We start from the raw sequence: 55,221 nt of genomic DNA, 5'->3' as shown, positions 1-55,221 counted from the left end.
GGGACAGGAAAGGAGAATGAAGTAATGAAAACAATAGAAGAATTCCTAACAAGCGATTGGTACAAAAAGGTTACGGCTGAACTTGTTCAGCTTAAACCAGATATCAAGTTTGTTGAACATGCCAATTATGAAGCAGAGTTCTTAATGGATTCCTTTAGAGAACGGATGTATACTCTACACGGCTTCGGCATCTCGTCTCCAACAGAGGAAGAATGCGTTCAGTGGATCATGGAGCAATTGGCCCAGGACAAGGAAAATATTATGTCTTATGTTGTTGCTCGTCTAACATTCAGTGAGCAGCTGGAAGATGACCCGGATGGGGAATTTCGGGAAGGTGAGGAGCTTGATGAGGGGGATAAATCTGAAGTAGTCGAGATATTGGGTTTTACAAGATCAGTCATCGCTGACACCGTTATTGAATATGATCTGGTCAAAAATCATCCCAAACTGTTAACCGGATATTTCAAACGTACACGAATTCCAGGTGCAGCTAAATTCTCATCCCAAATTAAAAAAGTATACGCTTCAATCAAGAACTAAACCTAAACCGAGCAGCTGCACACATATTTGAGCGAGAAGTTACATTCGTTGTGTAGTTCCTGAAATTTGTAAACGTAGTCATTACAATTTATAGTTTTTCTCTTTTTTACTTCCAATGATTTGTTATGTTACGGACAAACTCGTGCACAACGAATAGTCAATGAACTACCAGTTATCATGATATTAGAGGAGGTCACCGAATGAACAAGCATGGTGTTTATGAGACAAACAGCTTGTATTGGAATACTCAAGGAAATGACTTTTTAGAAGCCATTGTACTTCCCTTGTATGGCGCATTCACCTCAGAAGATAAATGGCGACTATTTGGCGATGTTTCAGGAAAGAAAATGCTAGAGATCGGGTGTGGAAATGGTCAATCCTTGAAATACCATGGGGATCGCAACGCAGCTGAGTTATGGGGAGTGGATATCTCAGAGAAACAGATTGAAAAGGCGAAGCAGCATTTGTCGGCATACGGCCTTTCCTCAACATTAATCTGTTCCCCTATGGAAGAGGAGTGCGGCATACCTGTCCAATATTTTGATTTTGTCTATTCGATTTATGCCATAGGCTGGACAACCGATCTTGAAGGGACGTTCTCCCGAATTGCTTCTTATTTAAAAAAAGACGGCATTTTTATATTCAGTTGGTCTCACCCCATACATAAATGTATTGTTGAAGAAAATAATCGATTTATATTTAACAAGTCCTACTTCGATGAATCCTGGTATTCGGTATCGCCTGATTTTGTTCGGGGTGATCTCATCTTATCGGATCGCAAATGTTCAACCTATATCAATGCATTGGCTAGAGCAGGGTTTGTGATCGAACAAATGATTGAAGAAACCGACAATGAGATACTGCAAGAGCATGATGGAAGTAAGAATCATCTCGCAAACAGAGCGAAGGTAATTCCCGTAACTTTTGTTATAAAAGCCAGAAAACTTTAAGAGTTGATTAAGTTAACGGAGTGAGAAAGAATGAGGCAAATAGATTATACGAAGACCCTTGACGAACTTGAAGGAGGGAGTTGGGGTGAACCGGATTTCAAATCTGGATTAGTGATTCATGCACATGCATTAAGAAAGAAACCACTCTGTGAGTTCAGTAATGAAGATTTGAGACTTTTAATATTACAAGAGATCAGCTTGGATTTCCTTTTGCCTCTGGCGCTTGATCGGTTAGTGGAAAATCCGTTGGAATCAGGAGATTTATATGTTGGTGATTTATTATGCTCCGTACTTAAAGTGGATAGAAAATATTGGGAAAGTAATATTGAATTAAAAATAGAATTAAGTGAAGTAATAGAGCATTATGAGAATGCCAGAGAAATCGTTGATAAACATATTAACAATTACAGAAAGAGTGGCTGGTAGTTGTATGTTGAAACATGCTAAATCTCATCACATTAATTTCACGCATCGGCACCGCACTTTAGATTGAAGGAGAAGCAATCATGTTCAAAATTAAAATAGATGATTTCTTATACTTATCGCTACTGGAGACCAAAGATGCAGCTGAATTGTTTCATCTAATCGATAGAAACAGAGAGCATATTGGGAAGTGGTTGAAGTTTCCCAGTATGACTGTAGAGATGGAGGATTCAAAGGCCTTTATAGAAGGAACACGTATGAGATACGCCAAGGATGAAGGTTACTGGTTAGGGATATGGAGTGAGGATCACCTAGTGGGTTCTATTGGCTATTTATATTTGGATCAAGAGAATAAGAAAACGGAGATTGGGTATTGGTTAGGTCAAGAATTTGAGGGGAAAGGATTTATTACGAAGTCCATTAAACTACTTATTGATTACGCATTTGACGAACTTCAATTCAACAAAATTGAAATAGGAGCAGCCGCAGATAATGTCAAGAGCCGTGCAATTCCAGAAAAATTAGGATTTACACATGAAGGAGAACTAAGAGATTACGAGTATATCAATGGAAGGTTTCTGGATAGAGTAATCTATGGCCTAAAAGCAGCTGAATGGAGAGCGAAATAGTTTTTAATGAAAAATGCTGCTAGTAAATATTGATCCAAACCATCTCGGAAAAGGAGTGATCATATGATCGTTATGATTAATGGAGCGTTCGGTTCCGGCAAAACCTCGGCAGCAAAGATGCTCCAACCCTTGATTAACAGTAGTATGATATACGACCCTGAAGAAATAGGTTATATGGTCAGAAAACTCATTCCAGAGGAATGTAGGGAAGAGAATGAGCGCACGGATGATTTTCAGGATATTGAACTATGGAGAGTTCTAACCGTGAAGACGGCTGTAGAAGTAAGGCGGAAATATAACAAACACTTAATCGTTCCTATGACCATTTATAAGGAAGAGAACTTTAACCACATCTATAACGGATTCAAAGCCATTGACGAAGAGTTATATCATTTTTCGCTTGTGGCTACTGAAGAAACGATATACAAGCGGTTAGCTAAACGCGGAGATGAATTTGGAGGCTGGCAGTATCAACAAGCGCCGAAGATTGTTCATGCTCTGAAGGATGATAAGTTTGGGATACACCTAATAACGGATCATCTTGAAACTAGTGAGGTTGTAGATATCATATTGACGAAGGTAGACCAACATCATAATTATACCTAGTTAACTGATAGATAAAAGTGAAGAATGGTGGTGTGAGTCTCCTTGCTCAACTTACAGAAAACGGAGAATACAACATTCAATGAACTGAATGATTATGTTTTACGGGTTAAAAATGAGATATCTGCTACAGCAGCTGCAACCTGCATTATTCATCATGACCGAATCGTGAATGAATGGTACTCAGGAGTACATCGTAATTTTAGAGGCAGTCGATTAGTGGATGAGGAATCTCAATTTCATGTGGCATCGGTCCGAAAGACATATTTAGGACTTGCCATCAGTCTTGCCTTATATGAAGGGAAGATTTGCAGCATAGATGATGATGTTGCCATCTATTTGGATGATGTGGATACCGTGGTAGTGGGAAACACAACGATAAGACATCTGCTAACACACACCCATGGTTTAGGTGATCTCCATCATCGATTGTTTTTGCCAGGGACGGACTGGAAATACAATAATGTTGGAGTCAATCTGCTCATTAAGATCATCCGAAAATTATATCATATGCCATTATCTCAACTACTTGAAGAACGTGTATTTACGCCCATGGGTTTTAGTCATACCGGTTGGAGAAAGGAACCGAATGAAAAGTTAGTCTGGCTCAATGAACAATATAAAGATAATCAAGGCGATGAAGCCAACTTATTTGTGAGTACCAAGGAATTGGTATACTGGGGTTATTTGCATTTGAAAAGGGGCGCCATGCATGGGCAGCAAATACTGCCGAGAGAAGTTTTTGAGCAAGCAACGACAATCATTAGTCCTCCAGATCTCGAACGCCAATTACCGAGAAATGGTTTCTTTTGGTTTGTGCAGGATGAGCCGCGTGCTTCGACGGAACTCGGGGATGAGCTTCCATCCGGTTCTTTTCAAATCTTGGGCATCACCGGTTGTGCCTGTCTTGTCATTCCGAAGTATAGAACGGTAGCAGTAAGAATGTATAATTAAACCGGGCCCAATCCAGCAGGGTATGATTATTTAGAGGATATCAAAACATTTGGAAATCTGGTTAACAAATACGCCCAAGAACTATAATCCCTGGAAGTTGATCTACAGAAGCATACAAGTACATAGCCAGTAATCGAAAGGAGGACAGTCCTATTATGGAAAACGTACCAGAACGAATTCAATCGCAATCCATACAAGCCCTCGAATCAACCATCCGGAAATCCGAAAATGCCTTAACGCAGATGACTCAGAAAGGGGCAAATACAACTTTAATAGAAAAGAGACTTAAGGCTCTCCGTATTGGTTTATCTATGCTTGAACATGTGTGGCAACACAAACCTCATCCATATACCTCCGGAGATCTGATTGAAACTCGCAGTGTTCTTACGGGTTTAATGCCATCCATTGACAACTCACTTGCTAAGGCTAAGGAAGGTAGTCCTCAGAGAACTCTTCTAATAAGGAGAATCCAAGCATTGGAACTGGCTGTTCAGGCGATGGATGATCTAATGAGGGAGGAACACCAGTGAACAGTTATTATGGAGAACTTTGCACGAAGATATATGAAAGTGACAAATCGTTAGCAGAAGGCAGAGAGCTTGATTTTTACCTTTCGTTTGTAGACAGAACAGATATGCGTGTGCTTGAACCCATGTGTGGAAACGGAAGAATGCTGATCCCTTTTATGCAGCGTGGAATACAGATAGAGGGATTTGATATATCCGAAGATATGCTGAAGGTATGTAGAGAAAAAGGTGACCGATTAAATCTGAAGCCTCATGTATATTATCAAAAGATTGAAGATTTCGTAAGCTCCGACCAGTTCGATTTGATTATGATCCCATTTGGATCGTTCTCGCTGCTTCCCAGTGAGTTAGTGAACCAAAGCCTGGCCAATCTGCAATCTGCGCTTAAGGCTGATGGGAAACTTCTATTGACGATTATGTTAAAAGGGAACGACGTGGAAGAGATTCCAGAATGGATAGAAACGGATCGCAAGGTTGTAAACGATGAATTAATTGTCTTATCCAAAAAAGTTCAGTATCGCAAAGAACAATCCATGCTCGTAACGGAGCTGAAATATGAGTTAGTCAAAGACGACAAAATCGAAAAGACCGAGGTGATGAATTTCCCTCTTCGTTTGTATGATATGAGGGAGTTTGAAGATATTCTTAGGACAAATGGTTTTCAACATATTCATTTGCATGAAGTGAAGGATGGGTATGGGGAAGGCACCTATTTTCATGTGTTTGAATGTTCCTTGTCTGATCTTAGCCAGGAGCAACTTAGATAATCATGTATTATGGTCAAAAGATTTGAAAGGAGTGATGTGGTATGAAAAACATGAATTCGAGCAGCATTGACAGTGATCTAAGAGGTGTTTGGATTTAACGCAGGGGGAATGATGAAGTGATTCCTCTGCGTAATTTAGGTAGGAGGAATCTAATATGGAAATTAGTCTGAAGCCTGTAACCGTTGACAACTGGTATAGTTGCACCCAATTGGAAGTAGCGGAGGATCAAAAACAAGTATTCCCGGCCCCGGTCGTATACTGGATTGCTGAATCCAAGTTTGTCCCTGAATTTCAACCCATGGCGATATATTTCGGTGCAATTATCATTGGATTTCTTGTGTATTGTACAATACCGGATCATGAAGGAAACTACTGGATACCAGCTCTAATGATTGATGGACAATATCAAGGAAAAGGTTATGGAAAAGAATCGATGAAACAATTGACTGCATTAATGAGAGAATCATTGAACTGCCAGAAAATTATGATAGGACATAGAGCTGAAAATGCTGTTGCAGGTCATTTATATGAATCTCTGGGATTTAAAAGAGTGAGTGAAGAATTAATCGACGGTGAAGTGGTTCGTGTTCTAACTTAAACGAAGGATTAATGATCTGAGAATTCAAAGGTTGTTGATTAGAGAGGTTAAAGAAGTGAGCACGTAGATCTCCTTAAGATAAGAGTCATCTAAGGGAGATCTGCATTGTGAATGCGATAAAGAATAACGAAACACATTAAGCTGAAAAATTGGGAGATTACAAAATGAGTAAAAGTCTATACATCATATCTGGACCCGCAGGAATTGGAAAATCCACAACGTCAAAAATGCTAGTTCAAACTTTAAATAAAAGTGCGTATATTTCTGGAGATGAGGTTAGTCATATCCCAGTGAAAGGACGGGGTAAACCCTGGTTAGACAAAGAAACAAACGACTTAACATGGAAAAACATATCCTCTTTGACATTGAATTTAATAGATTATGGTTATGATGTAGTTGTTGACTATGTGGCTTTTCCAGAAGACATCGATGGATTGATAAAAGAATTAGCAAATTATGATGTGAGAATAGTCTATGTGGTACTAATGGTGGATCGTCAAACGATTATGTATAGAGACAGTTTAAGAGCAGCTGCAAATCAAATGAAAGAAAGAAGCATAACACTGCTCAATGAATTTGAAAACAACTCCAATCTAAAAGAAGAGAATAAATTATATACGAGCAATTATACGGAAGACCAACTACCTGAGATCGTTCATGAAATTATTAATAACGATAAGTACAGATTGAGATGATTTGAGTTCGAGGTTTAGCCCACTTAAGGAGGTATTTCATTGTCCATTCCTAAATTGCTGGTTCGTGAAGCCGTGAAAGAAGATGTACCATTTTTGATCGAATTGAATGATCAATTTAATGGAGTTCGTCGAAGCCGGGAAGAGGTGGAAACGGACCTTTTAAATGCAAGAGAAGTTATTGTAGTAGCTGTAATGGAAGAGCGAGTCGTTGGATTTGCATGCGGACAGATCTATAAATCGTTCTGCTATGCAGAGCATCAGGCTGAGATCACTGAAATGTACATACAAGAATCTGCACGCATGAATGGATTGGCCGGAATGATGATTGAACGACTGGAAGGGATTTTTAATCATTCAGGAGCTAAATTAACGTATAGGTGGTCAAAACATGAATCCAATTCTTAAGCCATATGTATTGAATGTGGAATTATCCAGTGATCTAAGTCAAAATATTCATTCATTCTTCGAGGCACATAATGATCCAGAAACCCTGAAACACATATTAGACGTTGCCGCAGAAGCAAAGCGAGTAGCTGGATTATTTGGAGCAGACCCTGAAAAGGCAGAACAAGCAGGATTATTGCACGATATTAGTAATGTGGTTCCAGTAAGTGAAATGCTAAATCTGGCAAAGGCATTATCGATAGAAATCATGGATGAAGAATATAAGTATGATAGAATTATTCACCAAAAGTTATCCAAAGCTATGGCAAAAGAAATATTTCATATCAACGATCCAGAAATACTAAGTGCAATCGAAAGTCATACCACGTTTAAACCACAAGCTAGTTTACTGGATAAAGTTCTTTTCATTTCAGACAAGATATCTTGGAATTTACCAGGAGAGCATGGTTACCTGCAAGAGATACGAGATAAAGTAAATGAATACAAACTCAATGATGGAATACTCATCTATCTGAACCAAGTATGGGAACAACGTTCCAAGCTTAAATTAGTACATCCCTGGCTTATAGAAGCAAGAGAAGAATTAATGGATATGAATAGATAATGAAAGGAGAAGGATATGCCTCAATTTCCCGTATTAGAGACAGAACGGTTCGTACTAAGAGAGATTAAACAAGAAGATTCAAGAGAGATATTTCGTTATTTTTCTTCAGATGAAGTGACGAGGTTTTATGATGTGGAGAGTTTTACGAGTGTTGAACAAGCGGAAGAACTCATTCAAAGATGGAATGATCGATTTAATCAAGAACAGGCCATTCGCTGGGGAATTACGTTGAAATCGGAGAACAAGGTGATTGGCACATGTGGATTTCATGGTTGGACGAAAAATCATTACAAAGCTCACATAGGCTATGAATTAGCACCTGAGTATTGGGGACAAGGGTATATAACCGAGGCGATCCGACGAATCATTGAATTTGGATTTAGTGATCTTGCATTAAACCGAATTGAAGCCTATGTAGAGCCAAAGAATACGGGATCCAGAAAGTTGCTTGAGAATATTGGATTCAGAGAAGAAGGAATTTTAAAGGAACATTATTATTGGAAGAATCAGTTTGTGGATACGGTTATCTATGCTCTATTGAAGAAGCGGTTTCTACATCCTTAATTTCTTCTGTTGTATTCCTTGGAAAATCAGCATGAACGCCATTAAGAAATGCAAAAATAACATGATTTTATTCCGGTAGTTAACGGAGAAGGGAATAAACCATGCTCAAACCAAATTTGGACATACAAGCTGTATTTATGGACAGAGATGGAACCATCGGTGGCACAGGCCACTTTATTCATCCTAGAGATTTTGAATTATACCCTAATGCACAAGAAGCTATAGCTCTTCTGAAGAAAAATGGAATCAAGGTATTTGCTCTTACGAATCAGTATCGGATATCGCGTGGAGAGGCAACGATCCAGGAGTTTGAAGAACAATTTAATGAATACGGATTCGATCAATCCTATATATGCCCACATGAACAAGAATGCGGCTGTCGAAAACCTAAACCGGTGATGCTGTTAGAGGCTTCACAGCAACACCATTTAGATTTATCAAGATGTATCGTTATTGGTGACGTAGGCGATACGGATATGCTTGCAGCTCACGCAGTAGGAGCCATGAAGGTTCTTGTAAGAACAGGCTGGGGGGAATCATCATTAACAACGTATAGAAACAAGTGGGCGGAAATGGAACCTGATTACATAGCAGAAGATATTTTAGATGCAGTTTATTGGATCATCCGAGCCAAACTGAAGAATTGATATAGGAGAGTGCTTATGAAATATCTTACAAAAGATTGGTATGAACTTTGCCAACGCACACATCTTCACTTTGGTATGCGAGTACACAGCGGAGCCCAACAAATGGACGAAGAGCTTTATCTTCGATTATATAAAAGAAAAGAAAAAGAGCATGTAAAGTTTGAACGCGATGTTTACAATGTTGATCCCCGTTTCATGCTGGAGCAGGATGGTGCGGTTCTTGTGCGTGCGGAGAAATTTATTAGTGGGGATGAGGTATCGGAAGAGGATACGATGGTTTATCATATGCCGACTGAGGAAAGAGAGCATATAGAGAAGTTAATTGCAGATTACGATGTGAGGCCACCTTTTGACGAGTTAGGCAGCAAACAAGAATTTAAAAGTAATCTGGAATGGAACTGCGAAAACAAGATTGTACAACTACCGAAAGAAATCTATGACCAAATTGCGGATATCCGTGTATTTTCCCTGGGTTATTGCACTAAAGAGGTCCTGCAACAGTTGAAAAAACAGAGCAAATTAAATGAGGCTCAAATGCAGCTGATCTCGAAGGAGTATAGAGAGGCACAGCAAGCTGAACCTATTCCTGAACATATTCGTAACCAGATCCATTTTCATGATTGCACCGTGACGGAATTGGTCTCGGATTTGGACTTGGTCATTCGATTCGATACCCGAGGAGGGTTCACGAATTTAAATAAGATTACGTTTATTTCACCTGAGATCATTAAGCAAGAAGGAAATATCGTCGGTAGGTACTGGCTCTATCAAGAACTGTATTGTATCGAAAATGGATATGAACTACATATGCTTTTTGATGGTGAAGAAATGTCTGAACTGATTATTCAGTGCCAGGATATTGTTGTAGAAGAAGAGTGACGACATAACGAATGGAGATTGTCTGCACCTGTAGCATTGTATTAACGGTGTCTAGAGGGAGGTACAGCATTTATGAGCATGTCTGATTACTATAAGAACCTTAGAGCTAAGATTGGGAATGAGCTCATATTTATGCCAGGTGTAGCTGGTATTATACGAAATGAACATGGTGAGATCCTCTTTGGGCGTAAACACAATGAATCTACATGGGGGTTAATTGCTGGTGCGATTGAGATTGGTGAAACACCGGCACAAGCGATGGTCAGAGAAGCATTGGAGGAGACAGGTCTTGTCATTCAGCCCGAAAAAATCATTGGTGTCTACGGCGGGAAAGATCAACGATTTACATATCATAACGGTCATCAAGTTGAATATTTAACCATTGTATTTGAATGCAGAATCCAATCGGGACAATTAACATTAAATAATGAAGAGATGAAGAATTTGCAATTTTTCAGTGAGCAGGAACCTCCACCTTTAGCCAATCATTACCCGGATTATATTTTTAGTTCCACTCAAGAAGAACGAGCGCATTTTGATAGATAATCCAATGAACTTATTTGCTAAGAAAATGGTTGGAATCGAATTTGAATGGACGATCAGTACGTTTGGTTACTTATCCATTCCGGTGTTTATGACAGGCATTGTGGTTTATTTCTTTCCCGATATTCTTTATAAACTATTTGTTCTGATGAGATATAGAGGAATAAAACCGAATAGTGAATTTGAAGAAAACCTGCCGAGCACAGATATCCCTAAGACGATCGAAGTGATATTCAAAATATTAGGATGCATCATGGTAATTATGGGTTTCATATGGTTCTGGTTTTCAGAAGAATTTTATCGATTGTGGTTTGAAGAATACTAACCGATTTGCACCAATAAAGTATAAGGAGAAGAAACTATATTTAGATGCGGGGATGTGAATTGGTGATATTGGTGTCTTCGATATTGTTTTCTGTCCTAATTCTGATTGTCATTCTCTTTCAAGTGGCACTCGCTGCAGGTATGCCGTGGGGAGAGGTAGCGATGGGTGGGAAGTTTCCCGGGAAATATCCTACAACTATGCGTTATTCCTGTTTGCTGCAGATCACTATTCTCGTATTCATTGGTTTAGTTGTACTGAGTAGAGCGGGTATGCTATTGCCTGAGTGGTCTTCATTTGCAAATACAGCAATTTGGTTTATTGTTGGGTATCTGGTGCTGGGAACAATCCTAAATCTCATAACACGCAGCGTGTGGGAACGAAGAATCTGGGCTCCGGTAACGCTATTGCTTCTTATAACGAGTTTGATTATTGCCTTATCATAACAATGAGTAGCTAAACCAAGGGCCCTGGCATGTATGCCTAAGGGCTCTTTAATATATTCGAATCGTCATTTATACTAATGGTAGTTTCACCCATACATAGAAATGAACTACGGAGAGGAGAGGCACTATTATGCCTATCTACTACTACATTGCAGCAGGATTATTGGTGGTTGCAGCCTTGGTGATTCGGCGCAGGATCAGGATTTTTCGTTCAAAAGGAAGACGCAGAAGGCACACGAGAGTTACGTATAGACGCAAAAAATTACCTTTGAATCTGGGACTGCGTGATGACATTTCTTACGATAAAACCGTTCAACAATTGGAGAAGAGCTTTAATAAGCATTTTTCGAATAAACTAAAGCTCCGTATGGAGCAGGAATATCCTCATATGAAAAAGCTGGAGTATCGTTGGAAGCTGCTCGAACTTAAAAGATACTTCGTTATGGCTTCTCTGTTGAAACAGGTCCCGATGTTTAGCGATGAGGTAGACGAGTTATGGCACGAAATGCTGATGTTTACCAAATCCTATGCTGATTTTTGTGCAGAATTTATGGGTTCTACGGTACATCATGAGCCGGCAGTTACCCGCCGTGAGAATCCAGGTGCACGTGCATGGTTTGACTGGGTATACTGTCAATTATTCGAGTTCACTCCATATAGCTCGGCAATATGGGGCGAGTTCTTCAGCTACCCGATATCCGGTGAACTGCAGACACTGATCGCTCAGGGGGATCGAACTGAATTGGTGAATCGATTTTTCCATACGAGACGCATGCAGGAAGATCCTGAAGCAGCACAGGTCATTTCTTATTTGATGGATAAGCTGCAGAGATCGGCAAGTCTAAACGAACAAGAGCTATCCCTCGAATCCTCGAGTACGGTCGATGTGGCTCTTATCATGGCGAGTGCCATGGTGTATCACTCGATGCATCATGAGGCAACGTACGGAGTGCACATGGGCCGTCTCGAACAGGAACTTATCCCACCGGAAAAGGCAGCCCAAGGAGCTTCGTCAAGCAGCAGTTGTTCAAGCAGTTCAAGCTGTTATGCCGATCATTGTAACGACAGCAGTGGATCCTCTGGAGATTCCGGGTCATCTTCGGGTTCGTCTTCCGATTCTTCCTGCAGCTCATCCAGCTGCTCATCTTGTGGCGGAGGCGGAGATTAATGAAGGAGGGATCGTATGACGGATAGATTTCATTTGGAACGTGTCGACATAGAAGACCCAGCAGATGAGAATCGGGTGTCTGGCTACGGGATGCTTGAGCTGTTCTAATCCGAGGTGGAGTATCGATTTAATACGGAAGACATCAGTTTAGAAGAAGCAGAGTGGTATATCCAAAATGTGCTGAATCGCTTGCCGGACGAAACGGTTAACGACATATGCAACCGGGCATATGAATGGAAAACAGAGAAAATGTCAAGTGATACGATGGACTACCCTGCAGGCTTGGCCGAAGTGGGGGGCAGGGGGATTCTCGCGTTCATGGCGGTTGGCGAAGTTGAACTTTATCGGAATCCAGCTAATTCGGATGATCAGATCTTGGGAGCCATACTAGGTGGCAGCACGGATTGGGACACGGAGAATGGTATGGAGATTGTTATGCTTGGTCATCAGGTTCTTGAAGTACGTGAGTATTTGGGGTATGGCGAATTTGCCATCTGGACTGAATCGGATGAGTAGTAATGGTTATAAGGGGTGAGCAGAATCGGAAATACCATTTCAATGCCTGAACATGTTGTACCAGTGATCGAATCTATCGGAATGTCCAATGGGTTAACATCAGTGTTTATAGAAGTGCTCTCCATCAGTGGCTCGATGCTAGCCAGGACGAACCGTGAGAGGGAAATGACCATCTGGTTGGCCCAGAGGGATCAGTCTGTCGTGGGCATCGGAACGGTTGGCTTCGACATCGATGAGATGCCTTGGTCCATAGATACCTTTGAAGAGGAAAAGGATTTTATGCTCCGCATGATTGCATATGCAATTGCTGAAAGGGGGTGGGAGAAGTTAAGTTATAAACCGCGCAAAGAGTCGCTCATACCCTGCTTGGAGCAATTTCAAACGATGATTCATGCGTTCTATAGAGACGACGTTAATCTGGACAATTATCTGGAGTGGTCCGAGACTGAAGAGGATGATGATCAACCGACAATCCCGTCAGGATACCCTAAATGCGAAAATCATGAAGTGTACTTGACTTGCTATGGCTGCATTTTATGTAATAATGGAAGTTAGAGACCTTCTGCCAGTTGGTTAGAGCTATCACTTTTGTTATGGAGAGAGAACAAAAGAATAAGAACTAGGTTCGAACGTGGAAGAATGAGTAACGAAGAATATAAAGAACAGGCCAAGAGATTCAAAACAAGCTTCGCAATTAACATCAGTTATCTCGTCAATAAGAAAGTACATAATGTTTGGGAGGGATTGTTTTGAAAGCATTGTCGACCATTGGGGTCGTGTTGTTCACATTAACATTTTTTGCGATATTCAGTTTAGGGCCAGAAGATCCAGATAATGCCGCATTCTTGGCGCTGTTAACCATGTTGTATGCAATCCCTTTTTCAATTGTTGTTTTGGTTAGAGCAAATAAATTAAAGAAGCCGCCCGTTAATGTTCATGAACAACTTTTGCAATTAGGTGAGTTGAAGGAAAAAAACATCATAACTGACTTTGAATTTGATCAAAAGAAACAGAAACTACTCTCTAAGTACAAGTAATCCAGAAGTTTTGGTAGATTAGTGCTCGGGCCAACGGATAACAGAAGACAGATATACACAAAACAAAACAGGGCATTCCCTCGAGGGAATGCCCTGTTTTTAATTTACTGCTATATCTTGCACCATTCTCAATGGTGATGATGTGCGTGCGCATCGGGTGCGTCGCCTTTAACCGTGCATAATACTGAACTGTCGTGCAGGTGCTTCTCGGACTCCACCTGCAAGGTGACATGCTTGATATCTTTGTGCTCCAGCATATGTTCAATCTTTTGCACAAGCGTTTCAGCTTCATAGATGGTCAATGTTCCATCGACCACAATATGAGCGGTCAGTGCATTCAGGTTACTTGTGATGGACCATACATGCACATCGTGAACGCCATGGACACCGTCTACTTTTTTAATCGTTTGCACAAGATCATTGACATCCACATTCGCCGGAGTACCTTCCATTAAGATATGCAGGGAAGACTTCGTTACGAAGAACCCGCTTCGCAGCACCAGCACGGCCACGATTACACTTGCGAGTGGATCTGCCCAGCCCCAGCCGAAGAACATCATTAGCAGTGCTGCCGCTATGGCCCCGATGGACCCAAGCATATCGCTGATGACATGCAGGTAGGCACCTCGCATATTGAGGTTATTCTCCGTGTCGCTGCCGCGCATCATGATCCAGGCAACTAGAATGTTCACGAGCAATCCAACGATGCTGATGATCAGCATGCCGACCGTGGCTACTTCCGGCGGATGGATGAAGCGGCCGATTGCTTCGTAAAAGATGTACAGGGAGATGGCAATTAAGGTAATTCCGTTTAAGGTAGCAGCCAAAATCTCAAATCGTCTGTATCCGTAGGTTTTACCAGTATTCACTGCCTTTTCCCCAAAGGTAAACGCCAGTAAGGCAATTCCCAGAGCGACTGCGTCTGACAGCATATGTCCTGCATCGGAGATGAGGGCCAGACTGTTGGTCACAAAGCCGCCTACAGCTTCTACGATCATGTACAGCGTAATGATAATGAAGGAAAACAGTAGCACTTTCTTGTTATTGGGATGAGCATGTTGGTGTCCATGGTCGTGATTGTGGTGATGTCCGGACATACGAGATCCTCTCCTTTGGAGCATGGCTCCGTTATGTAATAATGATGATTGCTATTGTGGCTTAGGGTATCCCTTGAATGAATCTAATTGATCAAATGAATATATGAACGTTCGTTCATATGTTATGGTTTTATTATAGATGTGCCTAATAATAGTGTCAACCAGATTCAAACAAATATAAACACGAAAGCATTGCTTCCTGTGGTGTGTGCTGGCGAACGCTTTGGCTTTTGTGCTACCATCTGTGCAGGATCCATGTGCGGAAGTACTCGTAACAAACTTCAAACCAATGGATATGATCATTATACATTCAACTTAGAAATAGAGGGGCGGACAACGATATGAAACACCTGCTTCTGGCGGACGATGACGCCAACATTAGAGCACTCCTTCGGCATGTCATGACCAAAGAGGGGTATCAGGTGCATGAAGCGCAGGATGGGATAGAAGCGGTCAAGCTAATCAAAGAAACACCGATTGATCTGGCGATCCTGGACGTTATGATGCCAGGCATGGACGGACTGGAGTTATGTGATTTCATCCGGCAGCAGTATGACATACCGATTGTGCTGCTAACGGCAAGGGACCAGCTATCCGACAAGAGGGAGGGCTATCTGAAAGGCACGGATGAATACGTGACGAAGCCGTTCGAACCCGAAGAGTTGATCTACAGGGTCAAGGCCCTGTTTCGCCGTTATCACCGCACGTCAAGTGATATCATTCGCATGAATCGCATAGTGATTGACCGGAATAACGTGGAGGTATCTGATGGTCAATCCATTCTGTTTTTGCCCATGAAGGAGTTCGAGCTGCTCTCCCAGCTGGCACAATATCCAGGTCGATTATTCTCGCGAGATGAATTAATTAGACTTGTCTGGGGCGCAGATTATGAAGGGGATGACCGTACGGTGGATGTGCACATCAAGCGGTTACGTGATCGGTTTGCCGATTATACAGATGACTTTGTCATTCATACGGTACGGGGGATCGGTTACAAGATGGAGGTGAAAACCCGTTGAGGACTTTGTATGTTCGAGTCTTCCTCATTACGATCGCTGTCATTGTGGTCAGCGGCATGCTGGGTTTTCTTTTATCCAATATCTATTATCATGCGAAGCTTAAGTCCTTCAATGACGAGAAGCTGGTCGGCATCGCCATGCAAATGAAGCAGTTTGTGGAGCGGGAGCCAGACATGATGCAGCCGTATCTGGACAACGCCGCAGCTCTCGGTTACGAGATTTATGTGACAGATGGCAAGGGGAATGATGAATTCTACGGTAGCGATTTTCGCGAGAAGGATCTGGACAAGCGAGCTGTAGATAGGGTGCTTGACGGTGAGGTCTACCATGGTGTTGCCCAGTTTCCAAGCAAACCCTTCATCACGGGTTTCTTTGACAATCAGTTAAGCAATACCGTTGGTGTTAAACTACAGATCGGAAATACAAGCTATGGCCTGTTTATGCGCCCGGACGTCATTTTGCAATTCGGCGAACTGCGTATCTTTTTTGCCCTGATTGGGGCGCTTACGGTAGGTATTAGCATCTTGATCTTTCTAATCAGTACTCGCTACTTGGTCAATCCAATTGAACGTCTGTCGGAGGCGACCAAGCGTATTGTACAGGGGAACTATAATCTGAAATTGCCCACGAAGAGGCGGGATGAGATTGGACAGCTGGCTCAGCACTTTATGACCATGAGTCGTGAACTGGAGCGGGTAGATCAGGCGCGTCAGCAGTTTGTATCAAACGTCTCGCATGAGATTCAATCGCCACTGACCTCGATCCAGGGATTTGCCCAACTGCTCTCCAATCGGGATCTTCCTGAACAGGAGAGGGAGCACTATGCATCCATTATTGAGGAAGAAAGCCGTCATCTCTCGTTGCTCAGCAAACAGCTGCTTCTGCTGTCATCCCTCGAACAAGGCCAAGAAGATCTGACCAAAGAAGAATTCTCTCTGCGCGATCAATTCCGTCAAGCCGTTCAGGTGCTGCAATGGCAGCTGGAAGAAAAGGAACTGCTGCTCCGGATATCGGTACCCGAATCCATCCAGCTGGTTGGGAATGAAGTACTGCTCATGCAGGTATGGATGAATCTGCTGGGCAATGCAGTGAATCATCTTCCGCAAGGAAGAAGCATTGAGATCCGAGCAGAGCAGACCGATACTCATTGTGTAATCCAAATTCGGGATACAGGAGACGGGATTGCGGCAGAGCATCTGCCATTCCTGTTCGATCGTTTCTATAGGGTGGACCGTGCACGGGAGCGTTCTTCCGGTCGAACCGGGCTTGGGCTGGCCATTGTGCAGAAAATTGTCCGGATTCATGACGGTACAATTGAAGTTTCCAGTTCGTCCGAAGGTACAACCTTCACTGTGACTCTTCCGCAGATGTAATCTGTTATTCATTTGCCGTTCATTTTCACCTCCTATACTTGGTTTATCAAGAGGAGGTCAGAGATATGTACTTGGCTATTAGAGAGATGAGGTTTGCCAAAGGGCGGTATGCGTTAATTGCTACCATTATGGTACTGGTTTCATTTTTGGTACTGTTTGTTACAGGTCTTGCGCAGGGGCTGGCGTATGACAACGCCGCGTCGATCAAAAATATGGCAGCAACCCATTTCGTTCTCGAACAGGATTCTAATCATCGTTTTACCCGTTCGCAGGTGAATCAGGATCAGCTTGAACAGTCGCGCTCAGTGGTAGGGCAAGATAACGCAGAGCCGCTTGGTGTGAAAATGACAACCGTTAGCCCGGCTGACGACACCAAGAAAATAGATGTCACTCTGTTTATGGTGAACCCGGAAGGCTGGCTTGCGCCAACCGTCACTGAAGGAGTTTCGATTGCGGAGCAGAAGGACGGACAAGTTGTAGTAGATCAAAAGCTGTCAGAGTCCGGCGTGACCATTGGAACGGTTCTGGTGGATCAAGCGTCGGGGATGGAGTGGACAGTCGGTGGATTTGTGCAAAATGAGTCCTTTAGCCACTCGCCGGTCGTGTTCCTGAATGAACAGGAATGGCTTGCATTGCAAGGAAGTTCGCGTACCAGTCCAGATACAGCAGGCAACAATGCTTCGTCATACAATGCCATTGCTATTAAGGATGCTGGTGAGAAGGTTGACAGCTTGAGTGCTGCACTGCCGAATGCGGAAGTAATTACGAAGTCCGATGCGGTATCGGCCATTCCTGGCTATAAGGAAGAGCAGGGCTCGCTGCTTATGATGATCGCCTTTTTGTTTGTCATCTCGGCGTTTGTACTCGCGGTATTTTTCTACGTCATCACCATTCAGAAAACGAGTCAATTTGGCATTTTGAAGGCCATCGGAACGCGCAATGCGTATCTGGCTGGCAGTGTGTCATTACAAGTATTACTTCTGTCCGTCGGCAGTTTGGTGATCAGTGTTCTGCTGGTCCGACTTTTTGAGTCCATCTTACCAGCTTCGATGCCGTTTCAATTAGGCTTGTCCACCCTGGCACTGACCTGTATTTTATTTGTAATCATGTCTATGGCAGGTTCGTTGTTCTCGGTCTGGAAGGTTACCAAAATTGATGCGCTTGATGCAATTGGGAGGACAGCAGCATGAGAAACCGATTGGTATTGCAGGGAATTACACAGACCTTTGAGGATGGCGGGGGCAAACGTACGATTTTGGATCAGTTGGATCTTGAAGTTGCCGAGGGGGAACTTGTTGCGGTTATGGGTCCTTCCGGGTCAGGCAAAAGTACATTTTTGTCCATTGCAGGTGCACTCCTTGAACCAACGGAGGGGCAGGTTCTGCTTGATGGTGTATCCATCATGGGCAAAAACAAGCAGGACATTTCCGATGTGCGGCTTCAGCAGCTCGGTTTTATTTTTCAAAGCGCCAACCTCATTCCTTATCTGAAAGTGGAAGAACAGCTGATGGTCGTTGCGAAGCTTGCCGGAACGGACAAGAACAAGGCCGCGAAGCGAGTGGATGAGCTGCTTCATACGGTAGGTTTATCTCACCGTCGTAAAGCATATGCCGAGAAGCTGTCTGGCGGGGAACGTCAGCGTGTTGCCATTGCGCGGGCGTTGATGAATGATCCGGCTGTGCTGCTGGCGGACGAACCGACAGCCAGTCTGGATGCGGAACGGGGGCTCGATATTGTTGGCATGATTGCGAAGCTGGTTGCAGAGCAGGGCAAGAGTGCAGTAATGGTTACGCATGATGAGCGGGTTCTTCCGCTGTGTAATCGGGTTCTCTTTTTGGAAAACGGGAAACTGGTGCACAAATAAGGCACATACCCTAAGACGATATTGTTCTCTGAAACTATGATGAGAAGGTCACCTATTCCATGAGGGAAGGTGGCCTTTTTTCTATCCTTTCATCTATAATTGGAGAAAGAATGAAGTGGAAGATTTTACTTTATCTAGAGAGGGGCTGATGCGGATGCAAAGCTTAAATATTGAACATTTTCCGGCACTGAGTGCCTCCATTCATTGGGGGACGGTGTCAGCGGAGTTCAGGTTGAACGATATCGTGGATGAAGCGCTGGTGAGCAACGTGAGCATTATCCCGTTCGTCGGGAGGAAGTGCGTCGTGTTTCAACTGGATAATGGGAAATGGGAGCTGCCGGGAGGAACCTTGGAACCTGGAGAGAGATATCCGGATGCATTAAAGCGCGAAGTGATGGAAGAGCTGGGTGCGGAGCTGCAGTCCTATCAGATATTCGGTCAGTTCTATTGCACATCTGGTGCCACTGAACCGTATCGACCACATATTCCGCATCCTCATTTTGTGAGATTGATTGGATATGGAGATGTTGAACTTGTAGGCAATCCGCTGAATCCGGTGGATGGAGAGCAGGTTGTTGCCGTAGAGCTTGTAGAGATTGCTGAAGCCATTCGGAGATTCCAGGAGCAGAATAGACATGATATTGCGGAGATGTACCAATTGGCTTATGTATTGCGGGAAGAAGCTAGACGGTAAGAAACAGGGATGTGGTTCAGGTCGAAGATACACCTAATTTCATATCAAACGGAGGTCAACGTGATTCGAGAACAAATTAACAAGATGTTAGACATTTTGCCTGAAAGTGAACTGAATGTGGCGTACTCGCGGATCGAGCTTGTATATCGTAGATATATGTTTGAGCAAAATCTGGCGAATAAGGGAGTTCAGGTGACGGAGCTGTGTGAGGAATCGGAGGGCATTGTTAAGCAGTGGGATGAGGTATTTGCCGGCAATCTGGATGACGAGGCAAAAGACGCGATCTACTACAGCGAATATAAATGGCATATGTTTAGTTATAAGAAACAAGCGTGTTTAACGGGCAATTCAGCACGAGATGCGTTTGATGCCGAGTTCAAAAATGACCTATATGTCATGTATCAACATACGCCGTTTATCCAGGTCTATGAGAATGCGAAGGCAGTCGTTGCAGCGGACTTTGATTCAGAACAAGATATCTATATCTTTGACCGTCAGTTTACCTGGACCTATGTACATACGCACGAAGACATGTGTGGGCCTTATTTTTATAAAATTAGTCCGTAACAGTATTCAGCAGAATTCCATTTCAACGAATCAGGAGAGATCGCAGTTATGTACCAACCGGAGGCGGAACTGGAACGGTTATGATCAATTTGATTCCAGAGCAAATATCAATGTCAACTTCAGAATCGATAGCAATTGGACTTGAAGTCGGGTCAAAAGAAGAGAATGGGAAAAGGATGATGGGTACGGATTCGCTTGAAGTCCCGCTACCCTTGAAAGAGGGATTATGAGAATAATAAATGAATGTACGATTGCTGGAGTGCCTTGCTTACCGATAGATCCATACTTACCGCCTGTAGGCACAATCATCCTATATCATGGTTGGGGGTCCACTATACGAGACTATCTGTTTTTTGGATCAATGATTTCGGATTGGGGATATAAAGTAATTTTTCCTGAGCTGCCTCACCACGGTGAACGCAGTAATCTAGCGTATTTTGATACCGGTATTTTACAACAACACTTTTGGTCAGTCGTGATTCAAGCGGTTGAAGAGGCAAGCGCTATTGTTGCAGATATCCTCAATACGGACCATGCTGTAGGCATTATTGGAAATTCGGCTGGTGGATTTATTGCAGGTGGGGTTTGCGCGACCGATTCAAATTTAAAGTCTGCAGTAATCATGAATGCTTCTTGTGCCTGGTTAAGGTCTGAGGAGATTTTCCGTGAACATGACGGGAGAAGACCGATGAGTGCAATTGAAGCTGAACATATCAGGAAATATGATCCTTTGTTCAATATTAACGATTCTAATGACCAAGCATTCCTCCTGCTGCATGGAAAAGAAGATAAAACCATTCCCATCGAAAGCCAGCGATACTTTATGGAACGCATGTCTGAAAAGGATAATCAAACATCACTTAAATTAGTGGAGTATGCAGGCGTAAATCATCACATAACGTTGGGGATGCTGCAAGAAGCAAAAGAGTGGTTGGAGAAACATGTTCATATAGATCGGTAACGCTTTGTTCGTTAATTTTTAACAGATATTTATGTGAAACAACAATAATTAACGGAAGGTATGTAACGTTATGAGCGATATTCAGTATAAACTAAATTTTGAGAAAGTGTGCGATCAATTAAATCTTGGTGAACTGATAAGTACACCCAAACCAATATTGGGTGGACTCTTACATCGAATGTATGTCATAGAGACAAGAAGAAATAAATATGCAATTAAGGCATTGAATCCACAGATTATGAATAGGCCTGAAGCTGTGCAAAATTATATGAATTCAGAGAAAATAGCAAATATGGCGAATAAACATGTCCCTGTACAGCCAGCAAAAAGAATTAATAACTCTTCGGTCCATAACATAGATAATCAATTCTATCTTATATTCGATTGGATTGATGGTCGAAGTCTAGAGCATAATGAAGTTACCAACGAGCATTGTGATCAAATGGGTACGATTCTTGCAGATTTGCATAAGATCGATTTTTCACAACTTGATATGGCAAGGTCACAAATGGATATTTCGAAAGAAACAGACTGGGCGTTTTATCTGAACAAAGGAAAAAATGAGAGACTGGAATGGAATGAGCTTCTAGTTTCAATGATCCAACAGTTGTATGAGTGGAATGCTAGGGCAAAGAGATCATCGCAACTCCTATCTTCAGATACAGTGATTAGTCACAGGGATTTGGAGCCCAAGAATGTGATGTGGCAGCATAATAGCCCAATAATTATTGATTGGGAATCGGCAGGCTACATCAACCCCATGCATGATTTGATGGAAACAGCTATGTATTGGTCCGTAGACAACACTGGAAATGTTGATAAAGACAGATTCTTAACCTTTATTAATGGATATCGTAAACGTGTGAGCTGCTTAAGTGCCGACTGGCGTATGGTTTTGGAAAGTGGTTTTATTGGGAAGTTAGACTGGCTCGAATATAGCCTGAGACGTTCGTTGTGGATTGAATGTACAGATCAAGATGAACAGCGAATGGGAACAGCACAAGTTATAGGTACTATAGAGGACTTAAAACAATATGATCGTATAATCCCAGAGGTTGAGAATTGGATGAGTATGTAACTCGGTAAGGAGAGATCCCAAATGACAAACGACAAAGGAACACTAAGAACATGTGAACATGGACATTCATATTACAAAAAAAGTGACTGCCCAACTTGTCCGATCTGCGAATCTGAACGTAAACCGAAAGAAGGATTTCTGGCTTTATTGTCTGCACCTGCCAGACGTGCCTTAGAAAATGAGGGGATTACAACGTTGGCTATACTTTCGAAGTATACCGAGAAAGAGATCCTGAAACTGCACGGCATAGGCCCATCTGCGATGCCCAAACTTAGATATGCTCTTGAGGAAGAGGGATTGTCATTTTCATGATAACCCTCTCCGCTCCATGACCATTAATCCAGACTAGAAATCAGCTCTTCGATTGTCAGCTGATACAGTAAATTCCCTTCGCTAAGGAGCAGTCGCTGCTCGCGAAAATCCTGCCGTGCCTGCTTGAATGGGTTATTGGCTTCGTTAACCAATTCAATCTTTTGCCCCTTCGTCAGTCGTCCTGGCTTATCCATTTTTTTGAGAACAAACGTCCCGTGTTTACCATATCCAGCATCGAATAAAAAGTGATAACCATCTGTACTGAATCCGGAAGAGCCGGATATGTTCGGTTTCACAAACGTGACCTTGGAATCCACGGTTCCCCCTGAGACACAACCAAGTTCGAAATCGGTGTAATAATAAAACCAGATCTGATCCTCGTTCACGACATTAAGTGCATAACAATCGGCGATATCAGCTGCGCGGTTTTCATAGATTTTGTTACCTTGCTCATCCCAAGCCAGCAGACCGCAGGAACCAATCGGATCGCTCCATCCGTAATTGCCGAATATGCCTTCGTCAAAGTAACTGGTCCAGATCGTTCCATTCGCTGTCACCTGAACACTCTGAATTCCGTCCCCTAACAGAAAATCCCGAATAGGATTTCCCTTCATATCACACACTCGGGCATTTAGGTCATACTGATTATTGCCGTAGTAGGTACAGCGTGCACCGACAAGCAAAAGGTGATCATGCAGCGGCTGTACATAATGATAATTGTAGGTTTGTCCCCAAATCACGACCTCTTCTACATGTTGCTGAGACACAATCAGAACTTTGTAGTTGTAGGTTTGATTTAAATGGGTCTGAACGAACATGTCCCGTTCTCTCTCCGGCACTTGATTTATTAACAGTACGTACACCTTCCCATCGGCACCCCACTGTGTGGAAACGATCTTGAAGCCATCCATATATGCTGAGAGGTCAGCAAAAGGCATAAGTTTTATGTTTCGTTTGGACATATCCTTGCCCTCCTTCATTCCGTTATACAGAGTCTCATCTGCACTTGATGAAGTAAAGTATGACGTACAAATGAAGGGCTGAACATGGCATAAGTATAGCGAAGAGGTCTTCTTTTGCCTCAGCGGTGTGGACTAATGGATGGGGTGATATGCTGTATCAGTTTATTTTCACTCGTAGTATAATAAGGAAGCTGTGTAAATTTTTATAATCGAGGAAGGTGAGGAATGTAGTTGTAATGAAGAAGTTAATACATAGAACGTACGAGAAGTAAGGAAAGGTATGGGCAATGTAGGTTTGAAAATGATGAGAAATGATTCATCAAAGAATGACAAAACAGTATAAGGACGTGTTATCCGTGGAACCACCTATTGAAGAGCAGAAGAGAGACTATCGACCACTGGGCGTGTCGGGATTAGGAGGATGGCTGATCCTGATCCAAATTGGTCTCTTTCTTACGATAGTTTTGCTCGCAGTGCAATTGATTCAACAAATCGTGCCCATATTTACGACAGAAACATGGGAGCTGCTAACTTCGAAACAATCAGATTATTATCATCCGTTATGGGGACCAGTACTCATTTTTGAACTGGTATATAACGTGTTATTTTTATTGTTTAGTTTGTATACGCTCTTTGCATTTTATAGTAAAAAGGCTATTTTGCCACGTCTTATGATTATCTTCTATAGTGTCAGTTTGGTCGTGGGTATCATTGATTATCTGTTGTTACTTCAGATTCCGATGGCGAGTGAACTTGAGGATGGAAGCTCGATGAGAGAGATTGCCAAGTCAGTTCTCACTTGCGCAATCTGGATTCCTTATTTTATCAAGTCAGTACGAGTTCGTAATACTTTTATTAATTAAATTGTAAAAACCAAAGGCCCCGATCTTGGATAAAAGCCATCTGAGGTCGGGGTTTGTTTAGCAAATTTGAAAGACATAAAGGAGAATTACCTTATGTATGAACTTCATAGATCCGTCTAGAGATGATTAAAACTAGCTAAACCATAGGTTAAGGAGGGATAGTCTTGAAGATCTTTCTAGTAAGACACGGCGCGGATGACGAAGGGTATCGAGGTGGATGGAGCCAGCGAGGGCTTACGGAACAAGGGATTATTCAATCAGAACAACTAGGTAATTATCTGCATCATCATGCTGAGCAGTATGATATCCATACGATTATAAGTAGTGATCTTCCTCGTGCAGTACAGACGGCTAGGGAGGTTGAGCAGAAATTAAATATTCCGAGCAGCTCTGTGAAAGATTGGCGAGAGATGAATAATGGTTATTTGGCGGGCATGCTCCATGAGGAGGCTGAAAAGAATTACCCAGGAGTTTATTTCAATGCTCTTGAAATGGATTCGCCTTTTCCAGGAGGAGAAAGTCCACAGAATTTTTATAACAGAATCTGTGCCTCTTTCGATACACTCTGCAGAGACATGGAGGAGCAAAAGATAAAGTCCAACGTTCTGTTGATTACGCACGGCGGAGTGATTAATATCCTCTATTATTTGCTCGATAAGCGGGAGTGGAGCAATAAATCCAGCTTTCATCCGATCGATCATACCAGTATGCACACGATTGAGAAGAGTGATAACGGTTGGATATTGAGCAGCATGAATATGGTGAGCCATTTAGATTGAATTTGGTCCAGAGAAGGATAACTCATAGGGAGATAAATGATAGTTGAAGTCATAGTAGAAAGGGATCAGTTTTGTTGAAAAAAAGAATTGCAAATGTAGTCTTGGTTGTTTCTATAGTCGTGTATTTATATTATTTATGGATCATGCTGTTTAATCCGCCCACAGATTTTTCGGATATTGCACAATTGAAAATAAGGTCATCTGTATCAGCAGGAATTATGGCGATTGTTGCATTTATTAGGGTGAATATTAAGAGTAAGAAGTAGATATTCTCTAGTTAACTAGAAGGTCGATTAAGCTAAAGCCCTAACAGAACGTATTTATAGGTTGGGCAAATCTGCCCTCTTAGTTATGACCGTATTTTATTATATGCATTTTAAAAATCTCTGTTTCCAGTACATTACAATTGCGCTACAATGGAATTAATTGGAAGGTGGGAGTGATCAAATGAGTGCTGAATCGAGTGAGTTGTTGCGGAGTTTGCATGCATTGTCTGGGCCTTTCCCTCCTTGGGACATCCATCATTTGCCGGACCGTCCTGGGGAATTATTTTTGGACTGGTTGCAAGGGGCAATCAAGGCCAATGTGAAGGAACCTCATGCCATGACAATCTCAACGGTGGATCAAGATGGTTATCCGGATGCGCGCGTATTGATTTTGAAAAATGTCATTGATGAGGCATTTTACTTTGCATCCAGTTCCGAGAGTCGGAAAGGAAGGCAGTTGGAGGAAAACCCGCACGTGGCACTGACATTTTATTGGCCTGCGCTCGGGAGACAGGTTCGTATAAGGGGTACAGCCGCGGATATGGGAAATGAAGCAGGAGCAGATGATTTCCGGAAACGCTCGACTGGAGCCAGAGCGGTTGCCATGACAGGGCGCCAAAGTGAGGAATTGGAAAGCGAGGAGTTACTAAATAGCTCCATTGAAGCTCAGAAAGAACGGATTCAACGTGAACCGGATATGGTTACGCCCCATTGGCGGTTATATGCTGTGAATGCTCGAGAAGTGGAGTTTTGGCAGGGGGATTCGGGGCGAAAACATACACGAATTCGGTACGAGCTGCAGGACGGGCTGTGGAAGCAGCACAGATTGTGGCCATGATTTTCACATTAAAAGAACGTACATTATCTCAAACGAGTTTTAGTATGTTTCTTTATTCTAATATTCTAGGGAGAGACGTGTATGAATACGATTGAAAGCTATTTTGACCCATTTCCCGTTTTGGAAACGGAACGAACCTTACTTCGCCCTCTCACCTACGATGATCTGGACAATATGTACAGCTATTGCTCGGTTCCTGCCGTTGCCGAATTCACCACGTGGGAAGCTCATCAGAGCAAGGAGGATACCAAGGGTTTTATCGATTTTGTCATGAACCGTTATGAGGCTGACAAGCTCGGGCCCTGGGGGATTGAGGATAAACAGTCCAAAAGGCTGATTGGCAGCTGCAATTATTTGGGCTGTGATAGCAATAGTATGAGAGTAGAATTGGGCTATGTGTTGTCGGACAAGTATTGGAATCAGGGCATTATGACAGAAGTGGTAAGCAAGATCATCCAATTTGGATTCGAGGAAGTAGGATTGGAGCGAATTCAAGCCAGATGTATGGTGAATAATACAGGTTCGGCCAAGGTGATGGAGAAGGTAGGCATGAAGTTTGAGGGTATATTGCGAAATTATATGAAGGTAAAAAATGAGCTTCGGGACTTGAAGATGTACGCCATTCTAAAAGAAGATTTCCATTCGATATAGTACATGAGTGTATTTGAGAAAAGCAGCTTCCCAAGGGCAAGGCATCATATTTTATATAATCTAATCTAAATGCTTGTACGAACCTGACCCACTCCCGCTGATCGGAGAGATGGGTTTTATTTTATTTTTCATCGTACTCAGCGTACATAATGTCATATCCGAACCCTGTATACTTCCGCTATAATCTCCAGGTTGTAATCACATGGGATGAAGGAACCAGGAGGTATATGGAATTGACCGCAAAAAACAGATATAAATCACTCGAGCTGGAAACGCCCGGGTTATACGAGCTGGAGGGGCTGGAAGTCGGGGTGACTTCCAATTGCAATTTCAAGTGTGACTATTGCTGTGCCTATAACCGGGATGATGGACAATGTATTGATGCACAGGAAGTTATTCGGATCATCGGTGAGCTCCCAAGGTTGAAACGCGTGCGTTTGTCCGGGGGAGAAGTAACCCTCAAGTATCAGGATTGTCTGGATATTGTTACGTATTGTGCAGCCTATGGAATTGATACGCAATTGAATACAAATGCCAGTTTACTGACGGAAGAGCGAATTCATGCGCTGCGTGATGCAGGGTTGTCCAATATTCATATTTCGTTCAACTATACCGATGCGCATGCCTATTCCGCCTATTATCGTGTTCATCCCCGCATGTATGAGAGGCTGGAGCGGAATATCCGGTTGTGTACAGAAGCTGGTCTGGAGACGGTGCTGGAAACCCTGCTGTTTGAGGGAACACAAGCGAACATGCTGGCCATTAGCCAAAAGGTCTATGATCTGGGTGTGCGGATTCACGAGATTCAGAACAGTATCATGATGCCGCACAGCGATTGGAGCAGCATTGTTTCCAGGGAATCACTTGTTCGATCTGTAAAAGAGTTGATTGAATTCAAGAAGGAAGACACCACGTTATACTTCACCTGCATGGATCGTTTTGCTGATTTGTTGGGGTTATACGAACAGCCAGGCGTGTATTTCTCTAATTGTGTGGATGGAACGAAGCAGCTGCATTTGCATGGCAACGGAGATATTCTTATCTGTGAGCTGTGCCATCCGGTCGTCATCGGCAACATCTACCATGGAACATCATTGAACGAAATTTACGCTAAACAGCCGCCTGCATTAGCAGATTTCCTGGAGAACCGGCCATGCCCTGCGTATGATGCACTATTTACAGGAGAGTAGGTGAAGACAGGTCTTATTTCGAAGTCTTTCATAAATGTATCCATTCGTTTGAAGGTTATCTACCCCCTGAAAGGGAGGAGGTGACCTTCTTTTTTTGCCTTTGGATAGGTTTCAGATTCATTTAAGCTATCCCGCCTATCATGTCCTTAAGAACTTAGATGATGAAGAGGTGGCTTCAATGATGAGAATGTATGATAAACCCAATCCGAAAAATCCACATAGAAAAGCAATCCCGAATAAAAGGCGTAAATGGCTGGTTGCCACGCTTGTCGTTATCCTTGGAATCAGCGGAATTGTCTATAGTCTGGCTGACCGTTACCTGATCCGGCATGTGGAAGTAGTCGTGGCGGATGATAACGCTTCGGCCACTAGCAGCAGTGCAAATGATGCGTCAAACGCAGCGGTAGAGGTCAATGCAACCTCAGATGACTGGAACTATTCCAGTGATGATATGCAGGTGAGCATCGAGAAGGTGCAGACTGGCTCCGGTGCAGATCAGATTACGTATTACGTTGCAGATGTGCAGATGACGGACGCAAGCAGTCTGAAATCGGCTTTGGCGGATAACAGCTTCGGCACCAATATTACGGAGAACACCTCAGAGATTGCTGCAGCGAACAACGCGATATTCGCCATTAATGGTGATTACTACGGTTTTCGTAGTGATGGCGTCATTATTCGTAACGGTACGGTATACCGGGATGATCCGGTTCGTGATGCGATGGCACTGTTCGCTGATGGGACGATGAAGACGTACAACGAGACGGAAGTTTCCTCTTCGGAGCTGCTGGCTGAAGGCGCGACCAATACGCTGTCGTTTGGACCCATTTTGATTCAGGACGGGGAGATTGTAAGTGATTTTAGCCGTGTGAAAATCGATAACAATTTCGGCAATCGTTCTATTCAGGATGCGAATCCCAGAACGGCCATCGGCATGATTGCCCCGAATCATTATGTATTTGTTGTCGTGGACGGACGACAGGATGACAGCCGGGGGATGACGCTGGCAGAGCTCGCGGACGTGATGAAGGGCCTCGGAGCAACAGAGGCCTATAACCTGGATGGCGGTGGTTCATCCACGATGTATTTCATGGGCAGAGTCGTGAATAATCCTCTGGGCAGAAATCAGGAACGCGGCGTAAGTGACATCCTCTACCTCAAGGAGGGACAATGATCATGACCATATTAATTCCATCCTACGAACCGGATGTGCGTTTATTAAATCTAATTTTGCAATTACAGACGTTCCAACTGGGGCCGATTGTGATTGTGGATGATGGCAGCGGCCAGGAATTCCGGGGGATTTTCGAGACGGCTAAGGCGTATGGCTGCACCATACTGACTCATCCTGTGAATTTGGGCAAGGGACGAGCACTGAAGACAGGGTTCCAGTACATCAAGGAATTCGGACCACAAGGTGGGGTCGTATGTGCAGACAGTGACGGGCAGCATCTGCCGCATGATATCCGGCGTATTTTCGATGTGCTGCTGGAGCAGACCATCCCAGGGATCGTACTCGGCAGCCGTCGTTTTAGCGGGACGATTCCTGCACGCAGTCGTTTTGGCAATACAGTTACCCGGGCGGTCTTCTCTATCACAACGGGGACCAAAGTATATGATACACAGACAGGTCTGCGTGGTTTTCCCTATTCGATGCTGGACTGGTTATGCCAGATCCCGGGGGATCGGTTTGAGTATGAGATGAACATGTTATTAACCGCACGCAAAGAGGGATACGAAATCACCGAGGAGTTTATTGACACGGTATATCTGGATCATAACCAATCCTCTCATTTTCGCCCGATGGTTGACTCGTTCCGCATTTATATGCCGATCCTGATGTTCAGTACGTCTTCGGTGCTATCGGCGCTGATCGATTTCGGATTATTGTTCGTCATTCAGTACTTTACCCATAATCTGTTTCTATCGGTCGTTGCAGCGAGATTATGCAGCTCGATCTTCAACTATACGATCAATCGGAAATATGTATTTTCAGCCGGGAAAATGTCCAAGGTGCGCCAGTCATTACCGAAATACTTTTCACTGGTCATTCTGGTACTGCTATTAAATTACGGACTGCTATACTTCTATAACGAAAAACTGATTATCCCGCTCATCGCGGCCAAAGTGCTGACGGAGGTGTCCATCTTTTTGTTCAGTTATTGGGCACAGCGCAAATTTGTCTATTAACACAGAGAGAGTGAGCGTATAGCTTGCTCTCTTTTTTCAATCAAAACCGTTTCAAAAGAATATCCTGCGCTTCTTGGTTAACAAAAAAAGGTCGAGAACAGGGCAGCATACCCTTGTTCTCGACCTTTTAAACTCAAAGGAGGACGAGCGTTACATCAGCCTCTTAATCTCATCCTTCAGGATTTCGGACTGGGTGCCGAAGATGACCTGCACAGCTCCGCCACCGAGCCTCATGACGCCGGAAGCGCCAAGCTGTTTGAGCGCCTGGTCGTTGACCGCTTTGTCGTCCCTAACAACTAGCCGGAGGCGAGTGATGCAGGCGTCGATGCTCTCGATATTGTCTGCGCCACCGATCTCCGCGAGCACTTTGCCAGCCTTGGTGTCGGCAGACGCCGCTGCCACGGCGGAAGCATTAGTGGGGGCATCGGCATCATTAGCGTCATCCTCGCGTCCCGGCGTTTTCAGGTTGAACTTGACAATCATGAACCGGAAAAGGAAATAATAGACGACCGCAAATGCGAGACCGACCGGGATCATGAGCAGCGGATTGGTCGACAGTTTCATGTTCACGAGGTAATCGATCAGACCTGCCGAGAAGGCGAAGCCCAGCTTAACATTCAGCAGGTACATGATCAGGGCCGCTGCACCGGTAAGAATAGCGTGCACCACATACAGCAGAGGCGCCGCGAACATGAAGGAGAATTCGAGTGGCTCGGTAATACCCGTTAAGAACGAAGCCACCGCTGCGCCGATAAAGATCGAAGCGACCATTTTGCGCTTTTCAGGGCGGGCTGTATGAATCAAGGCGAGCGCCGCCGCCGGAAGAGCGAACATCATAATCGGGAAGAAGCCAGACATGAACATGCCTGCCGTAGGGTCTCCGTTGAAGAAGCGGGTCAGGTCGCCGTGCACGACTTCCCCGGCTGCATTGGTATAATCTCCGATCTGGAACCAGGCGATGGAATTGAGCACATGATGCAGACCGAGCGGTATGAGCAGGCGGTTGGCGATCATGAACACCATGGAGCCAACGCCGCCAAAGCCTACAATCCAGGCGCCGAAAGCGCCGATGGCATCCTGAATCGGGCTCCAGATCATGCCGAACAGGATGGCCAACACCAGCATGGAGCCGGCGGTGACCATCGGCACAAAGCGTTTGCCGGAGAAGAAGCCGAGCCAGTCAGGAAGCTTGATATTATGGTATTTTTTATACATATAAGCTGCAAGCAGTCCGGCAAATATCCCGCCCAATACGCCCATATCCAGCTTGACATCGTCAGGAATATAGCCGAATACACCTGGAACGGCTCCCAGAATCCGCGTCAGCACCATATAAGCGATCAGGGCGGAAAGCGCTGCGACCGCATCCCCCGCCAGTCCGATTGCCACCCCAATGGCGAAGATGAGCGCAAGGTTGCCGAAGATCGCCCCCGCTCCCTCATTCAGGAATGGAACTACATAGTGATTAAGAAATCCCCCGATCACGGGACCGAGCGGAATGTCCTTTTCATAATTAAGAAGGCCGAGGCCTTGAAGAATTCCTGCCGCAGGCAGGGTTGCTACAGGAAGCATCAAGGATCTTCCCAGCTTTTGCAGTGCTTTCAGCATATTGTTCTTCCTTTCTTTTTTTGATTTAGGTTATTTGGACAAGCTGACCTTCATGATCGTTCCCATGCCTGCTTCTACGCTGTCATACTCCGGGTACGACTCCCACGGCTGTTCAGCCGCATTCGCAACGATGACAGGGGTGATGACCGGATAACCGGCCGCAACGATTGCATTCAGGTCAAATTCAATCAGGGTCTGACCGACAGTGACCTGATCCCCGGTCTGCACTTGGGGTGTGAAGCCCTGTCCTTTCAGGCTGACCGTATTCATACCGATATGCAGCAGCAGCTGCAGCCCGGAAGCGTGCTCAATCATTACGGCATGGTGCGATTTGATCAGGTGCACCACAGTGCCGTCGATAGGGGCGACCAGCCTGCCCTCCTGGGGAATCACTGCAACTCCCGGTCCCATAAGTCCTTGCGCGAACGCTTCGTCAGGCACTTCTTCCAAACTGACACAGGTTCCGGTGAGCGGGGAGGCGACAGATATCGTTTCAGATATTTTGGCAGATTTGTTGTTTTTCCATTTCCAGATCATTGTGTGTTGTCCTTTCTGTTGTTGGTTTTGGCATGGGTTTGAAAAAGCCGATATAAATGCATGGCGAGAAAAGCCGTTTCTTCCTCGGGTACCTCTGTATCCAAATCCTCGGCCATTACAGCGCTCAGTTTTCTGGCCAGCTGGTATTCGGACGGATATTCATTTTTCACATATTGCGCGAAGGTGGGGGCCGCCATCGGCTGCTGATACAGGCGTTCCATGGAGAAGCGCAGGTGTATCATGAGTCTTGCCTGGCTAAGGCTGCCCTGGTCAAATCGAACGCCACCCTCCTCTTCAATAATGGACTGAAGCTTGCTGATCACATTGGATACCTTAACCAGCTGTCCGACAGGGACGTGATTTACGGAGGAGTACACATGGTATGTCAGGAACCCGGCCTCATCCTCCGGTACCTCTACACCAAAGGCCTCTCCGATCATGGCCGCTGCTTTCGAGGCAAGTTCGAACTCTTTCGGAAAACTGAGCTTTGTCTCCGTAAGGAAAGGATTCAGAATCTCCATCCCGTTGCGGATACGATATAAGGTGAACTGAATATGACTCGGAAGAGCAAGGTAGATCTTGTCATTCAGCTTGCCGGGAAATTGATCAGCGATGAGACGGATAATCCGGTCAGAGATGTCGATGACATTGGGGTCCAAGTCCTTCATCAGCTCCTGCGCCTGCCCCCATTCCTCCCGGTCTTCCAGCCGGAACCTTTTCTCAATCCGCGGATCATCGGCCTGGACGGTGCTTTCCACCTTGAATGCAAACCCCAACCCTTTGCCGATCAGTACATACTCCTTGGTATTCTGGTGCGACCGGGCCAGAACAATATTGCTGCCGACGACCCGCTCTACCTGCAGCATCATTTCTTTACTCACGGTTCACCGCCTCCTCGTTTCTAAAGTTAACGCTTACAGACTTCCGGAACGCAAAAAGAGCCAAGAAGCGAATATAGTCTCATGTTCGCTTCTTGGCTCATGCCCTCTGGGGTGGTAACACGCCAATTCATTTTATGTTTTATGCAGAACGTTCTTCCTACATAATATAGAACCAGATCCGCCACCGTCAACCATAATTTTGTCATCCGTCTGTTCGTCGTTTAATATAGGGAATGTGTAAATGAAAGGTACCTGCCGTATTGGATAAAAAAGGAGCCATGATCCCTTTTAAGGTGAAATGAGCCCAATCCGTTGTTGATCATGTTCGGGTAGATGGAGCCAAATCTTACAAGAATAGGAGTATGCCTATGTATCTTCGAAGTGTGGAGCTCATGATGGATAAGATCGAGAATCGCAAGAAGTATCCGTTTGATATACCAGCCATAGAATCCTTAGAGCGGTTGGAATTCAGAAATAACATTACTTTTTTTGTCGGCGAAAATGGATCGGGCAAGTCCACTCTGCTGGAGGGAATTGCTCATCAATGTGGGTTTAATACAGCCGGGGGCGGCAGAAATAATGTTTTTGCGATGCATGCTTCCGAATCCTCATTAGGGGATTATCTGCGGCTGGCCTGGCTGCCCAAAATTTCGAATGGTTTCTTCATGCGATCGGAATCCTTCTATCAATTTGCATCCCATGTTGATGAGGTGGGTTCTCTTGAATACTATGGGGGACGCTCGCTGCATGAGCAATCCCATGGGGAGTCCTTTCTCAATCTGTTTGTGAACCGCTTCAGCTCGAAAGGCATCTACCTGCTGGATGAGCCCGAAGCCGCGTTATCTCCTGCCAGACAGCTATCCTTGCTGCGCATTCTCCATGATCTGTCTGGAACTTCTCAATTCATTATCGCAACACATTCTCCCATTTTGCTGGGTTATCCGGATGCAGACATATTGAATTTTGATGATAGCTGTATTCAAAAGATGGCTTATGAAGATACGGAACATTACCAGATCACCCGCAGCTTTTTGGAGAATCGCCATCGCATGCTGGACGAGCTGTTCAAGGATTATTGAAGGAAGTGATTCAGATGTGTGCAATCAATCTGTCTGATCCATATATGACTGTCACCATTCAGCAGCTAAAATCAAAAGAAGAGGCTAAGGAAATATTGCTGGCTCTGAAAAAGTTTGCAGAAGAAGGTTTGAATTTTGTGGTATACACCCGCGATACTCGGAAGGAGATCATTATTGCTGGCAAGGGCGAGAAAGATCTCCATGAATTGATATCACGTCTTAGAGACGAATACGATTTGGAAATAGACGCTTTAGAACCGCAAGTTCTCTACAAGACATCGATACAAGAAACAGCTCAATCCGAAGGATGGTACATGAGACAGTCGGGAGGGATTCATCAATACGGTCATTGTTGGATTAAGCTTGAACCAAAATCCAGAGATGGCGGTTTCGAGTTCACAAATGATATTGTCCATGATCATGTTATTCCTCATGAGTATATTCCTTCTATCAGGAACGGAATCGAAGAAATGATGGTTAGAGGTATACTTGGCCATTTTCCGGTGGTAGATGTAAAAGTAACACTGTTGGATGGATCGTTTCATTCATTCGATTCTAAAGGAATGTCGTTTAAAATTGCTGCGGCATTGGCATTCCGTGATGGCTTTGAACGAGCAAACCCTATACTTCTCGAGCCTATAATGAGAGTGTCCGTGACGCCGATGAAATGTGAGATTTCGGATCACTTGTCGGTATTAACTTTACTTAGAGGACGTAATATTAATGTTAATTCTGAAAATGAAAAAAACGTAATTGAAGCAGAAATCCCTTTAAAATCTTGTTTGAGTTTCCGCAAACAAAGTCACAAATCTAATGTAGTAATGGATATTATTGTGATTGAGTTTGGATATTACGACGAAGTTCCTGAGTATCTTTACGAATCAATAATTCAGGAATCGAACTTGGAAGGGGCCAATTATACGGATTTATTTAGCTGGGAGAAGTGGGGCAAGGATAACGAGGAAAGGTATTTGAACGATTTTGTAGATTCATTTTGGAAGGAGAGTTGATCATGAGTTTCAAATTAGTATTGCTGGACCAACTGGCTGCCTGTCATCATGATAAGAGCTGGTTTATACCGCTGGATGAGATGTTACGTGATGTAACCGCTGCTCAGGCTGTATGGACGAATGATGAAGGTCAATCCATCTGGAGGCTGGTGCATCATCTGATATTCTGGAATGAGCGATGGCTGGATCGTTTTATCCAAGGTGAAGTAAGAATGGATCATCATATAAATAATGATGAAACGTTCTATGTTGACCCTTCCTGCGTTAGCGAAGAGGAGTGGCAGAAGAGTATTGAACGAGTCGGCTCTACTTTTCTTAAATGGATTCAGGCCGTACAAGAAAGTGATGATACAAAATTGGCACTGACCATCCCTTCCTATTTCAATGCTCCGTGGTGGAACGTCATATCGAATGTGTGCATTCACAATGCGTATCATATTGGGCAGATTATGATGCTGAAAAAGAAAGTCATGACCTCAGCATAACAATAAGTTGCAGCAGATTTAGAGGAGTCCCGCCTGCAAAACCGAATACATATGTTGGGAGCATTCTTCATTTAGAAGCACCAATAAGGTTATAAATCAAAATTTCAAGGAGTGTTCGGATGAAAATAGGTTTTCTGATTGTGGATATGCAAGAGAGTGTTGTGCGAGGTCGAGTGGAACAAAAAGGTATAGACCACGCATGTGAGTATATCAACCATGTTGCAGATGTGCTTCGTTCAAGTGATCATGTGGTGGTCCATGTGCAAGACGTCGAAGGTATGGAAGGATCATCTCCGGAGGAATATCGGATTATTTCCGAGGTGAATGTCAATGAGAAGGATCTCATCGTTACCAAAGAAAGCTCGAATGCATTCTGGCAGACAGAGCTGGAACCCATATTGAAGAGGCATGGCATTGAGCTCGTGATCATTTCCGGATTTGCCGCAGAGGAGTGTGTTTTATTCACTTATAATGGAGCGATGGAGCGAGGCTTCAGACCCGTTATGCTGCAAAATGGGATTCTCAGCACACATCAGGAAGCGGTGACGTCGACCTACAGAGATCGGAATGTGATCTCATATCCTGTGGTAGACTATCTAATCAAATAAATGAGAATATCCATGGATGCGACGAGGTCGTATCCATTTTTGCTATACATGGCAGATCCGTCAGACAAGACTACAAGCTTACGAACATAAGCATCTTCGCAATTTCCAAAACATGGGTTATGATGGGTGGATAGGAAGCAAAAAGTTAAATTCAGTAGGCTGGGAGATACATATATGCCGATGATTTATAACTTTTCTGAACATGGAAAGTTTATCGTGCATTTTGGAATATAGGATTAGAGTGTCCATCTCTTTTTCAATTGACGAGAGAAGGAGCAACGGAGATGACAAGTCGAATTGTGGTTACAGGCGGGGCCATTATTAGAGATGATCATGGGAGAATTCTGCTGCAGCTAAGATCCGATTATGGAGACTGGGGATTGCCTGGCGGCGGTATGGAGCCCGGAGAGCGTATCGAAGAAACCATGATCAGAGAAGTGAAGGAAGAGACGGGTCTGGATGTGATTTCGTATGAACTGGCTTCCGTCTACACGGGTGAGAGAATGAAGTATATCTATCCGGATGGCAATGAGGTCGTATTTGTCATGTTCCTGTTTAACGTCAGAGTTAATTTAGACGGAAAACTAGCTGAGGATGGGCGAACACTATGTTTTGAAGACGAGAATAACGAATCGTTGCAATTAACGTTTAGAAGTTTGGATGAAATCGAGATCGAGATGATTAATAAGGTGCAGAAGCCTGTATTTATAGATTTGATACAAGAGAAGCAGGGGATTCTGCGTTAAGGAAAATTGAATGACGAAAATGGAGTGATATGCATGCCTTGGCCAATGGTACATTTTGCGGTTGCATCTGAAATCAGTTCTAATCCATCCCCGGAATTCTTGCTGGGAAGTCTGGCTCCTGATTCCATTCACGTGAGAAGTGATGTTCGCAGTGAGAAGGCAAAAACACATCTAATGATCGAAGAAGGCAGATTCGCAACAGATGAAGAGCTTTGGGCATTTTGGGAGTCCCATAGGCAGCAGGCGGAACTTGATCCTGCATTCTTGCAGTATTTGTGTGGATACATCGCCCATATTTATACGGACCGTGTATGGACCTTTGATATCTACCCTGCATATGAAGCACATCCTGAAGGCAGAAAGCGATATACGCAGGAGGTAACGAAGCTGGAATTTATGATTTTGCGGAATCGTTCTGGGGCTCATGAGCTGCTGAATAAACTGAATGCAGGAAAGGCCTATGATTTGGGTGGTTTGCTGGAACAAGAGGTGGTTCAGTACAGGAAAGTGAAAGTGGATTTCTTGAATAATCCTGCACATGAGCCCGCGGAAGATTTGAGCATTTTATCCATGGACGTTCTAGAACATTTCATTCATACAACTGCTGTAAGTCTAAAACAACTGTATACGGAATGGAACGTGTTTGAAGATTTACACACCAAAACCTCAAGCTAGGAGTAAAGTAGGGGAAACCATTGCTGCATATAAAAAAATGAGGTGCTACATATGAACAATTTAATTCGCCTTACCGAATATCACGAGAGATATGATGCAGACTTGGCCAATTTTTCACTGACAGGAGAGCAGTTCTCGTTTACTGCATTGCCTGCAGAAGTGATCGAGGAGGCTATCTCCAATTCGGACAAGATTCCCATAGTGATTTTAAAAGAAGAGACACCGGTTGGCTTCTTTATTTTACATAAAAGATCGGAATACGCGGAAGGGAAAAAATACGCTAATGCGATCTTAATAAGAGCGTTATCCATTTCACTGGAACATCAGGGGAGAGGATATGCTCTAGCTGCCATGAAGGCAATTGGTCCATTGCTTCAGCAGATTGAGCCAGGGATGAAGGACGTCATCCTCGCTGTAAATGAACAGAATGTTGCAGCGCAGAGCCTGTATTTGAAGGTGGGTTTTCGCGACACGGGGATTCGCAGGATTGGTGCACATGGTCTCCAGTTCGTTTTTCATAAAAGAATGGATTAACAGAAAGATCATAGATAAGCAAGTCTGTAGTCTGTACAGGAAATGATCCTCTGGATTGGGGGCCACGTGGATGTATGCTGTCATTGCCAATGTTATTGAAGACAACCAACTCCGGACAGGAGCCAAGGTATATATTCTATATTGTCATGGTATGGACGAACGTCCATTAGTCTATGGTATGGCCAAAGGCGGGAAGAGAATCGAGAAGTATATTGCCTACAAAAAATTAAAGGATTTCAGATCACAGTGGGTTCCTCAACATATCAGGCATCGGGTGCGATGGTCGTATGAACACCGGGCAGATGCGGATCGCAGAGCTCAAACGTTGGATTTTATGTGGACGAACGTCAGGGCATTTAATTCCGCTGGTCACCTGATTAAGGAGGGCCTGACGCAAAACGAAATGTATCAAACATATAGTCGCATAAAGTTTATTGAGCAGAAGATTTCGCTGGTCGAAAAGAAGAAATAATGCAGTGCTTAATCAATGGTGAGAAGAGAGGAGAATGTTATGCGAGCCAAAATCAAACAGGCAGACTTGGGTTCATCGCAACTTAGCTGGTTATGTGTCCAGCCGATGCTCATTTCAGTTCGAGGTAAAGATGTTGCAGCCAAAACAGAGATGTACCGTCAGTTAAATGAAGGCCAACAAGCACTATTCCTGTTCTACTCCTATCATAACCATACGAAAAGTCTGGCGGAGTTTTACTGGTTCTCGGCTTACAATATTATAGAGATGAAGAGTTGGAGCGGCATCCGAAATGGAATGCGTTATTTTAATCAAAATGAAATGGTAGCTCTGCTGGACAACATCGAGCGTGTGATTGTAGGTAAAAATAGAGTCGGAGACCAGTGGCGTGAGGTTACGCCAACAGATCTGGAGCAAGATCCCAAACTGTATCCATTAATTGAGGAACTGTTTATTCTATATCGGGCTCAAGCTCAGGAAGTGATCGTGAGTATAAATAAGGAGATTCTGCAACATCAGGAGATGTATTTTGAAATTTAGGATGAGGGGTAAGGAGACTGGGAATTGAAATTCGAATATCTGAAATTTTCGTGCAATGTGGATGTGTTTCATAGAGATCTGGATATGATCGTTAGGTTTTATGATGGATCAAGAGAACCTGCCGAAGAGGAAATAGTTAATATGGTAATCGCAGATCCGGGTTATGGCTACCTTATGCTGAAGTATAAAGGGGATGCCGCGTTATTGAGTGGTTTTCTGAATGAGTCGGTTTTTGCATCGGATGAGATGGTAGAGGCTGCAATTGATTATGTTGAACGCTTGTCACCACATTCTCAAAATGTGTATATGCCTTATCACGTGTCTCGATTCAAGCCAACCAGTTATGTGGAATACAATGGGGAATACTGAGCATTCCCCATACAGCATTCTTTAGAGTACATAAACAATGGATATAAATTCGCATAACAACGTTTTTTGGTGGCGAAAGAGTAAGGTGATTTGTTCGAACTGCATACATTAGTCAGCTATTGTGCAACAAACCTGCAACTTCTTGCAACAAAACGCAATTTGGTATGCTGGTTTTTGTTTTGCCTGTAATATGAGTGATGAGAGGAGGGCAACACGTGAAAGTGACATTTGAAACAGATGCATCCATGGAACGAAGGCTCGCCAAGGTAGTGACCAACCCGGCAGAACAACAACGTTGGGAGGAGATTGATAAAGCGATTAGCCACTTGGAAAGACAACTGGTCGTCATCAATCCGAAGAATAACCGCAATGTCCAGATTCAGCCAAGCTCCATCCTTGCCATTGAGTCCGAGGATCGAATGTGCAATGTACGTGTGATTTCGGGAGAGAGCTATCTGCTTGGCAAACGTCTCAAATATGTGGAAGAAGACTTGGATTCGTCCCATTTTCTGAAGATTAACAACTCAACGATGATCAATGTTAACCACATCAAGGCGTTCGCCGCCACAGACCACGCTAGAATCCAGGTTGAGCTTAAGGATGGATCCAGCTACTACGTCAGTAGGTACTATATCAAAAATTTCAGGGGGAAATTATTATGATCGCCAATCTCAAGCATTCGTTTTTTCAGGTATTTACAATAACTTCGCTATGGGTCACGCTGCTGATAACCTTGTTCTTCAAAGATCAGACGATCCAGATGGGGTATCTATGGAACCTCGCCGGAATTGCGTTCATCGCAGCCGTGATATTTGGAGTCATGTACGATGCGCTGTGGAACTACTTTACGTTGAAACCGATCTGGAATATTGTGATCTCGTCTACCATTAACATTCTCGGTTGTACGGCGGGTGTGTGGTTGTTCTCAGAGGAGATGTTCCACTTTATCGCACCGTGGTTCCCTGGCATGTGGCTTTTGTCGATTGTGCTGCACACTATTGCCTTTTATTTTTATGCTAGAATGGATAGCAAGAAAAAAGCGGAAGAATTAAACAAGATCCTGAAGTAGACAAGGAGTAAGCATATGAATGAAGAAAAGGCTCTCCAGGAGTTCAGCTTGGAGCCGGGCTCCCGCGAAAGGGAGCGTATTCGTACACTGCTGCAACAAGAAATCGACAACTCAAATGCGATGGACAATGATTATCTCAGAATCTTATGTGTCATGTTATTTGCAATCGGTCATGTAGAGGACACTCAGCTCATCTGGCAGGCCAAAAGAAAGAACCAGGATACGGGCAGTTACGTGGATGTACAACTGCTGTGTGGTGCCGGGTTCGAGGAGACGATAATATACCTGGAGCAATTGGGTGAGCAGCAAGCAGAAGAGCAGCTGCAATATCTCAAACAGTGTGAGCCCTATGACTTTGTAGATTTTTCCAAAGAGGAATGGATTGCCCAGTACAAGCAATATTATGGCGTTATAGAGGGATGATTCTCATTATGACGACGCCTAAGGAGATTACATCATGAATAACCCTACTATCGATATACAAGAGTACACTGCCGAGTATCAATCCCAGGTGATCCATTTGATTTTGCAGATACAGCAGCAGGAATACCAGATCTCCATTACCAGAGAAGATCAGCCGGATTTGCTTGAAATTGAAACCTTCTACCAAAAAGGAATCGGGAACTTCTGGGTCGCGGTTGCGAATGAAGAAGTCGTGGGTACGATTGCTCTGCTGGATATTGGAGAGGAGCAAGCTGCGCTCAGGAAGATGTTTGTAGCCAAAAATTACAGAGGCAAGGGGCTTCAAGTTTCGAGTCGTCTGCTGTATCAGGCATTTCAGTGGGCCAAGGAGAAGGCTGTGCATGATATTTACCTTGGAACGACACAGCAGTTTGTGGCAGCACATCGATTTTACGAGAAAAATGGATTTGTTTCGGTTACACGCGAGGCACTACCGGATGCTTTTCCGGTGATGATAGTAGATAGCAAGTTTTATCACCATACCACGCCCTTTACATGAGACAAGCCATGCAGAGCGGCGTGTTTTTTATTCAAGAAAGAATGAAAGATAGCATACTTGAAGCGTTCGCTAATTCCACATTATGGTTTATGATGTATCAAAGAGAAATTGTAACATACATAGGAAGTTTGAATCGGACGGTTTTGGAATCTTTGACACATGGGAGGGAACAGGATGAAGGGCATTTTTCTTGATTTCTATGGAACGGTTGTTCATGAAGACGACGATATACTTCCAGTGATCTACGAACAAATACAAGCTGCAGCGCGTGTTGAATGTACAACAGCCGAAATAGGTGATTATTGGTGGAAGGCATTTTCCGAAATGTTCTATGCAAGCCACGGCAGTCAGTTTACGACCCAACGAGTACTCAATGTACATTCCCTGACAGCAACACTCCTACATTTTCAAGCAGATGGTATTGCGGAGCTGCTTAATCAGGAGCAATTGGCTCACTGGCGTGATCCGGGGATATTTGAGGACTCCATTCCCTTTTTGCAATCGGTAGACATCCCTGTGTATATCCTCTCGAATATCGATACAGATGATGTAAAAGCTGCAATGGAGAAGCATGGTATTGAGGCGGCAGGTGTGATTACCAGTTAAGATGTCCGTTCTTACAAACCAAGACCCGAGATGTTTAATGAAGCATTAGCCAGATATGATCTGTCCCGGCAAGATGTCATACATATCGGCGATTCGTTGACAAGTGACGTACAGGGAGCACAAAACGCTGGCATCCAGGCTGTCTGGTTAAACCGCAAAGGCAAAACCAAGCCCCGGCATATTCATCCGGAATTTATGTGCAGGGATCTGACAGAAGTTCTGAAAATCTTGTAGAGTTCTGAAAGCTGGGGGAAGGTCATAACGGGGACGGTGTAATCCATGGATGAGTTGAAAAAGCAGTTGGCAGCGTATCAGGCAGGTCAGATGTTGGAGGTTGGTACAGGCTCAGGAAAATACATTCCTACCCTACTTGAAATTTTCAGTGGTATCGAACGGATCACGTGCATTGATAACGATACGGATTCTTTACGGCAGGCAGAAGCCGCATATGCGTGGCATGAAAAGATCCAGTTTATGCAGATGAACGCAGCAAAGATGGATTTTGCGGATCAAACGTTTGATACCGTCTGCATCTCAAATGCATTGCATCATCTGCCCCCGGGCGTAAATGTCATTGAAGAAATGAAACGTGTAGTGAAAAGGAACGGATTATTTCTCATAAATGAGCTGGTCAGTGATGATCCCAATGAAGCTCAGCTATCGCACATCCTGTACCATCATTTTGGTGCAGATGTAGATCAGCGGTTGGGAAAATATCATCGTCACACCTATACACGCCAAGAAGTTATGGATATCATCTCTGCCAGTGGTATTATCATCCGCTCAATCTATGAATTCAATGAGCCAAAAGAAGATGTCATGGAAGAACGGGACATTCGGTTGGTCTCGGAGGCCTGCAAACAGCATATGGAACGGGCTAGGGCGTTTGAAGATTATGAAGCGTTCGCCGAACGCGGCCTTTACATCATGGAGCGTCTGAACAATGTTGGGATTCAGCGTCCAACGCAGATCGTGATTTTGGGAAGTTTAGGAGAATAGCCAAAAGGATAATGAGAGGGCTGGATATGAGAAAGCTAACCGTTATGCTTGGATTATTTCTGTTCTTGGTCGCGTGTCAGATTAAAACTGGTATGGAAGACGCACAGAACCCAGCAGAACCTTCGCCGGAAGTTCTCACAGTAGAAGCTGGACAAAATGGAGAAGTAACGGCAACAACAGAGCTCCATGACATCCCGCCAGTTTACATTGATGAAGCGAATTATACAGGTGATGAACTGGAGATCGTTAAACTTATGAACGCCCGCCTGCATTATATATGGGAAGAGGATGAAAAGGGGTATATGAGCCTCATTGATCCGCAAGCGCCAGTATCGGGTATGGGAAGAACCAAAGTTCGTAAGGTCATCTCCATGAGCGACATTACTATTCAAGAACAAAAGAAGCTCTATCAGGCAGTTGTGAGGGTTACTGAGCTAAAAGAGAACGACAAAGAATACAACAGCACGATGGTTTTTTGGAAAAAGAAAGAAGAGGGGGATTCGGCAAAGTGGATTATTGCAGATATTGATTGAAGATAGGTCACGATACCGAAAGTCTCTTAAATTTAAAACGAAATTCAGGTGTTGTATTTATGGCGAGACAATTAATTGTTGTTGAAGGGTTACCCGGTTCAGGAAAGTCCACGATTGCCAAAATGATATCCGACATCCTCATTCAGCGAGGATTGCAGATACAACTTTTTCAGGAGGGGGATCTGAATCATCCAGCTGATTATGAAGGTGTAGCCTTTTTCTCTGAAGATGAATTTGGAGATTTATTGGATGCTCATCATTCATGCAGAGATATATTGGAGAGCAGAGCCATAGTTTATCGTAATGGTTATCTGATTCCTTATCGCAAAATAAAAGAGGAACTGGGAGAGGCGTTTCCTGACCATACGGTGCAGGAGATTTTCAGCCGGGATATTTATGAATTATCTTTTGAACAAAATAAAGATCTGATCACTTCAAAATGGCGAAGCTTCACCGAAAGCGTGTTAGCGGCTAATGATGATACCGTCATTATCTTTGAATGTTGTTTTATCCAGAACCCATTAACAATGGGGCTTGTGAAATGCAATCAATCCCGAGAAGATAATGTCAACTATGTGCTGGAGCTGGAACGCAAGGTTCAAGCACTGAACCCGCTATTAATCTATATTGATCAGAAGGATATTGCGTATACCTTTGATAAAGCGGTTAAGGAAAGACCCAAGGAATGGTCTGACGGTTTTATTCGGTATTACACGAACCAGGGGTGGGGAGCTTCAAGAGGATATCATGGGGTTCCAGGCACCGTGAAGGTGCTTCAGGCAAGAAAGGAGCTCGAAACCGAGATTTATCAGATACTGAAGATGGACAAATATTGGCTGGATAATTCGGAATATAACCTGTCTGCATGTCAGAACAAACTGGAGAACATTTTGAATGAGGCGTTTAAAGGTGTGGAAGGAGAATGACGCAGGAAATGAAAAAGACCTTATTCGAGCTTGTCAACGAAGTTGAGAATGAAGCTCTGTATATGGCAAGATCTATGAGTAGAGTGAATAGGGATATATCAATACATAACGGAGGTTTGCTTGTAAAATGACCATTCCCAACAACAATAACATCTCATATGAGCGAAATAACAGTAAGTTCAACTTCCGCGTGGCAGGCATTGTGATGGATGCAGGACGAGTTCTGCTGCATAAGGCGGAGCAGGACGATTTCTGGAATCTGCCCGGGGGACGGGTCGAAATGAGTGAGGCGACTGAAGCGGCTATCGTGCGAGAAATGATGGAGGAACTGGGCATCCATGTTGAAGTGCAGAGGCTTGCATTTGTTAATGAAGATTTTTTCGATTACGACGGCCAGAAGTTTCACGAGATTGGATTCTATTATGTCATCGCTTTACCGGAAGCTCATAAGCTGTATAGTGAAATTGAATTCAAAGGGCTGGAGGATAACGGAAAGTTAACGTTCCGTTGGTTTCCCTTGGATGAGCTTGAGCACCTGAAGGTCTACCCGGTATTTTTGAAAAAGGAACTGCATAATCTGCATGATGCGAAGAGCATCCAACATTTCATTCAGAAATAGAGGGATATATGGACATTACATTTATTCGTCATGGTCATGGTGAACATCTGATAGATTACCCGAACCGGTTAAATGAGCTTCACCCTGGTCTCACCGAACTGGGAAAGAGTCAGGTGACAACGCTGCGTAAACAGATGAAGCTTGATCCTCTTGACGTTATCTTGGTGAGTCCAATGAGGCGTACTATTGAAACAGCACTTCTTCTAACCGCAGAAGAACATCTTACGATATGTCCGCTTGTTGGCCCAAGAATGTATCCTCAGAATCCGGAGTTCACTCCCTTCATCTGTGATCAGATCTATTCCAAGGAGGAGCTTGAGACTCAGTTCCCAGGGCTAAGCGTAATGGATTGTGGATTGGAGTGTTGGGAGGAAGGTATTAACCGGATGGATGAACATCAATTTGAAGTACTTGCTAGGGGGCTTCTCCAATGGTGCAGGGAACAGGATGGCAACATTTATATCATTTCACATGATGGTACGATAACCAACTACAGGATTTTGCTTGGAGAAAAAGGATTATCAAGAAGAGATTTTCTTGGTGAGGCGGGAAAGTACACCATTACGAACTTTTAAAGGTAAACAAATTCATAAGACAATCAATTTAAGGAGGAATCCCAAATGAGGCTATCCGATTATGAGTATTTAGTTTTGGCGCTGGAAGAGGCAGATCAGGCGTTTATTGAAGGGACTTATCCGATCGGTGCAGTAATTGTAGATGAGGATGGGGATGTTGTGAGTAAAGGGAGGAACCGAGTTTTCTCGGAATGTGATCCTACCGCACATGCTGAGGTGGACGCCATTCGCCGAGCGGGGAAGCATTTGCTGGATTTAGACCGGAAGAGGTTCACGAAAAACAACCTGACACTGTACACGACTTGTGAACCTTGTCCTATGTGTTCCTGCACCATATTAATGTCGGGAATCAAAAGAATTGTATGGGCAGCGGACGATGTAGAGTATGGCGGTCTTCGGCGTTTCAAGGAGGGTCCCCATTTCATCCATATGTTTGACACCCTTTCCTGTGTTGCAGCCCCATATCTTGACCTGGAAAATAGACAAAGGGCGATGCTTGCCAAATGGAATATTAGTAGAGGGTTACTTAATACAGAGTGGGAGACTGCAAAGCAATGAAATCCATTCCAGTCTCGATTTTGCTTGCTAGTGTCATCTTAGGCATTTCATTTATGATTGGCTGCTTCTTCCTATCGAATCAAGAGAGCGTAAACCAGCCAACTCAAGTAGCACAGGAGGAAGTTGCTAAGGATAAGGTGTTTATGACGATTCAGGAAACAGCGGAGTATCTAAGTATGACTGAAGAACAGGTGATGAGCATTATTCATGCTGAACAAAGAAGTTTTGCGGCATCGGGCTCCTTATAACGGAGCAATGTTCCCCTTTATTAAGGTTCAGGATGAATTCTTTATAAGCAGGAACGAATTGCTGCTGTGGGCCCAGGATGTTTCTGTCTACCATAGAAGGTACATTAACGGGCAGTTGCAATAGTTGTGTTGGTATTTTAACCGTAGTCATGAGGAGGATAAATTGACGTGGAATTGATAGGCAGTAGGGTTTGCCTAACATCAGTTGCAGAACGGGATCTCGACTTTATATGCAAAGGAGGAAGAGCATGGTCAAGTTGGTTTTATTAAGTGATCTACCCTTTCAAGCCAATGAAGAATTGAATCAAAGGATATTGGAATTGTTTGGTCGCGACAAGCCTTCAATTGGTTATATCCCTTCTTGTTCCGACCCGGAGCGGAAATATTTTGAGCATACCGTACGTTACTATAATCAACTGGGTATCGAGAACATTCAATATTATGATCTGGATCAGGAATATGACCCAAGCACGTTTGAGCAGATTTTTGAAGCTGATGCGATTCATTTATCCGGCGGAAATACATTTTATTTTCTGCATTTATTACAGAGAAGAAACGTACTGGACTTATTGCGTTCCTATGTGCAGGAAGGCGGTATGCTGATCGGAGTCAGCGCAGGCAGTATTCTAACCACACCAACCATTGAAATAGCTGGATATGGCAAGGATGCAGACGAGAATCATGTGGGTGTTCAGGACAAACGTGCGCTTGAACTCGTTGATTTCGAGTTTGCACCTCATTGGGATGGAGAGGAAGACAGTCTCGATTCGCTCAGAAGTTATGCAGATACAACCGGTGCGGAAGTCTATGCCTGCCAAGACGGCGACGGGATCGTAGTCGATGGAACAGTCATTGAGCTATATGGGGATGTACGTCTTATTGATCCTAGGAGAAGGGGGATTTAAATATGGGTGAGGTTAAGGTATACCATTATGATGCATTTTCAGCAGTTCCGGGCAAAGGTAATCCGGCAGGAGTTGTCTTTGATGCTGATGATCTAAGTGAGAGGGTCATGCAGCAGATTGCGCATCAGGTTGGTTTTAATGAAACGGTGTTTGTGCTTAACTCCAGGACAGCAGCCGATGTGAGATTGCGTTATTTTACGCCGGGCCATGAAATTAATCTGTGCGGTCATGCGACGGTGGCATCGCTGTATGGTTTGAAGACACGTGGACTGCTCGGGGACCAGGAGTCAATCACGATCGAGACCAATGTAGGCATATTGCCCATACGGTTTGAGCAGGATGGCGACACGATGAACATGGAGATGAAGCAGGATCAACCGCAGTTTGTACCGTTCAGAGGTGATATTGGTAAGCTGGCAAGCAGTATAAATCTTACCTCGGATGATCTGGATCTATCCATGCCTATCGTGTATGGGAGCACAGGAACCTGGACGTTGTTGATCCCCATTCGTAAACTGGACTCTTTTTCTAAAATGAAACCGGAATCTGCTGAGTTTCCTGAGATTTTGCTTGAAAACCCCAAAGCTTCCTTGCATCCGTTTAGCTTTGAAACTCGTGATTCCGAGGCAATGATGCATGCCAGACATTTTTCTTCCCCTTACTCAGGTACCACGGAAGATCCTGTAACAGGAACGGCCTCCGGAGTGATGGGTGCCTACTATTTAACCTATGTGAACCGTGAAGCAGATCAGGTCAAGTTCGTCGTGGAGCAGGGACATGAGATCGGAAGAGATGGAAAAGTTGAAGTGAGCGTGACCCGACAAGGACAGGGCATGGATGTAAGAATTAAAGGGACAGCTGTTTTTGTGCGTGAGATGAACATTGAACTGGATATTTAACAGCGTACCTGAAAGGATGTTTTTCCTTGGATGAACGAATTGTTTTGCAAGATGTTACTCATATTTTAAAAGAAGAATTATCGGATTCGCTCGTGGGAATCTATTTGCACGGTTCCATGGCCATGGGGTGCTTCCATCCGAACCAGAGCGATATCGATATCTTGGTGGTCAGCCAGGAAAAACGATCTGCTGATCTATATCGAAGAATTGCACAGAAGCTAATGCATATCGAAGACGAGATGCACATGACTAAAGGCTTCGAGCTCAGTATTGTACTGGAATCCACAATCGCAAACCTGGCTTATCCAACTCCGTTCGAATTCCATTACTCCGCTTATCACCGGGAAAAGTATCGAACGGAAGAGCACTATCTCTGCGGAGGGTATGATGATCCGGATCTCGTCGCACACATGGCGGTCATCTATGACAGGGGAATTGTCTTGCATGGCACACCTATTAAGGAGCTCTTCCTTCCTGTGAAACGTGAGTATATGCTTGCATCCATTACGTCAGACGTGGCTTCAGCTTCGGAAGAAATCGTGGATAACCCTGTCTATTATGTATTGAACTTGTCGCGTGTTTTGCTATATGTGAGAGATTCAGTGATTTATTCCAAGCGAGAAGCTGGAGAGTGGGCTTTAGATGGGCTTCCTACGAAGTACAAGAACGTTATCTCGCAATGTCTTGCAAAATATAATGGAGAGCTGGAGAACCTGAATCTCAGTAAGTCGTTGCTGTTGGAATATGCAGATTATATGTTGAGAGAAATCAACAGCTGTAAGAAATAAATGATTCCATAATTCTACGAAATGCAATACTGATTTGGACATTTCTAGTATCAATAGTTTTTTTAAAAGGAGAAACATCATGACAATCACGTCAGAAGATTTGGAATTAATTCAGGAAGCCAAGAACATCATCAAGCATCTGTACTGCGAAGGCAAACATCACATTGGAGCCGCAGTGCGAACTCAATCCGGGAAGATATATACCGCGGTACATCTGGAAGCCTACATTGGTCGTGTCTCGGTGTGTGCGGAAGCCATTGCGTTGGGCAAAGCCATTTCGGAAGGGGAGCACGAATTTGCGACCATTGTTGCTGTACGGCATCCGGAAATCAATCCGGATGATCCCACGGAAAATGCTGATCCACAATTGGACGTGGTTTCACCATGTGGTATCTGCCGAGAATTGATCAGTGATTATGGGCAGAGCACGCAGGTCATTTTGCAGGGAGAAGAAGGATACACCAAAACAACAATTGGACAGCTTCTACCACAGAAATATTCAAGATCATAAGGAAAGAAAGAAGGTGCAAAGATGTTTGAGATTGTGGATATCCGGCAAAAGCCAGACATGCTTCAGGCAGCTGTTCAATACTTTTGGAAGCAGTGGGGTACAGAAACAAGTTATCAAACTCTATTTGTGCACGGATCTGCAAGGTTATTATGAGAAAAATGATTGGACCTACATTGGCAAAGGATATTTGCTGGATGATGAAGAGACAAGAATCTATGAACTGCAAATTTGACGAAATCATAAGGCACTACTTCAAAAAAGCGGAGTATACCTTGGAGGCCGTTCCGTTCGGTTTGACTAATACAACCAAAGTTATTGAAATCAATAAACAGAGGTTTATTGTACGGATTTATAATCGCCACATCAAAACGATTGAAGGGTTAGACCTTGAATCTCAAGTAACAGCATTTCTACATAAGGCACAGGCTTCATTCGAAGTTCCGATCTTCCTTCATACTTGTAATGGTAAGGATTATGTGGTCATGAGAGATGGTTCGCTTGCGGCAATGACTACTTTTTTGGAGGGGAAGCTTCCACAGTTGTCTGACATGGACAAAGCCGAGAAGTTCGGCAGGCTGGTTGGGGAATTTTCGTTTCGAATGAGTGAGTTTCCGAAGAAGAAGGTTGCGTATACGGGCATATCATTTCATAAAATGTACAACATTCACCCACTCTCTAATCGTGATTCGGTGAAGTCCTTTTTTGCGGATCTGCCTTTTGAATTAACAGCAGAGCGGTGTACATTTTATCAAGCAATGATTACTGAGATCGACAATTCCCATCTTGATCTAGAAATGCTGCCGCGACAGCTCGTTCATCATGATGTATTGATTTATAATCTACTGGGTGAATCGGGTGAAATTACAGGGGTATTAGATTTTGATTTTATAGGGATGGACGCTGCTTTCATGGAGCTTACGATTAGCCTGAATCATATTATTCAGGAGTCTAGCGGTTCCCTGGATTTGATTGCGGCATTCCTTCGGGGATATGGAAATGTTCGCAAGCACTCTTCTATTGAATTTGGCTATTTACGGCTGCTAACTCAAATCTATTTTGTTGCTGTGTTGCATTTCTATATCGGTCAGCATTATGCGGGAGCAACGATTGAATCTCCTTTTACGTTTATGATCGATCAGTTTGAGAGGAATATAAGCTGGCTGGCAGAGCATGACGTACAGATTCAACAATTGCTTCATAAGTATGTAATGGAGACAAATGCAACTTGAACGTGTCGGGAGGGGCTGTAATGGATCAACATTTACCTCATAAGAAAGTGGATAACGATGCTCTTACCTCTCACCTAGATTGGGGGATTAATCCATTCCATAGAAGGTTGCATTGCCTGTGATCATTCCAAGTGACTTTGTCCGAAATCCAGAAAGACTGATCAAGTAACCGAGCGGAGGGACTTTTATGGAACAAACCATTCGTTTAGCACAAGAAGTCGCAGAGAGAGTCATACGTGAAGCGGGTCAGATCGCCAGAGTTCATTTTGACCAGATCACCTGTGCAGTGGAAAAGGACAAGTTCGGCGACGTTGTAACTGACGTAGATCATGAAACAGAGCGAATCATATGTGATGCAATCAGCCATACTTTTCCCGAGCATGAGATTCATAGTGAAGAACGGGGACATAACGGACAGAAGAGCGAATGGTTATGGATGATCGATCCGTTAGATGGGACTAATAATTTCGCCATTGGATTTCCCGTATTTTCCGTTTCCATTACATTGATGTACCGTTCAGAACCTGTTCTTGGGATTATTTATGAACCGATGGTAGACCGTTTATTTGTGGCGTCACGGGGGAATGGGGCAAGTTGTAACTTGAATCCGCTGACAGTTAAGAAGAAAGAGAATCTTCTAAAGGGAACGATAGGCTGGATACAGGGCCATCAGGTACAGCATGAGGAGAATGCTGTCCGGCTGCGACAACATCTGGATATACGTTTTAAGAGAGTGATGAGACTATGGGCTCCGACCCTGCAGTGGTGTATGCTGGCCAGGGGAGATATCGATGGTATTGTGCTCTACAATTCAGAGGGGAACGATCTGTACTCAGGAATCCTGATGGTAAAAGAAGCAGGTGCCATGGTTATGGATTTTGATGGGAATTTATTCGTAGGTATGAGTTCAGAGCCTTATCTGATTGCCTGTCATCCGGAGTATCGCGACTATTTCTTGAGTGTAGTTCGGGAGGGATTGGGCGAATGATTAGTGAACTTAATCAACTTGATTTTGATAAGATGAAGCATCTGACAGACTCATGTCGCAATATTGAGGTTCGAGCTGTGATGTCAGGATTGAATCCAGGCCAAATCTACGTAGATGATCCCACAAATATTACGGCAGCTCTCATTTGGATACAAGGACAGAGCGGATTTCAGCTGATTGGTGATGCCAAGAGTGTACCTTTTCGTAACGAACTGCGTGAATTTATGAGGAAACATATTGAACCTGAGCTGTTGAATTTACATATGCATTCCGTTGAAATTGGTGTGACAGATGGAGATTGGGAGGGAGTTATTCAGCACATGTCTGGGAGCAGGGATGTCGCTGGTGATATTCAGCATGTATTCTTACCAAGTTCAGTCAAAGGATGGATGAATACGATAAGTCAAACTGCATGTTCTAGTCTTTATACTTCTCAGTATGAAAATGTTAAGGTACTCAGCATAGAGGAAGCATTGCTTAAAGAGAAGTTGCTTAATCAATTATCTTTATTGAAAGATAAAATATCTCACTTTTGGACTACAGCAGAAGACTTTTTGAAATATGGCTTTGGCTACATAGCAGTGCATAACGATGACATAGCGAGTGTTTGCCTTTCTGCATTTGTAGCCGATGGGATGCATGCAATTGATATTGAAACGATCGAAGTCTACAGGAGAAGAAATTATGGAGCTTTGGTAGTGCTGGCGTACGCAGAGGAATGCAAAGCCAGAGGCGTCCATCCATATTGGGATTGTTCTCCAAGCAATACAGGCTCAATCCGCTTAGCAAAGAGCATGGGCTTATCCCTGGATTTTAATTATAAAGTTTACTGGTATGATCTTATAAAATAGAGTTGCTTTCGCATTTAAAGGAGGATATAGCATGAGTGAATCTTTACAGGATCAAATTAAATTTCTAATTGAGATTGATAAACTGAAAACAATTGAACGGAGAACAAGAATTATCCATGGCGATAGACATGAAAATGATGCGGAGCATTCATGGCATCTTGCCATGATGGCGTTGGTTTTACAGAGTCACGCGAATAAGGAGGTGGACATCCTGAAAGTCATTAAGATGCTTCTTATTCATGATCTGGTTGAAATCGATGCCGGAGACACCTTTGCTTACGATACAACTGGGTACACGGATAAATTCGATCGTGAGATCAAGGCAGCTCATCGGTTGTTTGGCATGCTGCCCAAGGAACAGGCTGAAGAAATGCATAATCTATGGCTAGAGTTTGAGGCAAAGGAAACGAATGAGGCACAATTTGCCTCGGCTCTGGATCGGTTACAGCCTCTGATTCACAATTATCAGAATGAAGGAGATACGTGGCTAAAATACAACGTTACAAGTGATCAAGTCATCAATAGAAATCGTGAAATGTCAGACGCTTCGGATACATTGTGGACGTACGTGCAGCAGTTAATTCAAAATTCCATAGATCAGGGAATCCTGACCAAATCATAGCAACACGGATGGACTGGGCATATTCATTGAGGGAGAAGAGGGAGCACTCATGGGCTACATTATGGAACTTCGAAAACTGGTTGGCTCGCGGCCGCTGATTATGGCAGGTTCTTGTGTATTGGTGTTCAACGAAGAGGGCCATCTGTTGCTGCAAAGACGTACAGACAGTCTCGACTGGGGGACGCTCGGTGGTTCGCTTGAACCTGGTGAGTCGCTGGAAGAGGCGGCAGCACGGGAATTGTATGAGGAAGCGGGTTTAAGGGCAGAGACGTACAAGCTCATTACCGTTTTCTCGGGTCAGGATATGTATTATAAGTATCCCCATGGAGACGAAGTATACAATGTGACGGCTGTTTATGAAGCTACAGGAATCAAGGGTAATCCAGTGGTTATGGACGATGAAGGGTTGGAACTTCGATACTTCGATCTGGCCCAACCGGTCCCGGAGATTAATCCCTTTACAGAGTATGTACTAAAAAAGGCAGGGTATATCAAATCCAACTAAAGAAGGGATCATTCCATTTGACACAAGACTTTTATTGTGAGGAAGTTCTGAGTAGTAGGACGGAAGTGGAAATTGTCATGGAGACGGATAACGTGCTAGCCTTTCACCATACCCGGCCTTCTTATGAACATCATATCGTGGTGATTTCCAAGATGCACATTCAATCCTTCATTTCAGAAGAAGAAACGAATAACGAAGAACTGATCCTTGAAATCATGCAGGTTATTAAAAAGATCGCTGTCGATATGGTGGAGCGTACGGGCGCTTCCAAAATTGTTACGAACCTCGGTAGTTACCAGGATTCCAAGCATATGCATTGGCATGTCATCAGTGGTGAACGAGTGACTTAACTCGTAGAAGGATCAGATGTATTATCCATAAGTTTGAGTAACAAACGTAGTGGGGTGGGATCATGCTTTCTTTATTTGTAGTTGTTGTGAGCCCTGATAAAATAAGTCGACAGCCGGCTGACTAGTCGATTGTTTGTTTTTGCATTAAGCCATTGGGCAGTTATTCAAAGCAGACCTTTCAAATATATAATTTGATCTCCAGATTTAGAAATTCAAGAAAATTGAAAAAAACACTTTACAAACAATTCTTCAACATGATATATTATTTTTCCGGCCGCAAGAGGCATGGGAAACCTCGAAAAAAATTTCGAGAAAAGACTTTACAAGTCATAATGGAATATGATACATTCTAATTCCGGCCTTGAAAGAGTCGGAAACGAAGTTTGATCTTTGAAAACTGAACAACGAGTGAGTAAT

The 55,221-nt window shown here is 43.7% G+C and carries 76 protein-coding genes and 1 pseudogene; 72 read left to right on the top strand and 5 right to left on the bottom strand.

Annotation, left to right across the window (positions count from 1 at the left end):
* Positions 1-24: 24 nt before the first annotated feature.
* The 22 genes from AC3WQ3_RS24560 (at position 25) to AC3WQ3_RS24455 (ending at position 13,817) form a co-directional block, all read left to right on the top strand.
* Positions 25-540 carry a hypothetical protein gene (locus AC3WQ3_RS24560; RefSeq protein WP_492473938.1) on the top strand — a complete coding sequence of 172 codons (516 nt, stop codon included), beginning with the start codon at positions 25-27 and terminating at the stop codon, positions 538-540.
* A gap of 200 nt (positions 541-740) precedes the next feature.
* Complete coding sequence (locus AC3WQ3_RS24555) at positions 741-1,490, top strand: class I SAM-dependent methyltransferase (protein WP_492473937.1); 750 nt, start codon at positions 741-743, stop codon at positions 1,488-1,490.
* Positions 1,491-1,520: 30 nt separating this feature from the next.
* A complete protein-coding gene (locus AC3WQ3_RS24550) occupies positions 1,521-1,916 on the top strand; it encodes a contact-dependent growth inhibition system immunity protein (protein ID WP_221805143.1) in 396 nt (131 codons plus the stop codon).
* A gap of 80 nt (positions 1,917-1,996) precedes the next feature.
* The gene (locus AC3WQ3_RS24545; RefSeq protein ID WP_492473936.1) at positions 1,997-2,542 is read left to right on the top strand and encodes a GNAT family N-acetyltransferase; all 546 of its coding nucleotides are present in this window, start codon (positions 1,997-1,999) and stop codon (positions 2,540-2,542) included.
* A gap of 63 nt (positions 2,543-2,605) precedes the next feature.
* Positions 2,606-3,148 (top strand): AAA family ATPase, encoded by a 543-nt coding sequence (locus tag AC3WQ3_RS24540; RefSeq protein ID WP_492473935.1) that lies wholly within the window; start codon positions 2,606-2,608, stop codon positions 3,146-3,148.
* Between the two features lie 42 nt (positions 3,149-3,190).
* A complete protein-coding gene (locus AC3WQ3_RS24535) occupies positions 3,191-4,099 on the top strand; it encodes a serine hydrolase domain-containing protein (protein ID WP_492473934.1) in 909 nt (302 codons plus the stop codon).
* 155 nt (positions 4,100-4,254) lie between these two features.
* Entirely contained in the window at positions 4,255-4,629 is a 375-nt protein-coding gene (locus AC3WQ3_RS24530; RefSeq protein WP_492473933.1) for a hypothetical protein, read from the top strand.
* Positions 4,626-5,393 (top strand): class I SAM-dependent methyltransferase, encoded by a 768-nt coding sequence (locus AC3WQ3_RS24525; RefSeq protein ID WP_492473932.1) that lies wholly within the window; start codon positions 4,626-4,628, stop codon positions 5,391-5,393. Before AC3WQ3_RS24530 ends, AC3WQ3_RS24525 begins: the two co-directional genes overlap by 4 nt.
* 154 nt (positions 5,394-5,547) lie before the next feature.
* Positions 5,548-5,991 (top strand): GNAT family N-acetyltransferase, encoded by a 444-nt coding sequence (locus tag AC3WQ3_RS24520; RefSeq protein WP_492473931.1) that lies wholly within the window; start codon positions 5,548-5,550, stop codon positions 5,989-5,991.
* A gap of 164 nt (positions 5,992-6,155) precedes the next feature.
* Entirely contained in the window at positions 6,156-6,686 is a 531-nt protein-coding gene (locus AC3WQ3_RS24515; protein WP_492473930.1) for an AAA family ATPase, read from the top strand.
* A 39-nt stretch (positions 6,687-6,725) separates the two neighbouring features.
* Positions 6,726-7,091, top strand: coding sequence for a GNAT family N-acetyltransferase (locus tag AC3WQ3_RS24510; RefSeq protein WP_492473929.1), 366 nt, complete (start codon positions 6,726-6,728; stop codon positions 7,089-7,091).
* Positions 7,075-7,695, top strand: coding sequence for a bis(5'-nucleosyl)-tetraphosphatase (symmetrical) YqeK (yqeK, locus tag AC3WQ3_RS24505; RefSeq protein WP_492473928.1), 621 nt, complete (start codon positions 7,075-7,077; stop codon positions 7,693-7,695). Before AC3WQ3_RS24510 ends, yqeK begins: the two co-directional genes overlap by 17 nt.
* Before the next feature lie 15 nt (positions 7,696-7,710).
* A complete protein-coding gene (locus AC3WQ3_RS24500; protein ID WP_492473927.1) occupies positions 7,711-8,259 on the top strand; it encodes a GNAT family N-acetyltransferase in 549 nt (182 codons plus the stop codon).
* 101 nt (positions 8,260-8,360) lie between these two features.
* Positions 8,361-8,906 carry an HAD-IIIA family hydrolase gene (locus AC3WQ3_RS24495; RefSeq protein WP_492473926.1) on the top strand — a complete coding sequence of 182 codons (546 nt, stop codon included), beginning with the start codon at positions 8,361-8,363 and terminating at the stop codon, positions 8,904-8,906.
* 15 nt (positions 8,907-8,921) lie between these two features.
* Complete coding sequence (locus AC3WQ3_RS24490; protein WP_492473925.1) at positions 8,922-9,785, top strand: DUF4085 family protein; 864 nt, start codon at positions 8,922-8,924, stop codon at positions 9,783-9,785.
* A gap of 72 nt (positions 9,786-9,857) precedes the next feature.
* A complete protein-coding gene (locus AC3WQ3_RS24485; RefSeq protein WP_492473924.1) occupies positions 9,858-10,331 on the top strand; it encodes an NUDIX domain-containing protein in 474 nt (157 codons plus the stop codon).
* A 4-nt stretch (positions 10,332-10,335) separates the two neighbouring features.
* Positions 10,336-10,653: a hypothetical protein gene (locus AC3WQ3_RS24480; protein ID WP_492473923.1), complete on the top strand. Its 318-nt coding sequence runs from the start codon at positions 10,336-10,338 to the stop codon at positions 10,651-10,653.
* Between the two features lie 71 nt (positions 10,654-10,724).
* Positions 10,725-11,096, top strand: coding sequence for a hypothetical protein (locus tag AC3WQ3_RS24475; protein ID WP_492473922.1), 372 nt, complete (start codon positions 10,725-10,727; stop codon positions 11,094-11,096).
* Between the two features lie 130 nt (positions 11,097-11,226).
* Entirely contained in the window at positions 11,227-12,264 is a 1,038-nt protein-coding gene (locus AC3WQ3_RS24470; protein WP_492473921.1) for a UCP032817 domain-containing protein, read from the top strand.
* 114 nt (positions 12,265-12,378) lie between these two features.
* Entirely contained in the window at positions 12,379-12,780 is a 402-nt protein-coding gene (locus AC3WQ3_RS24465) for a DUF6985 domain-containing protein (RefSeq protein WP_492473920.1), read from the top strand.
* Between the two features lie 42 nt (positions 12,781-12,822).
* Complete coding sequence (locus AC3WQ3_RS24460; RefSeq protein ID WP_492473919.1) at positions 12,823-13,335, top strand: hypothetical protein; 513 nt, start codon at positions 12,823-12,825, stop codon at positions 13,333-13,335.
* Between the two features lie 194 nt (positions 13,336-13,529).
* Entirely contained in the window at positions 13,530-13,817 is a 288-nt protein-coding gene (locus tag AC3WQ3_RS24455; protein ID WP_492473918.1) for an SHOCT domain-containing protein, read from the top strand.
* Between the two features lie 128 nt (positions 13,818-13,945).
* Here AC3WQ3_RS24455 and AC3WQ3_RS24450 read toward each other — a convergent pair whose 3' ends face one another.
* Positions 13,946-14,914, bottom strand: a complete 969-nt coding sequence (locus AC3WQ3_RS24450; RefSeq protein ID WP_430198699.1) for a cation diffusion facilitator family transporter — start codon at positions 14,912-14,914, stop codon at positions 13,946-13,948.
* 341 nt (positions 14,915-15,255) lie between these two features.
* Between AC3WQ3_RS24450 and AC3WQ3_RS24445 the strand changes: the two genes are divergently transcribed.
* From AC3WQ3_RS24445 to AC3WQ3_RS24405, 9 genes are all read left to right on the top strand, one after another.
* Positions 15,256-15,933, top strand: a complete 678-nt coding sequence (locus AC3WQ3_RS24445; RefSeq protein ID WP_095360412.1) for a response regulator transcription factor — start codon at positions 15,256-15,258, stop codon at positions 15,931-15,933.
* Positions 15,930-17,306 carry a sensor histidine kinase gene (locus tag AC3WQ3_RS24440; protein WP_492473917.1) on the top strand — a complete coding sequence of 459 codons (1,377 nt, stop codon included), beginning with the start codon at positions 15,930-15,932 and terminating at the stop codon, positions 17,304-17,306. Before AC3WQ3_RS24445 ends, AC3WQ3_RS24440 begins: the two co-directional genes overlap by 4 nt.
* Positions 17,307-17,371: 65 nt before the next feature.
* Positions 17,372-18,496: an ABC transporter permease gene (locus tag AC3WQ3_RS24435; RefSeq protein ID WP_492473916.1), complete on the top strand. Its 1,125-nt coding sequence runs from the start codon at positions 17,372-17,374 to the stop codon at positions 18,494-18,496.
* Positions 18,493-19,170 (top strand): ABC transporter ATP-binding protein, encoded by a 678-nt coding sequence (locus AC3WQ3_RS24430; RefSeq protein WP_492473915.1) that lies wholly within the window; start codon positions 18,493-18,495, stop codon positions 19,168-19,170. The genes AC3WQ3_RS24435 and AC3WQ3_RS24430 overlap by 4 nt, the downstream gene beginning before the upstream one ends.
* A 154-nt stretch (positions 19,171-19,324) precedes the next feature.
* Complete coding sequence (locus tag AC3WQ3_RS24425) at positions 19,325-19,864, top strand: NUDIX domain-containing protein (RefSeq protein WP_492473914.1); 540 nt, start codon at positions 19,325-19,327, stop codon at positions 19,862-19,864.
* Positions 19,865-19,924: 60 nt separating this feature from the next.
* Positions 19,925-20,431, top strand: a complete 507-nt coding sequence (locus tag AC3WQ3_RS24420) for a DUF4275 family protein (protein ID WP_492473913.1) — start codon at positions 19,925-19,927, stop codon at positions 20,429-20,431.
* A gap of 226 nt (positions 20,432-20,657) precedes the next feature.
* The gene (locus AC3WQ3_RS24415; RefSeq protein WP_492473912.1) at positions 20,658-21,392 is read left to right on the top strand and encodes an alpha/beta hydrolase family protein; all 735 of its coding nucleotides are present in this window, start codon (positions 20,658-20,660) and stop codon (positions 21,390-21,392) included.
* Positions 21,393-21,462: 70 nt separating this feature from the next.
* Positions 21,463-22,470, top strand: coding sequence for a phosphotransferase (locus AC3WQ3_RS24410; protein WP_492473911.1), 1,008 nt, complete (start codon positions 21,463-21,465; stop codon positions 22,468-22,470).
* Between the two features lie 21 nt (positions 22,471-22,491).
* A complete protein-coding gene (locus AC3WQ3_RS24405) occupies positions 22,492-22,782 on the top strand; it encodes an RNA polymerase alpha subunit C-terminal domain-containing protein (RefSeq protein WP_492473910.1) in 291 nt (96 codons plus the stop codon).
* Positions 22,783-22,805: 23 nt separating this feature from the next.
* Here AC3WQ3_RS24405 and AC3WQ3_RS24400 read toward each other — a convergent pair whose 3' ends face one another.
* The gene (locus AC3WQ3_RS24400) at positions 22,806-23,744 is read right to left on the bottom strand and encodes a YxiH-YxzG fusion protein (RefSeq protein WP_492473909.1); all 939 of its coding nucleotides are present in this window, start codon (positions 23,742-23,744) and stop codon (positions 22,806-22,808) included.
* Between the two features lie 326 nt (positions 23,745-24,070).
* On the opposite strand from AC3WQ3_RS24400, the gene AC3WQ3_RS24395 reads away from it, so the two are divergent.
* From AC3WQ3_RS24395 to AC3WQ3_RS24365, 7 genes are all read left to right on the top strand, one after another.
* Positions 24,071-24,607 carry a DUF2569 domain-containing protein gene (locus AC3WQ3_RS24395; RefSeq protein ID WP_492473908.1) on the top strand — a complete coding sequence of 179 codons (537 nt, stop codon included), beginning with the start codon at positions 24,071-24,073 and terminating at the stop codon, positions 24,605-24,607.
* Positions 24,608-24,771: 164 nt separating this feature from the next.
* The gene (locus AC3WQ3_RS24390) at positions 24,772-25,386 is read left to right on the top strand and encodes a histidine phosphatase family protein (protein WP_492473907.1); all 615 of its coding nucleotides are present in this window, start codon (positions 24,772-24,774) and stop codon (positions 25,384-25,386) included.
* 447 nt (positions 25,387-25,833) lie between these two features.
* On the top strand, positions 25,834-26,490 hold the full coding sequence (locus AC3WQ3_RS24385; RefSeq protein WP_492473906.1) for a pyridoxine/pyridoxamine 5'-phosphate oxidase: 657 nt from the start codon (positions 25,834-25,836) through the stop codon (positions 26,488-26,490).
* A gap of 81 nt (positions 26,491-26,571) precedes the next feature.
* A complete protein-coding gene (locus AC3WQ3_RS24380; RefSeq protein ID WP_492473905.1) occupies positions 26,572-27,141 on the top strand; it encodes a GNAT family N-acetyltransferase in 570 nt (189 codons plus the stop codon).
* Between the two features lie 233 nt (positions 27,142-27,374).
* A complete protein-coding gene (locus AC3WQ3_RS24375) occupies positions 27,375-28,331 on the top strand; it encodes a radical SAM protein (RefSeq protein WP_492473904.1) in 957 nt (318 codons plus the stop codon).
* Between the two features lie 181 nt (positions 28,332-28,512).
* Entirely contained in the window at positions 28,513-29,505 is a 993-nt protein-coding gene (locus AC3WQ3_RS24370; protein ID WP_492473903.1) for a phosphodiester glycosidase family protein, read from the top strand.
* Positions 29,506-29,507: 2 nt separating this feature from the next.
* Positions 29,508-30,521 carry a GtrA family protein gene (locus tag AC3WQ3_RS24365; protein ID WP_492473902.1) on the top strand — a complete coding sequence of 338 codons (1,014 nt, stop codon included), beginning with the start codon at positions 29,508-29,510 and terminating at the stop codon, positions 30,519-30,521.
* Positions 30,522-30,671: 150 nt separating this feature from the next.
* On the opposite strand, the gene AC3WQ3_RS24360 is transcribed toward AC3WQ3_RS24365, so the two are convergent.
* The 3 genes from AC3WQ3_RS24360 to AC3WQ3_RS24350 are packed head-to-tail and all read right to left on the bottom strand — an operon-like array spanning position 30,672 to position 33,547.
* Positions 30,672-32,129: a PTS transporter subunit EIIC gene (locus AC3WQ3_RS24360; protein ID WP_154892356.1), complete on the bottom strand. Its 1,458-nt coding sequence runs from the start codon at positions 32,127-32,129 to the stop codon at positions 30,672-30,674.
* Positions 32,130-32,159: 30 nt separating this feature from the next.
* Positions 32,160-32,666 (bottom strand): PTS sugar transporter subunit IIA, encoded by a 507-nt coding sequence (locus AC3WQ3_RS24355; RefSeq protein WP_492473901.1) that lies wholly within the window; start codon positions 32,664-32,666, stop codon positions 32,160-32,162.
* Positions 32,663-33,547: a PRD domain-containing protein gene (locus AC3WQ3_RS24350; RefSeq protein ID WP_336780878.1), complete on the bottom strand. Its 885-nt coding sequence runs from the start codon at positions 33,545-33,547 to the stop codon at positions 32,663-32,665. Before AC3WQ3_RS24350 ends, AC3WQ3_RS24355 begins: the two co-directional genes overlap by 4 nt.
* Before the next feature lie 368 nt (positions 33,548-33,915).
* On the opposite strand from AC3WQ3_RS24350, the gene AC3WQ3_RS24345 reads away from it, so the two are divergent.
* From AC3WQ3_RS24345 to AC3WQ3_RS24180, 34 genes and pseudogenes are all read left to right on the top strand, one after another.
* Complete coding sequence (locus AC3WQ3_RS24345; protein WP_492473900.1) at positions 33,916-34,626, top strand: AAA family ATPase; 711 nt, start codon at positions 33,916-33,918, stop codon at positions 34,624-34,626.
* 5 nt (positions 34,627-34,631) lie between these two features.
* On the top strand, positions 34,632-35,636 hold the full coding sequence (locus AC3WQ3_RS24340) for a translation factor GTPase family protein (RefSeq protein ID WP_492473964.1): 1,005 nt from the start codon (positions 34,632-34,634) through the stop codon (positions 35,634-35,636).
* 2 nt (positions 35,637-35,638) lie between these two features.
* Positions 35,639-36,121, top strand: coding sequence for a DinB family protein (locus AC3WQ3_RS24335; protein WP_492473899.1), 483 nt, complete (start codon positions 35,639-35,641; stop codon positions 36,119-36,121).
* A gap of 119 nt (positions 36,122-36,240) precedes the next feature.
* Positions 36,241-36,729, top strand: coding sequence for an isochorismatase family protein (locus AC3WQ3_RS24330; protein ID WP_154892351.1), 489 nt, complete (start codon positions 36,241-36,243; stop codon positions 36,727-36,729).
* Between the two features lie 284 nt (positions 36,730-37,013).
* Positions 37,014-37,475 carry an NUDIX domain-containing protein gene (locus AC3WQ3_RS24325; RefSeq protein WP_492473898.1) on the top strand — a complete coding sequence of 154 codons (462 nt, stop codon included), beginning with the start codon at positions 37,014-37,016 and terminating at the stop codon, positions 37,473-37,475.
* A gap of 33 nt (positions 37,476-37,508) precedes the next feature.
* A complete protein-coding gene (locus AC3WQ3_RS24320) occupies positions 37,509-38,150 on the top strand; it encodes a hypothetical protein (protein ID WP_492473897.1) in 642 nt (213 codons plus the stop codon).
* Positions 38,151-38,201: 51 nt separating this feature from the next.
* Positions 38,202-38,684, top strand: a complete 483-nt coding sequence (locus tag AC3WQ3_RS24315; RefSeq protein ID WP_492473896.1) for a GNAT family N-acetyltransferase — start codon at positions 38,202-38,204, stop codon at positions 38,682-38,684.
* 55 nt (positions 38,685-38,739) lie between these two features.
* Positions 38,740-39,156, top strand: coding sequence for a hypothetical protein (locus AC3WQ3_RS24310; RefSeq protein WP_492473895.1), 417 nt, complete (start codon positions 38,740-38,742; stop codon positions 39,154-39,156).
* 39 nt (positions 39,157-39,195) lie between these two features.
* A complete protein-coding gene (locus tag AC3WQ3_RS24305; RefSeq protein WP_492473894.1) occupies positions 39,196-39,693 on the top strand; it encodes a hypothetical protein in 498 nt (165 codons plus the stop codon).
* Between the two features lie 24 nt (positions 39,694-39,717).
* Positions 39,718-40,062 carry a hypothetical protein gene (locus tag AC3WQ3_RS24300; protein ID WP_336780869.1) on the top strand — a complete coding sequence of 115 codons (345 nt, stop codon included), beginning with the start codon at positions 39,718-39,720 and terminating at the stop codon, positions 40,060-40,062.
* 215 nt (positions 40,063-40,277) lie between these two features.
* Complete coding sequence (locus AC3WQ3_RS24295) at positions 40,278-40,724, top strand: LytTR family DNA-binding domain-containing protein (protein ID WP_492473893.1); 447 nt, start codon at positions 40,278-40,280, stop codon at positions 40,722-40,724.
* Positions 40,721-41,131 carry a hypothetical protein gene (locus tag AC3WQ3_RS24290; RefSeq protein ID WP_492473892.1) on the top strand — a complete coding sequence of 137 codons (411 nt, stop codon included), beginning with the start codon at positions 40,721-40,723 and terminating at the stop codon, positions 41,129-41,131. The genes AC3WQ3_RS24295 and AC3WQ3_RS24290 overlap by 4 nt, the downstream gene beginning before the upstream one ends.
* 15 nt (positions 41,132-41,146) lie before the next feature.
* Complete coding sequence (locus tag AC3WQ3_RS24285; RefSeq protein WP_492473891.1) at positions 41,147-41,554, top strand: hypothetical protein; 408 nt, start codon at positions 41,147-41,149, stop codon at positions 41,552-41,554.
* Positions 41,555-41,588: 34 nt separating this feature from the next.
* Positions 41,589-42,092, top strand: coding sequence for a GNAT family N-acetyltransferase (locus tag AC3WQ3_RS24280; RefSeq protein WP_492473890.1), 504 nt, complete (start codon positions 41,589-41,591; stop codon positions 42,090-42,092).
* Between the two features lie 174 nt (positions 42,093-42,266).
* Entirely contained in the window at positions 42,267-42,698 is a 432-nt protein-coding gene (locus AC3WQ3_RS24275) for an HAD family hydrolase (RefSeq protein ID WP_492473889.1), read from the top strand.
* Positions 42,699-42,710: 12 nt separating this feature from the next.
* A pseudogene (locus tag AC3WQ3_RS24270) lies at positions 42,711-42,932 on the top strand (HAD family hydrolase); the annotation flags it as partial.
* A 45-nt stretch (positions 42,933-42,977) separates the two neighbouring features.
* Positions 42,978-43,697 carry a class I SAM-dependent methyltransferase gene (locus AC3WQ3_RS24265; RefSeq protein ID WP_336780863.1) on the top strand — a complete coding sequence of 240 codons (720 nt, stop codon included), beginning with the start codon at positions 42,978-42,980 and terminating at the stop codon, positions 43,695-43,697.
* A 44-nt stretch (positions 43,698-43,741) separates the two neighbouring features.
* Positions 43,742-44,230 carry a hypothetical protein gene (locus AC3WQ3_RS24260; RefSeq protein WP_492473888.1) on the top strand — a complete coding sequence of 163 codons (489 nt, stop codon included), beginning with the start codon at positions 43,742-43,744 and terminating at the stop codon, positions 44,228-44,230.
* A 59-nt stretch (positions 44,231-44,289) separates the two neighbouring features.
* Entirely contained in the window at positions 44,290-45,156 is an 867-nt protein-coding gene (locus tag AC3WQ3_RS24255) for an adenylyl-sulfate kinase (protein WP_492473887.1), read from the top strand.
* 127 nt (positions 45,157-45,283) lie between these two features.
* Positions 45,284-45,775, top strand: coding sequence for an NUDIX hydrolase (locus tag AC3WQ3_RS24250; protein WP_492473886.1), 492 nt, complete (start codon positions 45,284-45,286; stop codon positions 45,773-45,775).
* A gap of 8 nt (positions 45,776-45,783) precedes the next feature.
* Positions 45,784-46,350: a histidine phosphatase family protein gene (locus AC3WQ3_RS24245; protein ID WP_492473885.1), complete on the top strand. Its 567-nt coding sequence runs from the start codon at positions 45,784-45,786 to the stop codon at positions 46,348-46,350.
* A 45-nt stretch (positions 46,351-46,395) separates the two neighbouring features.
* Entirely contained in the window at positions 46,396-46,908 is a 513-nt protein-coding gene (locus AC3WQ3_RS24240; protein WP_492473884.1) for a nucleoside deaminase, read from the top strand.
* Positions 46,905-47,156 (top strand): hypothetical protein, encoded by a 252-nt coding sequence (locus AC3WQ3_RS24235; RefSeq protein WP_492473883.1) that lies wholly within the window; start codon positions 46,905-46,907, stop codon positions 47,154-47,156. Before AC3WQ3_RS24240 ends, AC3WQ3_RS24235 begins: the two co-directional genes overlap by 4 nt.
* A 248-nt stretch (positions 47,157-47,404) precedes the next feature.
* Positions 47,405-48,061 (top strand): Type 1 glutamine amidotransferase-like domain-containing protein, encoded by a 657-nt coding sequence (locus tag AC3WQ3_RS24230; protein ID WP_336780856.1) that lies wholly within the window; start codon positions 47,405-47,407, stop codon positions 48,059-48,061.
* Between the two features lie 2 nt (positions 48,062-48,063).
* Complete coding sequence (locus AC3WQ3_RS24225) at positions 48,064-48,960, top strand: PhzF family phenazine biosynthesis protein (protein WP_492473882.1); 897 nt, start codon at positions 48,064-48,066, stop codon at positions 48,958-48,960.
* A 26-nt stretch (positions 48,961-48,986) separates the two neighbouring features.
* Positions 48,987-49,748 carry an aminoglycoside adenylyltransferase domain-containing protein gene (locus AC3WQ3_RS24220; RefSeq protein ID WP_492473881.1) on the top strand — a complete coding sequence of 254 codons (762 nt, stop codon included), beginning with the start codon at positions 48,987-48,989 and terminating at the stop codon, positions 49,746-49,748.
* A 79-nt stretch (positions 49,749-49,827) separates the two neighbouring features.
* On the top strand, positions 49,828-50,259 hold the full coding sequence (locus AC3WQ3_RS24215; protein ID WP_492473880.1) for a cytidine deaminase: 432 nt from the start codon (positions 49,828-49,830) through the stop codon (positions 50,257-50,259).
* Between the two features lie 25 nt (positions 50,260-50,284).
* Complete coding sequence (locus tag AC3WQ3_RS24210; protein WP_492473879.1) at positions 50,285-50,491, top strand: hypothetical protein; 207 nt, start codon at positions 50,285-50,287, stop codon at positions 50,489-50,491.
* A complete protein-coding gene (locus AC3WQ3_RS24205; protein WP_492473878.1) occupies positions 50,475-51,488 on the top strand; it encodes a phosphotransferase in 1,014 nt (337 codons plus the stop codon). Before AC3WQ3_RS24210 ends, AC3WQ3_RS24205 begins: the two co-directional genes overlap by 17 nt.
* Positions 51,489-51,675: 187 nt before the next feature.
* A complete protein-coding gene (locus tag AC3WQ3_RS24200) occupies positions 51,676-52,476 on the top strand; it encodes an inositol monophosphatase family protein (protein WP_492473877.1) in 801 nt (266 codons plus the stop codon).
* Positions 52,473-53,327, top strand: coding sequence for a GNAT family N-acetyltransferase (locus AC3WQ3_RS24195; protein WP_492473876.1), 855 nt, complete (start codon positions 52,473-52,475; stop codon positions 53,325-53,327). Before AC3WQ3_RS24200 ends, AC3WQ3_RS24195 begins: the two co-directional genes overlap by 4 nt.
* A gap of 31 nt (positions 53,328-53,358) precedes the next feature.
* Positions 53,359-53,949, top strand: coding sequence for an HD domain-containing protein (locus AC3WQ3_RS24190; protein ID WP_492473875.1), 591 nt, complete (start codon positions 53,359-53,361; stop codon positions 53,947-53,949).
* A gap of 49 nt (positions 53,950-53,998) precedes the next feature.
* Entirely contained in the window at positions 53,999-54,454 is a 456-nt protein-coding gene (locus tag AC3WQ3_RS24185) for an NUDIX hydrolase (RefSeq protein ID WP_095360367.1), read from the top strand.
* A gap of 65 nt (positions 54,455-54,519) precedes the next feature.
* Positions 54,520-54,804: an HIT domain-containing protein gene (locus tag AC3WQ3_RS24180; RefSeq protein ID WP_492473874.1), complete on the top strand. Its 285-nt coding sequence runs from the start codon at positions 54,520-54,522 to the stop codon at positions 54,802-54,804.
* Positions 54,805-55,221 lie beyond the last annotated feature (417 nt).

The organism is Paenibacillus sp. FW104-T2, assembly GCF_058789975.1.
Note: the sequence above shows the minus strand (reverse complement) of the source record. Positions and strands in the feature narration are given on the sequence as shown.

Coding starts and splice junctions, on each gene's coding strand:
- AC3WQ3_RS24560 (WP_492473938.1), top strand. CDS start 25: ATGAAAACAATAGAAGAATTCCTAACAAGCGATTGGTACAAAAAGGTT.
- AC3WQ3_RS24555 (WP_492473937.1), top strand. CDS start 741: ATGAACAAGCATGGTGTTTATGAGACAAACAGCTTGTATTGGAATACT.
- AC3WQ3_RS24550 (WP_221805143.1), top strand. CDS start 1,521: ATGAGGCAAATAGATTATACGAAGACCCTTGACGAACTTGAAGGAGGG.
- AC3WQ3_RS24545 (WP_492473936.1), top strand. CDS start 1,997: ATGTTCAAAATTAAAATAGATGATTTCTTATACTTATCGCTACTGGAG.
- AC3WQ3_RS24540 (WP_492473935.1), top strand. CDS start 2,606: ATGATCGTTATGATTAATGGAGCGTTCGGTTCCGGCAAAACCTCGGCA.
- AC3WQ3_RS24530 (WP_492473933.1), top strand. CDS start 4,255: ATGGAAAACGTACCAGAACGAATTCAATCGCAATCCATACAAGCCCTC.
- AC3WQ3_RS24520 (WP_492473931.1), top strand. CDS start 5,548: ATGGAAATTAGTCTGAAGCCTGTAACCGTTGACAACTGGTATAGTTGC.
- AC3WQ3_RS24515 (WP_492473930.1), top strand. CDS start 6,156: ATGAGTAAAAGTCTATACATCATATCTGGACCCGCAGGAATTGGAAAA.
- yqeK (WP_492473928.1), top strand. CDS start 7,075: ATGAATCCAATTCTTAAGCCATATGTATTGAATGTGGAATTATCCAGT.
- AC3WQ3_RS24500 (WP_492473927.1), top strand. CDS start 7,711: ATGCCTCAATTTCCCGTATTAGAGACAGAACGGTTCGTACTAAGAGAG.
- AC3WQ3_RS24495 (WP_492473926.1), top strand. CDS start 8,361: ATGCTCAAACCAAATTTGGACATACAAGCTGTATTTATGGACAGAGAT.
- AC3WQ3_RS24490 (WP_492473925.1), top strand. CDS start 8,922: ATGAAATATCTTACAAAAGATTGGTATGAACTTTGCCAACGCACACAT.
- AC3WQ3_RS24485 (WP_492473924.1), top strand. CDS start 9,858: ATGAGCATGTCTGATTACTATAAGAACCTTAGAGCTAAGATTGGGAAT.
- AC3WQ3_RS24480 (WP_492473923.1), top strand. CDS start 10,336: ATGAACTTATTTGCTAAGAAAATGGTTGGAATCGAATTTGAATGGACG.
- AC3WQ3_RS24470 (WP_492473921.1), top strand. CDS start 11,227: ATGCCTATCTACTACTACATTGCAGCAGGATTATTGGTGGTTGCAGCC.
- AC3WQ3_RS24460 (WP_492473919.1), top strand. CDS start 12,823: ATGCCTGAACATGTTGTACCAGTGATCGAATCTATCGGAATGTCCAAT.
- AC3WQ3_RS24450 (WP_430198699.1), bottom strand. CDS start 14,914: ATGTCCGGACATCACCACAATCACGACCATGGACACCAACATGCTCAT.
- AC3WQ3_RS24445 (WP_095360412.1), top strand. CDS start 15,256: ATGAAACACCTGCTTCTGGCGGACGATGACGCCAACATTAGAGCACTC.
- AC3WQ3_RS24435 (WP_492473916.1), top strand. CDS start 17,372: ATGTACTTGGCTATTAGAGAGATGAGGTTTGCCAAAGGGCGGTATGCG.
- AC3WQ3_RS24430 (WP_492473915.1), top strand. CDS start 18,493: ATGAGAAACCGATTGGTATTGCAGGGAATTACACAGACCTTTGAGGAT.
- AC3WQ3_RS24425 (WP_492473914.1), top strand. CDS start 19,325: ATGCAAAGCTTAAATATTGAACATTTTCCGGCACTGAGTGCCTCCATT.
- AC3WQ3_RS24415 (WP_492473912.1), top strand. CDS start 20,658: ATGAGAATAATAAATGAATGTACGATTGCTGGAGTGCCTTGCTTACCG.
- AC3WQ3_RS24410 (WP_492473911.1), top strand. CDS start 21,463: ATGAGCGATATTCAGTATAAACTAAATTTTGAGAAAGTGTGCGATCAA.
- AC3WQ3_RS24405 (WP_492473910.1), top strand. CDS start 22,492: ATGACAAACGACAAAGGAACACTAAGAACATGTGAACATGGACATTCA.
- AC3WQ3_RS24400 (WP_492473909.1), bottom strand. CDS start 23,744: ATGTCCAAACGAAACATAAAACTTATGCCTTTTGCTGACCTCTCAGCA.
- AC3WQ3_RS24395 (WP_492473908.1), top strand. CDS start 24,071: ATGACAAAACAGTATAAGGACGTGTTATCCGTGGAACCACCTATTGAA.
- AC3WQ3_RS24385 (WP_492473906.1), top strand. CDS start 25,834: ATGAGTGCTGAATCGAGTGAGTTGTTGCGGAGTTTGCATGCATTGTCT.
- AC3WQ3_RS24380 (WP_492473905.1), top strand. CDS start 26,572: ATGAATACGATTGAAAGCTATTTTGACCCATTTCCCGTTTTGGAAACG.
- AC3WQ3_RS24370 (WP_492473903.1), top strand. CDS start 28,513: ATGAGAATGTATGATAAACCCAATCCGAAAAATCCACATAGAAAAGCA.
- AC3WQ3_RS24365 (WP_492473902.1), top strand. CDS start 29,508: ATGACCATATTAATTCCATCCTACGAACCGGATGTGCGTTTATTAAAT.
- AC3WQ3_RS24360 (WP_154892356.1), bottom strand. CDS start 32,129: ATGCTGAAAGCACTGCAAAAGCTGGGAAGATCCTTGATGCTTCCTGTA.
- AC3WQ3_RS24355 (WP_492473901.1), bottom strand. CDS start 32,666: ATGATCTGGAAATGGAAAAACAACAAATCTGCCAAAATATCTGAAACG.
- AC3WQ3_RS24345 (WP_492473900.1), top strand. CDS start 33,916: ATGTATCTTCGAAGTGTGGAGCTCATGATGGATAAGATCGAGAATCGC.
- AC3WQ3_RS24335 (WP_492473899.1), top strand. CDS start 35,639: ATGAGTTTCAAATTAGTATTGCTGGACCAACTGGCTGCCTGTCATCAT.
- AC3WQ3_RS24330 (WP_154892351.1), top strand. CDS start 36,241: ATGAAAATAGGTTTTCTGATTGTGGATATGCAAGAGAGTGTTGTGCGA.
- AC3WQ3_RS24325 (WP_492473898.1), top strand. CDS start 37,014: ATGACAAGTCGAATTGTGGTTACAGGCGGGGCCATTATTAGAGATGAT.
- AC3WQ3_RS24320 (WP_492473897.1), top strand. CDS start 37,509: ATGCCTTGGCCAATGGTACATTTTGCGGTTGCATCTGAAATCAGTTCT.
- AC3WQ3_RS24315 (WP_492473896.1), top strand. CDS start 38,202: ATGAACAATTTAATTCGCCTTACCGAATATCACGAGAGATATGATGCA.
- AC3WQ3_RS24305 (WP_492473894.1), top strand. CDS start 39,196: ATGCGAGCCAAAATCAAACAGGCAGACTTGGGTTCATCGCAACTTAGC.
- AC3WQ3_RS24290 (WP_492473892.1), top strand. CDS start 40,721: ATGATCGCCAATCTCAAGCATTCGTTTTTTCAGGTATTTACAATAACT.
- AC3WQ3_RS24285 (WP_492473891.1), top strand. CDS start 41,147: ATGAATGAAGAAAAGGCTCTCCAGGAGTTCAGCTTGGAGCCGGGCTCC.
- AC3WQ3_RS24280 (WP_492473890.1), top strand. CDS start 41,589: ATGAATAACCCTACTATCGATATACAAGAGTACACTGCCGAGTATCAA.
- AC3WQ3_RS24275 (WP_492473889.1), top strand. CDS start 42,267: ATGAAGGGCATTTTTCTTGATTTCTATGGAACGGTTGTTCATGAAGAC.
- AC3WQ3_RS24265 (WP_336780863.1), top strand. CDS start 42,978: ATGGATGAGTTGAAAAAGCAGTTGGCAGCGTATCAGGCAGGTCAGATG.
- AC3WQ3_RS24260 (WP_492473888.1), top strand. CDS start 43,742: ATGCTTGGATTATTTCTGTTCTTGGTCGCGTGTCAGATTAAAACTGGT.
- AC3WQ3_RS24255 (WP_492473887.1), top strand. CDS start 44,290: ATGGCGAGACAATTAATTGTTGTTGAAGGGTTACCCGGTTCAGGAAAG.
- AC3WQ3_RS24250 (WP_492473886.1), top strand. CDS start 45,284: ATGACCATTCCCAACAACAATAACATCTCATATGAGCGAAATAACAGT.
- AC3WQ3_RS24245 (WP_492473885.1), top strand. CDS start 45,784: ATGGACATTACATTTATTCGTCATGGTCATGGTGAACATCTGATAGAT.
- AC3WQ3_RS24240 (WP_492473884.1), top strand. CDS start 46,396: ATGAGGCTATCCGATTATGAGTATTTAGTTTTGGCGCTGGAAGAGGCA.
- AC3WQ3_RS24235 (WP_492473883.1), top strand. CDS start 46,905: ATGAAATCCATTCCAGTCTCGATTTTGCTTGCTAGTGTCATCTTAGGC.
- AC3WQ3_RS24230 (WP_336780856.1), top strand. CDS start 47,405: ATGGTCAAGTTGGTTTTATTAAGTGATCTACCCTTTCAAGCCAATGAA.
- AC3WQ3_RS24225 (WP_492473882.1), top strand. CDS start 48,064: ATGGGTGAGGTTAAGGTATACCATTATGATGCATTTTCAGCAGTTCCG.
- AC3WQ3_RS24215 (WP_492473880.1), top strand. CDS start 49,828: ATGACAATCACGTCAGAAGATTTGGAATTAATTCAGGAAGCCAAGAAC.
- AC3WQ3_RS24205 (WP_492473878.1), top strand. CDS start 50,475: ATGAACTGCAAATTTGACGAAATCATAAGGCACTACTTCAAAAAAGCG.
- AC3WQ3_RS24200 (WP_492473877.1), top strand. CDS start 51,676: ATGGAACAAACCATTCGTTTAGCACAAGAAGTCGCAGAGAGAGTCATA.
- AC3WQ3_RS24195 (WP_492473876.1), top strand. CDS start 52,473: ATGATTAGTGAACTTAATCAACTTGATTTTGATAAGATGAAGCATCTG.
- AC3WQ3_RS24190 (WP_492473875.1), top strand. CDS start 53,359: ATGAGTGAATCTTTACAGGATCAAATTAAATTTCTAATTGAGATTGAT.
- AC3WQ3_RS24185 (WP_095360367.1), top strand. CDS start 53,999: ATGGGCTACATTATGGAACTTCGAAAACTGGTTGGCTCGCGGCCGCTG.